At 42.4% G+C, this 44,127-nt stretch carries 37 protein-coding genes and 2 pseudogenes; 10 read left to right on the top strand and 29 right to left on the bottom strand.

What is annotated here, in order from left to right; translation table 11 throughout:
- Positions 1-54 precede the first annotated feature (54 nt).
- Together HWQ36_RS18095 and HWQ36_RS18090 are read right to left on the bottom strand one after the other, a co-directional pair.
- Positions 55-945 (bottom strand): hypothetical protein, encoded by an 891-nt coding sequence (locus tag HWQ36_RS18095; protein ID WP_292705072.1) that lies wholly within the window; start codon positions 943-945, stop codon positions 55-57.
- Positions 946-1,357: 412 nt separating this feature from the next.
- On the bottom strand, positions 1,358-1,588 hold the full coding sequence (locus HWQ36_RS18090) for a hypothetical protein (protein ID WP_292705071.1): 231 nt from the start codon (positions 1,586-1,588) through the stop codon (positions 1,358-1,360).
- 381 nt (positions 1,589-1,969) lie between these two features.
- Here HWQ36_RS18090 and HWQ36_RS18085 point away from each other — a divergent pair, with 381 nt between their 5' ends.
- The 3 genes from HWQ36_RS18085 to HWQ36_RS18075 all read left to right on the top strand — a co-directional run bounded on the left by HWQ36_RS18085 (position 1,970) and on the right by HWQ36_RS18075 (position 6,219).
- Positions 1,970-4,324: a ribonuclease R family protein gene (locus HWQ36_RS18085; RefSeq protein ID WP_292705070.1), complete on the top strand. Its 2,355-nt coding sequence runs from the start codon at positions 1,970-1,972 to the stop codon at positions 4,322-4,324.
- Between the two features lie 185 nt (positions 4,325-4,509).
- On the top strand, positions 4,510-5,130 hold the full coding sequence (locus HWQ36_RS18080) for a flavin prenyltransferase UbiX (RefSeq protein ID WP_292705069.1): 621 nt from the start codon (positions 4,510-4,512) through the stop codon (positions 5,128-5,130).
- A gap of 393 nt (positions 5,131-5,523) precedes the next feature.
- Positions 5,524-6,219: a LapA family protein gene (locus tag HWQ36_RS18075; RefSeq protein WP_292705068.1), complete on the top strand. Its 696-nt coding sequence runs from the start codon at positions 5,524-5,526 to the stop codon at positions 6,217-6,219.
- A 19-nt stretch (positions 6,220-6,238) separates the two neighbouring features.
- Here the strand turns inward: HWQ36_RS18075 and HWQ36_RS18070 are convergent, their stop codons facing one another.
- Positions 6,239-6,436: a hypothetical protein gene (locus HWQ36_RS18070; RefSeq protein ID WP_292705067.1), complete on the bottom strand. Its 198-nt coding sequence runs from the start codon at positions 6,434-6,436 to the stop codon at positions 6,239-6,241.
- Between the two features lie 1,093 nt (positions 6,437-7,529).
- On the opposite strand from HWQ36_RS18070, the gene HWQ36_RS18065 reads away from it, so the two are divergent.
- Positions 7,530-8,144 carry an O-methyltransferase gene (locus HWQ36_RS18065; protein WP_292705066.1) on the top strand — a complete coding sequence of 205 codons (615 nt, stop codon included), beginning with the start codon at positions 7,530-7,532 and terminating at the stop codon, positions 8,142-8,144.
- Positions 8,145-8,442: 298 nt separating this feature from the next.
- Here HWQ36_RS18065 and HWQ36_RS18060 read toward each other — a convergent pair whose 3' ends face one another.
- From HWQ36_RS18060 to HWQ36_RS18035, 6 genes are all read right to left on the bottom strand, one after another.
- A complete protein-coding gene (locus HWQ36_RS18060) occupies positions 8,443-9,531 on the bottom strand; it encodes a HAMP domain-containing sensor histidine kinase (protein ID WP_292705065.1) in 1,089 nt (362 codons plus the stop codon).
- Between the two features lie 5 nt (positions 9,532-9,536).
- Positions 9,537-10,247, bottom strand: coding sequence for a response regulator transcription factor (locus HWQ36_RS18055; protein WP_292705064.1), 711 nt, complete (start codon positions 10,245-10,247; stop codon positions 9,537-9,539).
- 225 nt (positions 10,248-10,472) lie between these two features.
- Complete coding sequence (locus tag HWQ36_RS18050) at positions 10,473-11,168, bottom strand: NYN domain-containing protein (protein ID WP_292705063.1); 696 nt, start codon at positions 11,166-11,168, stop codon at positions 10,473-10,475.
- A 584-nt stretch (positions 11,169-11,752) separates the two neighbouring features.
- Positions 11,753-12,832: a fatty acid desaturase gene (locus tag HWQ36_RS18045; RefSeq protein WP_292705062.1), complete on the bottom strand. Its 1,080-nt coding sequence runs from the start codon at positions 12,830-12,832 to the stop codon at positions 11,753-11,755.
- A 218-nt stretch (positions 12,833-13,050) separates the two neighbouring features.
- Positions 13,051-14,103, bottom strand: a complete 1,053-nt coding sequence (locus HWQ36_RS18040; protein ID WP_292705061.1) for a fatty acid desaturase — start codon at positions 14,101-14,103, stop codon at positions 13,051-13,053.
- Between the two features lie 337 nt (positions 14,104-14,440).
- A complete protein-coding gene (locus HWQ36_RS18035; protein ID WP_292705060.1) occupies positions 14,441-15,262 on the bottom strand; it encodes an acyl-CoA desaturase in 822 nt (273 codons plus the stop codon).
- Positions 15,263-15,352: 90 nt separating this feature from the next.
- Here HWQ36_RS18035 and HWQ36_RS18030 point away from each other — a divergent pair, with 90 nt between their 5' ends.
- Entirely contained in the window at positions 15,353-16,597 is a 1,245-nt protein-coding gene (locus HWQ36_RS18030) for a methionine gamma-lyase family protein (RefSeq protein ID WP_292705059.1), read from the top strand.
- Between the two features lie 208 nt (positions 16,598-16,805).
- On the opposite strand, the gene HWQ36_RS18025 is transcribed toward HWQ36_RS18030, so the two are convergent.
- The 9 genes and pseudogenes from HWQ36_RS18025 to HWQ36_RS17985 form a co-directional block, all read right to left on the bottom strand.
- Entirely contained in the window at positions 16,806-17,282 is a 477-nt protein-coding gene (locus HWQ36_RS18025) for a response regulator (RefSeq protein WP_292705058.1), read from the bottom strand.
- Between the two features lie 427 nt (positions 17,283-17,709).
- Positions 17,710-17,964, bottom strand: a complete 255-nt coding sequence (locus HWQ36_RS18020; protein WP_292705057.1) for a hypothetical protein — start codon at positions 17,962-17,964, stop codon at positions 17,710-17,712.
- A 147-nt stretch (positions 17,965-18,111) separates the two neighbouring features.
- Entirely contained in the window at positions 18,112-20,424 is a 2,313-nt protein-coding gene (locus tag HWQ36_RS18015) for an NACHT domain-containing NTPase (protein WP_292705056.1), read from the bottom strand.
- Between the two features lie 637 nt (positions 20,425-21,061).
- Positions 21,062-21,441: pseudogene (locus HWQ36_RS18010) on the bottom strand (fasciclin domain-containing protein).
- Positions 21,442-21,809: 368 nt separating this feature from the next.
- Positions 21,810-22,412 (bottom strand): hypothetical protein, encoded by a 603-nt coding sequence (locus HWQ36_RS18005; RefSeq protein WP_292705055.1) that lies wholly within the window; start codon positions 22,410-22,412, stop codon positions 21,810-21,812.
- 45 nt (positions 22,413-22,457) lie between these two features.
- Positions 22,458-23,483, bottom strand: a complete 1,026-nt coding sequence (locus HWQ36_RS18000; protein WP_292705054.1) for a glucokinase — start codon at positions 23,481-23,483, stop codon at positions 22,458-22,460.
- Between the two features lie 84 nt (positions 23,484-23,567).
- A complete protein-coding gene (locus HWQ36_RS17995) occupies positions 23,568-24,215 on the bottom strand; it encodes a histidine phosphatase family protein (RefSeq protein WP_292705053.1) in 648 nt (215 codons plus the stop codon).
- Between the two features lie 271 nt (positions 24,216-24,486).
- A pseudogene (locus HWQ36_RS17990) lies at positions 24,487-24,694 on the bottom strand (zinc ribbon domain-containing protein); the annotation flags it as partial.
- Between the two features lie 28 nt (positions 24,695-24,722).
- Positions 24,723-25,454: an ABC transporter ATP-binding protein gene (locus tag HWQ36_RS17985; protein WP_292705052.1), complete on the bottom strand. Its 732-nt coding sequence runs from the start codon at positions 25,452-25,454 to the stop codon at positions 24,723-24,725.
- A gap of 177 nt (positions 25,455-25,631) precedes the next feature.
- Here HWQ36_RS17985 and HWQ36_RS17980 point away from each other — a divergent pair, with 177 nt between their 5' ends.
- Positions 25,632-26,492: an Rpn family recombination-promoting nuclease/putative transposase gene (locus HWQ36_RS17980; protein WP_292705051.1), complete on the top strand. Its 861-nt coding sequence runs from the start codon at positions 25,632-25,634 to the stop codon at positions 26,490-26,492.
- A 71-nt stretch (positions 26,493-26,563) separates the two neighbouring features.
- Positions 26,564-27,421 carry an Rpn family recombination-promoting nuclease/putative transposase gene (locus HWQ36_RS17975; RefSeq protein ID WP_292705050.1) on the top strand — a complete coding sequence of 286 codons (858 nt, stop codon included), beginning with the start codon at positions 26,564-26,566 and terminating at the stop codon, positions 27,419-27,421.
- A 3-nt stretch (positions 27,422-27,424) separates the two neighbouring features.
- On the opposite strand, the gene HWQ36_RS17970 is transcribed toward HWQ36_RS17975, so the two are convergent.
- The 7 genes from HWQ36_RS17970 to HWQ36_RS17940 form a co-directional block, all read right to left on the bottom strand.
- Positions 27,425-28,204 (bottom strand): ABC transporter ATP-binding protein, encoded by a 780-nt coding sequence (locus HWQ36_RS17970; RefSeq protein WP_292705049.1) that lies wholly within the window; start codon positions 28,202-28,204, stop codon positions 27,425-27,427.
- Positions 28,201-29,163, bottom strand: coding sequence for a branched-chain amino acid ABC transporter permease (locus HWQ36_RS17965; RefSeq protein WP_292705048.1), 963 nt, complete (start codon positions 29,161-29,163; stop codon positions 28,201-28,203). Before HWQ36_RS17965 ends, HWQ36_RS17970 begins: the two co-directional genes overlap by 4 nt.
- A gap of 75 nt (positions 29,164-29,238) precedes the next feature.
- On the bottom strand, positions 29,239-30,189 hold the full coding sequence (locus HWQ36_RS17960) for a branched-chain amino acid ABC transporter permease (RefSeq protein ID WP_292705047.1): 951 nt from the start codon (positions 30,187-30,189) through the stop codon (positions 29,239-29,241).
- Positions 30,190-30,196: 7 nt separating this feature from the next.
- Positions 30,197-31,438, bottom strand: a complete 1,242-nt coding sequence (locus HWQ36_RS17955; protein ID WP_292705046.1) for an ABC transporter substrate-binding protein — start codon at positions 31,436-31,438, stop codon at positions 30,197-30,199.
- A gap of 226 nt (positions 31,439-31,664) precedes the next feature.
- On the bottom strand, positions 31,665-31,991 hold the full coding sequence (locus tag HWQ36_RS17950) for a DUF6464 family protein (RefSeq protein WP_292705045.1): 327 nt from the start codon (positions 31,989-31,991) through the stop codon (positions 31,665-31,667).
- Positions 31,992-32,217: 226 nt separating this feature from the next.
- The gene (locus tag HWQ36_RS17945; RefSeq protein ID WP_292705044.1) at positions 32,218-32,724 is read right to left on the bottom strand and encodes a hypothetical protein; all 507 of its coding nucleotides are present in this window, start codon (positions 32,722-32,724) and stop codon (positions 32,218-32,220) included.
- Between the two features lie 763 nt (positions 32,725-33,487).
- Positions 33,488-34,507, bottom strand: coding sequence for a 1-acyl-sn-glycerol-3-phosphate acyltransferase (locus tag HWQ36_RS17940; protein WP_292705043.1), 1,020 nt, complete (start codon positions 34,505-34,507; stop codon positions 33,488-33,490).
- Between the two features lie 381 nt (positions 34,508-34,888).
- Between HWQ36_RS17940 and HWQ36_RS17935 the strand changes: the two genes are divergently transcribed.
- From HWQ36_RS17935 to HWQ36_RS17925, 3 genes are all read left to right on the top strand, one after another.
- Positions 34,889-35,143, top strand: coding sequence for a helix-turn-helix domain-containing protein (locus tag HWQ36_RS17935; RefSeq protein ID WP_292705042.1), 255 nt, complete (start codon positions 34,889-34,891; stop codon positions 35,141-35,143).
- 35 nt (positions 35,144-35,178) lie between these two features.
- Positions 35,179-38,901 carry a PAS domain S-box protein gene (locus tag HWQ36_RS17930; RefSeq protein WP_292705041.1) on the top strand — a complete coding sequence of 1,241 codons (3,723 nt, stop codon included), beginning with the start codon at positions 35,179-35,181 and terminating at the stop codon, positions 38,899-38,901.
- Positions 38,902-39,119: 218 nt separating this feature from the next.
- Positions 39,120-39,281 (top strand): hypothetical protein, encoded by a 162-nt coding sequence (locus HWQ36_RS17925; RefSeq protein WP_292698506.1) that lies wholly within the window; start codon positions 39,120-39,122, stop codon positions 39,279-39,281.
- A 17-nt stretch (positions 39,282-39,298) separates the two neighbouring features.
- Here the strand turns inward: HWQ36_RS17925 and HWQ36_RS17920 are convergent, their stop codons facing one another.
- The 4 genes from HWQ36_RS17920 to HWQ36_RS17905 form a co-directional block, all read right to left on the bottom strand.
- Positions 39,299-39,850: a hypothetical protein gene (locus HWQ36_RS17920; protein WP_292705040.1), complete on the bottom strand. Its 552-nt coding sequence runs from the start codon at positions 39,848-39,850 to the stop codon at positions 39,299-39,301.
- Positions 39,851-40,220: 370 nt separating this feature from the next.
- Positions 40,221-41,432: an aspartate aminotransferase gene (locus HWQ36_RS17915; protein ID WP_292705039.1), complete on the bottom strand. Its 1,212-nt coding sequence runs from the start codon at positions 41,430-41,432 to the stop codon at positions 40,221-40,223.
- Positions 41,429-42,619 (bottom strand): iron-containing alcohol dehydrogenase family protein, encoded by a 1,191-nt coding sequence (locus HWQ36_RS17910; RefSeq protein WP_292705038.1) that lies wholly within the window; start codon positions 42,617-42,619, stop codon positions 41,429-41,431. Before HWQ36_RS17910 ends, HWQ36_RS17915 begins: the two co-directional genes overlap by 4 nt.
- 853 nt (positions 42,620-43,472) lie before the next feature.
- Positions 43,473-43,994: a Ycf51 family protein gene (locus HWQ36_RS17905; RefSeq protein ID WP_292705037.1), complete on the bottom strand. Its 522-nt coding sequence runs from the start codon at positions 43,992-43,994 to the stop codon at positions 43,473-43,475.
- Positions 43,995-44,127 lie beyond the last annotated feature (133 nt).

The following is a 44,127-nucleotide window of genomic DNA, read 5'->3' as shown; positions in this document are numbered from 1 at the left end:
ACAAATGACAAATGACAAATGACAAATGACAAATGACAAATGACAAATGACAAATTAAAATCCCGCTATTGGGTCTGGCTGCGATTGAAGGTATTGGAGGAATCCGTGTAATTCTTCTTCAGTTAGCAAAGTCCGCCCCCGTTTACCGTAGGTTTTAATCAGATGCTCCCGTCCCTGTTCTGGTGTCCAGTTTAAACGCTGAAGTTCGACATCTGTTTTAGCAATTACATCCGATAAATCCACGGGTTCAGCTTTCTTCTTTCTCTTTCCTGTCACAGTCGGGGTGGCGACATCCTCTTGAGGGCTGTAACTCCGAGGTGTAAATGGTGTGACATTATTAGCAGAAATTGCTGGAAAGGTTTGATTTTCTGGCTCATTACTAAACGTTATTTCCAAGTTTTCCACTGGAGGATCAAATTCTAGCTCCCGGTTGGCAGTCACAGAAAAGTTTTGACCTAAATCTTGGTTATAGGTATCGCTTGGTAAGGGCGCAGCACTACTGTATTCATACTGTTCGTTACTGGTTGTTAATACTTCTGGTTTGATGTTGCGGACTTTGGAAGGCGGTATAGATATTTCTTTGTCGTTAACTGCTGGCCATTGACTACCAACAAAATCCCCATCTTTGGCAGAGGAATAAGTAGATTCACTCAATCCACCTTTGGTATCCAAGGAGGGATTTAGCTGCGCTGGAGAAATTGAATTTGAGCTAAATGCCACTGATTCTGGTGGCGCATTTGCATTTGTAATACCCAAAACTATCAACGCCCTAGTTCTGGCCTGGTCTTCTGCTGCTTCTACTGTTTCTGCTGCTGCCATACCCGTCGCACGGGTTACGCCTTCAATTTGCACGCTTGCCCGGACAATATATTTTCCTTGAAAAATTTGCACTAATTCAGAAATCAGACTGCCCTTGGGATACAAGCTCTGGAATTGAGCCAACATAATACTACTACCAATCTAAATCTTTTGGGGACTTGGGATTGGAGACTGGGACAGGGGAAAGAATTATTTTAATCCTCATCCCTAATGCCCAATCCCCAGTTCCTTTTAATGCTTTATCTAGTGTCCCAATTGTAGCAGTAGCTGTTTTTTGACGAAATTTTTTGCTAGTGCTAACTTATCTGGGTAGTCTTGCATGCAATGCTATACTGATTACCCAACCAGATATCTAGAACTATTTTCTGGAAGTGCGCTCTAAATCTACAATAATGGAGATAAGGTTCGCCTTCACTGCTTATTAAGCTGCTCACCTAATTGTTACCGATTCTACATGTGGGAAAATTGGGTTCACCGGCAGTTCCTCCTAGTTAAAAATCAGATTCTAATGGCATAAAATTACCTTCACTCTAGACAATCAAACACCTGTAGTTTCCACGCCACTTGCTCCACTTGGTGAGGTAGCCCGGTCTTGTTGTCCCAACAAAGAGGGACTACCGAACCCAGAGGGGGAAACCCCATCGTTTTTAGCGTCTCCCCTTGGGAGAAGACCCAACGGGAAAGGCAGTCCCTCAAGTTCCCTCCGGGATACGCGAACGACGGGAACCGCCAAGACGGGGGCTGCCTCACCGCAGTGGCTCCTCTGCATGGCGCTTTTGGGCAGTATGGATTCTCTAAACCCAACTTCTCAAAAACCCGTCGCGTAATTCACTAGCGGGGCTAAATTTGAAAATCAGGCGTGCAATCTTAAGTTTGGTTAGGTGAAGGGACTTGAACGCAGGCGAATTCTGAGAGCATCGTGCAGTGAGAAGTTCGTAGATGCCCAGAGTTGTCCGTGGGTAGGCTTCCTTTGCTCGAAACTGCCGGAGTAGTTCCCGCTCTTGATGGGTTGGGTTTCCTTTCCTTGGAACTTAGGAAGCCTTGCCTCTGGGCAATTCGTTTCCAGCTTGTTTCTGTAAGCCGTGAGGGTATACGGGAATGAACCAGATTAAACAACAAATGATGTTTTGACCAAAGGTCGGTTCACTGCATGGAATTTTCAATCGCTACACTCCTTGCCAATTTCACTGATGATAAATTGGTAGCTCGGAAGGTTTTAGAAAAGAAACTTGGTTGTGAAGATGAAAAAAGTTTACAAAAACTTCACATCGCCTTAGATGTTCTTGAAAAAATCGGTATTTTAGTCAAAGAACGGGGCAAATACCGTCGTGTTTCAGAAGAGGGAATAATTGAGGCAAAACTGCGTTGTTCTAGTAAAGGCTTTTGCTTTGCTATTCAAGATGTAGAAGGCGCTGAGGATATTTACATCCGCGAAAGTCATTTGAGTAATGCTTGGAATGGCGATCGCGTTTTGGTAAGAGTTCTTAAGGAAGGCAGCCGCCGTCGCTCTCCTGAAGGAGAGGTGAAGCTGATTCTAGAACGTTCCAACCACACGTTATTGGCACGAATTAAGCAGGTGGAAACTGGTTTCCGGGCTGTGCCTTTAGACGATCGATTGCTGTTTGAACTCAAGATCCAACCTAACGAGGTAAAGTTGGAAGAAGCGATCGATCACCTTGTTCATGTGGAAGTTTTGCGTTACCCGTTGGCACAATATCCTCCCCTTGGTCGAGTAGTGCAAATCCTTGGTAGCGATGCTGAAGCTGCTGCTGATATAGATTTAGTTACGTGCAAACACGACCTTTCCCGGACTTTTCCCGATCACGTCCTAGATGCAGCCGCCAAGTTGCCCAAAAAGCTACTCAAAGCAGACCTAAAAAATCGGTTGGATTTGCGTAATTTGTTTACTCTCACCATTGAAGGGGTAAATGGTGACACCAAAGTTATAGAAAACGCTTTTAGTTTAGAAAAAAACTTAGCCGGAAATTGGCTTTTGGGCGTTCATATCACTGATGTTTCTCACTATGTCCAACCTGACGAAGCCCTAGATAGAGAAGCCCTCAAACGGGGTAAATCAGTGTATCTGGGAGAATTAGTACTGCCAATTTTGCCCCCAACTGTGGCAGAACGCTGTTCTTTAGTACCTGGGAGCGATCGCTTAACGATCTCTTTTTTAATTACCATTGATCCCCAATCTGGTGAAGTGTTGGAGTGGGAAATTCAACCCAGTGTAATTAACGTAGAAACTGCACTGAGTACGGAACTTGCCCAAGCAATTCTCACAGGTGGAGCTCACAATCAATCTCCACAGGTCGTCCAAATACTGCAAGACCTCCAAGCCTTGCAAACAGGCGTAAAACAAGTGCGGTTGACTCGTGGTAGCCTCCAGCTGAATCTGCCGCCCAGCCAAAACGCCTATTATGATGAGGGGATTCTCGGCACTGTGGTGGTGAATGATTTACCAGTGCGATCGCTACTCACGGAGTTGGTACTGTTAGTTAATCAACTGATCGCAACTCACTTAAATGCTCTTGGTGTTCCCGCCATCTGGCGAGTCCAAGGCACACCCGATGTCGAAGATGTTCAGGAAATGCTGAAATTGGCAGTCAATTTAGGCGTTGACCTCACACTAGATCCAGAAGTCGATATCCAACCCTTAGATTATCAACATTTGACCACAGCTTTTGCGGAATCTCCCTCTGAGCAAGTTCTTACTTATTTATTGCAAGATACCCTCAAGCCGTCGGCATACAGCACCACCAAAGGATCTCACTTTGGTCTGGCATTACCGCAATATGTTCACTTTAGCGCTCCCTTGCGGCGTTACCCAGATTTGCTGATGCAAAGAGTGTATTACACGCTACTCGAAAACGGACGCGATCGCCGCAATACCCGTGTGAGAGAGCGCGTTAACCTGCGCCACTCCTCCAGCCACGAGGAAATTAACTGGAACGTTTTACCCCCAGAATTGCAACAAGAACTTCAAAGCGATTTAACTAGGGTAATTGTCCAAATCAACGACCGAGAAAAAGAAGTCCAAGAAGCTGAAGCTGATTTAGCCGGACTGCAAAAAGCCCAACTGATGAAGCAACGCATCGGTCAGGTATTTCAAGGTGTGATTACCGGCGTTCAATCCTACGGTTTCTTTGTGGAAATTGAAGTCCCAGCAGCCGAGGTAGAATCCAGCAGTAATCCTGGTGTGCCTTTGAGGGTAGAGGGATTAGTACACGTCAGTTCTCTCAAAGATGATTGGTATGAATATCGCGCCAGACAACAGGCACTGTTTGGTCGTAAAAATCGCGCTTCTTATAGACTAGGCGATCGCGTCGCCGTCCAAGTTAAGAGTGTCGATTACTACCGTCAACAAATTGATTTGGTAACTGTTGGCAGCGATGGTCTAGTTAAAGGGTTAACTGGTAATGGTTCCAACGAGGAGCTTTCAGACCTATATTTACCAAATGACATGGAGCCTGATGACCTAGATCCTTACTCTGAGGATGAGTAAAGTAGAAAAAGCAGGGGGGAGGGGGCAAGGGGGCAGGGAGCAGGGGGAAGAGGCAAGGAAGAGGGGGGAGACAAGGGAGAGACTTGTTCAATAATTCCCCCTTGTCCTGCTGCTCCCCCTGCTTCCCCTGCTTCCCCTGCTCCCCCTGCTCCTTTGCCCCCTGCCTCTTATAAACTAAACCTTACGTGTCAAATAACACTAAACCTCTAATTTTAGGCGTATCGGGCGCATCTGGTCTGATTTACGCTGTTCGCGCGATCAAATTTTTGCTAGAAGCGGATTATAGTATTGAATTGGTTGCCTCTAAATCTACTTACATGGTTTGGCAGTCAGAACAGGAAATTCGGATGCCACCAGAACCAATTCAACAAGAACAATTTTGGCGAGAGCAAGCTGGAGTTGCCCTTTCGGGTAAACTCCGCTGCCATCCTTGGGGTGACGTTGGAGCCGGGATTGCCAGTGGTTCCTTTGCCACTCTGGGGATGATAATTATTCCATGCAGCATGAGTACAGTAGCAAAGCTAGCGGTTGGTTTGAGTTCCGATTTACTAGAACGGGCAGCAGATGTCCAACTCAAAGAAGGGCGAAAGCTGGTCATTGTCCCTCGTGAAACGCCTTTTAGCCTCATCCACCTGCGTAACTTAACCTCTTTAGCTGAAGTTGGAGTGAGAATTGTCCCCGCTATTCCCGCCTGGTACCATCATCCCCAAACCATCGAGGATTTAGTTGATTTTGTAGTTGCCCGTGCTTTAGATCAACTAGATATTGACTGCATCCCAATTCAAAGGTGGGAAGGTCGTCGCTAATGCCCTCAGTGGACTCATCGGAAATTTCACAATAGTCCTAAAAGGGTAATGATAGAAATGGCTGATGGTGTCAGTAGTCAGTGAACAGTAATTGGAGGCAGGAGGCAGGAGGCAGGAGGCAGGAGGCAGGAGGCAGGAGGCAGGAGGCAGGAGGTAGAAGTAAACCACGTTTAAAAATATGGGATTGAAGCAGTATCTTCTTTTTAAACTGGATAATAACCCAGAACTATGGTTCCTGAGCTTGTCGTTAGCGCAGCCTCTGGTAGATAAGGAAAATAATCAATCATAATTCTTTCCTCCAGCAAAACTGCCCTCTGCTTTCTGCCTTATCTCATGACTAACCACTCACCACTGACAACTAACCACTGACAATTGACAATTGACAAAATTGCTATGGCTGTAATTCGCTTAATTCTATTGGTGGCGGTACTGGGAGGACTAACGCTGTTGTTAGTTCAAAATTGGTCGCCTGTCCTATCGCTAGTATTTTTGGGCGTGGGAACTAAACCATTACCACTAGCGATATGGATTTTGTTCAGTACTACCGCAGGTGCTTTCACATCTATATTGATTGCTACCTTGTTTAACTTATCCAATTATTTTGTGGCAGGACAACGCCAAACTCCTGACCGCCGAAGTAAAACTTCGCCTCGTGCAAAGGCAACTCAAAGAGAAGAATCTACATCTCGCTCTACCACTCCTCCACCAGCTAGTAAAAAAGAAGATACTAGTGATGAATTTGATGATTGGGAGACAAATGGCAGTAAAGATGATGATTGGAACTTTGATGAAAAGTCCGAGGAAGCGCCTACCCCTAATCCTCAAGCTCAACCTGCTAAAGACTCTAAAACTTACGAACGTCAATCAGAAGCTAAAAGCAGTTCTCAGTCTGGTTCAGTTTACTCCTACAGCTACCGTGAGCCAAAAAATACGGCTGTGGGAAAAACTGAATCCGTTTACGATGCCGATTACCGAGTAATCATCCCCCCTTATCAGCCGCCGACTACTAATCAAGCGGATGACGATGATTGGGAATTTTTTGATGATGATGAGGATTTTGAGGATGATGATAAACGCTCCCGTCGGTGAGACGTAGCAGGCTAAGTCTCTACTTTTTGATGCCACACCGCTCTCTAGACTCCTGCTTGACCTTACCAGTCATCGCAGCTTCTTGCAAAGCCATGAAAGCATTTAAATCTTCCAAGTCATACGGGGTAGTCAACAATTGTCGTAGTTGATTTTCAGCTTCTACTGTCAAATAGCCAGTTGCTAAAGCTTTTTGTACAACGTCACGAATTCGATTCATAGTTGACGCCTCATTCATCCTATATTTATTCATTCAGGCTTATTGGGGTGAAATATGCAGTAGTTTTTGTGTCGAAACTTCTTTCTTTTCTAAGCTTTTTTGTGCGATCGCAGGATGCAAGTCATTATTTACACCTTTGTTGGAAACATTTAATTGCTTGGGGCTTGTTATAACTAGATTTTTAGACTAAACATACAGTGCTATTAGAAACACGGTATTTTGTATACTTAAAATTATGCACCAGAGTGAAAATTCGGATTATTTAAATAGACAGATATTGTTTGGATAAAGTTTCAAACAAGCTATATTAATTTTTTCATTAAGCAAAGCGATCTATATACGGCAATTACCAGGTTACATCAGGAAAATTACTACATCTTTTAGAAATTTATCGGTGATTATTGATGGTAATTTCACTGAAGAATGGTTATTTTATTGCTAAGTTACTTTCAATACATTAGTAAATAGACTTAGAGTAAAGAGAAGCGGTTAGAAAATAAAATTTAAAGAATTAAGGATAAAAAACGAACATAGTAGAATCCCTAAAGGGATTAAAACGGGCTTTTAAATCATTAAAGTTAAAGTAAGAAGTGTTACTAATTGCAATTCATCAAAATCCCTATTAGGGATTGAAACTAAACCCTCTGCTTTCAGGAAACGGTAGGAAAAAGATTGCAATTGATCAAAAAAAATCCTTATTAGGGACTTCCAAATAAAAAAATACTCAACTACTTCTTGTGGGGTGGACATCTTGTCCGCCCTTGTCTATAGGCGGACAAGATGTCCGCCCCACAAGATTGGATAATTTATTTCTTGGAAGTCCCTTAGGGATTCTCTGCTTTCTATGCTCTGCTAATGAATGGCTGATTAGGGGCTGCTACAGTCAGATATTGATACTATTTCTTTGTGAGGCTGCGCCAAATTTTCTTTCTTTTTGTCTTTTGGCAGTTGCTCATGGGGAAGACGCTCCGCGTTAGCAAAGCCTCTCTCCTTTGGAGAAGACCGCGTAGGATTTTATAGATGGGGTAAAAAGTGAGAATCTATGACTCAAAAGCAATGGACTGCGGTTGATAGTTACTTCACCGATCTGTTTGTGCGGCCCGACCCCGCGCTGGATGCGGCTCTCCAGACTAGCACTGCGGCCGGACTGCCACCACATAACGTTTCGCCCAACCAAGGCAAGCTGCTGCTACTGTTAGCACAAATTCAAGGGGCGCGAACCATCCTGGAGATTGGTACGCTGGGTGGCTACAGTACTATCTGGCTGGCGCGGGCACTACCCAGTGATGGCCGTCTGATTACGCTGGAGGCTAACCCAAAGCACGCCGAAGTCGCTCGCGCCAACATCGCCCATGCTGGTCTGTCCGATATCGTTGACCTACGTCTTGGACAAGCACTCTCTACCCTACCCCAGATTGCCGCCGAGGGTAACAGTCCATTTGACCTGATCTTCATTGATGCTGACAAGCCAAACAATCCCGATTACTTCAAATGGGCGCTCAAGCTTTCCCGTCCCGGCAGCCTGATTGTTGCCGATAATGTCGTGCGTAATGGAGCGGTAATTGATGCCACCAGCAGCGATCCTAGCGTTCAAGGGGTGCGTCGCTTCAACGAATTGCTTGCCTCTGAGCCACGCATCAGCGCTACGGCAATCCAGACCGTGGGCAGCAAAGGATATGATGGCTTTGCGATCGCAATAGTAAACTGAAAATAGCAAGATATTGTGATTTGGTCAGTCTTGGGAACGATTTTGAGGGAACAGGTAGGCGATCGCAGCGTAACCCGAAATACTTAGTAAACTAACCAAAAAAGCAGCCAAAACAAAAGTAGACATATAAAATTCTACCCAAATGCCAAATTAACGTTATATTCCACACAATTCCAAAATCTCGACACCCATCAAAAAAACAAGATTTTGGTTAGATACTTTCAAATTAGCAATTGGGTATGACACAGCCGTGACTACCTTGTGTCAATGCCTTGTATCTCAAGGGTTTTGACTCAACTTAAGCCAAAGGCAGAAAAAACCGAAATGTACTGCCAACTCCCAACTCGCTTTCTACCTGAATCTGACCGCCTTGTAGTTCAATTAAACGACGGGAAATAGTTAAACCAATACCAGTACCTCCCGAATGGCGATCGCGCGATTGGTCGGCTCGCCAGAAACGCTCAAACACATGAGGCAAATTTTCTGGAGCGATACCAATACCTGTATCTATAACCGCAATTCCAAGTTGAGATGCTTCAGTCCCAACACGAATGGTAATTGAACCTTCGTTAGTGTAACGCACCGCATTACCAAGTAAATTAACCAACACCTGTTCTGTGCGGTCAATATCTGCCAATACAAGAGGTAGCACAGATGGACATTGTAAGAGCAAAACTGGCCCATCTTCCAACAGTTGATCGGTAAATTTCTCCACTAATGACTCTAACAACGGACGCAGATTTACCCGTTGGATATTAATTGGCAAATAACCAGCTTCTGCCTTAGATAATTCCTGTAAATCGTTCACCAGCCGCTCCAAGCGCCTAGTTTCTTTAGCTAAACGCCGATAAATTTCAGGAGACGCTTCAATTTCCCCATCAGCCAGTTCTTCCAAGTAACCACGCACAACTGTTAACGGCGTCCGTAGTTCATGGGTCATGTCTCCAATTACCTCTCGCCGCCGCGCTTCCACCCCCTCTAAACTGGCTGCCATCCGGTTGAAACTCGCACCCAGTCCATTCAGTTCTGGAATATCAGACATAGGTAGTCGTGCATCCATCTGACCAGCAGCAAATTTTTGGGTGATTTGTTCCATCTCCGTCAAGCGCTGCATAATTCGTCTGGACACCCAATAACTCAATCCTCCGGCTGCGGTGGTGCCGACTAAAACTGACCAAATAGTGCTTCGCTGCCAAGCAAGTTCAAATCCTGTAACCAATTCAGTCCGAACATCAATTAAGTCGAACCCCTGATTTTCTAATCGTTCCAAATGCAATACAAATAAGCGGGGAGAAGAGATTTTGCTAATGCTCACCAGACTAGCTACCCCCACAATCATCACTACTAAGTGGGAGAAAAATAGGCGCGTTCTCAGCCCCATTTTCATAATATTTACGTTACCGGAGGATCTTCAAATTTATAGCCCACACCAACAACAGTTTTAATAAAAGTGGGACTTGCCGAATCAGGCTCAATCTTTTTTCGCAACCGAGCTACATGAGTATCAACCACTCGTTCATCGCCGAAAAAGTTATCTCCCCAAAGTTTATCAATTAGTTGAGTCCGATTCCAAACTCGACCAGGATTGCTAACAAAAGTGGTTAGTAAGTTAAATTCCAGGGTAGTTAAGTCCAAAATTTCCGGTTGCTCAAAATTCATCTGACGACTGGCAGTGCGCTGGTCTACATCGACGATAAAGTGTTGGGTACGATTGACTTGATTTTGTCCCCCTTGGCGGAGGCTACGCCGCAATAATGCCCGCACCCTAGCTACCAACTCTCTAGGGCTAAAGGGTTTTACCATGTAATCATCAGCACCAGTAGACAGACCAATCACGCGATCGATTTCTTCACCCTTAGCTGTAAGCATTAAAATGTAAGGATCTTTTGCACCTGGTTTCTGGCGAATTCTGGCGCAAACTTCCAACCCATCCAAACCAGGAATCATTAAATCTAGAATGATTAAATCAGGTGGTTGCTCCTGAAACATTCGTAAAGCATTTATCCCATCGCGGCTAATACGACAAAAAAATCCTTCTTTTTCTAAAGATAATTGGATTAAATGAGCAATTTCTACTTCATCTTCAACTATTAAAATATCCATTTCAATTAATCACAAGCCTTGGAGCAGACAAGGGGAAAAATCCCCTTGTTACAAAATAGATAAACTTCAATACGGTTCGGTTAACGTTCTAATATGTCTCAAGATCCCCCCAACCCCCCTTTTTAAGGGGGGCTTTTAACCTCTTTTACCCCTTTTTTTAGGAGGTCGCCGCAGGCGGAGGGATCTTAACCGAACCGTATTCAGAGAAACTTTTGCCAGAGTGGATTAAAGGTTTGAATTTGACGGGGTGCGATAACTATAGCCAAGATTAGAATCTTTTTGAATGTGTGCTTTAATACTATCGAGGTCAATGAAGCAGTCAGCAACATCAATCAAGCTTTCACTAGTAGTAGTTTGTAGACTCACCACTTCCACCCGAACCCCCATTCTGCTGACAGCGTTCACCGCATAAGCTAAATCTCCATCCCCACTGACTAAGACCGCAGTATCATAATAAGGAGCTAAAGTTATCATATCTACAGCAATTTCTACGTTCAGATTTGATTTTTTGAAATTCTCTGTTGGTTGCATGATATCTTTAGCTACCACACGATAGCCATTACGACGCATCCACAATAGAAAACCCTGTTGCTTTTCATTGCTCATATCAACCCCAGTATAGAAGAAAGCCCGCAACAGTCTTGAACCATTAGTTAAATGACAAAGCAATTTAACATAGTCAATTTCTATACCGAGTTGTAAAGCTGTATGAAATAGGTTTAAGCCATCAATAAAAATAGCAACTCGACCACGATTTAAGCTATTGACAATCGAACTATCAAGTGTATTATCTTGTACTTTGGTCTCTTTACTTTTGACCGTAGTATCGCTCAAATTTTGCCCTTGCCAATGTGGTTTAGTTTTGAGTACTTTAGGTTCCTTAAATTCATTTCTTTGTTTGCTAAAATTAGTTATAATCATTGATACCTCTGATTTTAAAGATGGGAAAAGTTTTGTGTAAATTGTCTTTAGTATAGTCTGTGCTAATTTATAACCCTAGCAGGTAATGGTTTTAAATCACTACATGCAGATAAAGTTAAATGGTGCTAAACCGGATTCAAAGTAGACAGCCAAAGGATTTTTCACTGTTTGTTAGGGTTGGTTTGATGATATATTGCTTCTGTCCACAGATATGTTAATCTTTACCCACCAAGACAGCAAGAGTTTGGGTAAAATAAATCTTACTGCCAAGTCAGGGGCAAGAATCCGCAAACATCATCTATCTATTTTTATTTTACCTCTGGGTTTTAAAACCTTACAGCCAGAAAGTTGAGAGTTATCGCAGTCTTAGGACGCTCAAATACTGGCAGACTAATAATGTAATATGCGATGCCTGCGGCGGGCTACGCCAACGCACCTCAAAAGGTAGGTTTTTTAAGGTATTTGGATAATCTTTAAAAGGCAGTTTTTATCTAAATCAGGGGATGCTCAACCTTAAATAGTCAGAAAAGGCTGATGGAAATACAACATTCCCGACTTTTTTAAAGAAGTCGGGAATTTTAGTGTTAGTTTTTAGCTAACTTTTTATGGGATGTGTAGTAAACCTTACTACCAGTATCAGGTACAAAATGACAGCTGATACATGAATTCCATAATGACTTCCAAATTGGTTCTTCCGATTTGTGGAAATACTCACCCATCACTGGTTTGATTGCCTCAGTTGCCTTCAACAAATTGTAGTGAGGGATGTTAAGGAATATATGGTGAGCAACATGAGTACCGATATCGTGATGGATATGATTAACCAAACCATAATCACGGTCAATACTAGAAATTGCACCTTTGAGGAAAGTCCAATCTTCTCCACGATACCAAGGTATATCTGGCTCAGTGTGGTGCAAGAATGTCACCAAATCTAGCCAAACTATGAATACAAGGTAAGGGACAGCGTAATATTTCAGCAACCACATCCAACCCCATTGGTAGGTGAGGAAACCCAGCAAACCTACCATCCCAATCAAAAGGACAGTGCTAGTAATAATATCCCATTTTTCCGATGGTTTGAAAAGCGAACTACCGGGCAAAAAGTGGGAGCCTTCTTTATTAGGTGAACGCTTAAACAGATACACAGGATAGGCCAATAGAAAAACATAATATCTGCCTATCTTTTGTGCTAAAGGCATCTCCTTATACTGTGATTCGCTTACTGGATACCAGCTTTCATCGTTATCGATATTGCCAGTATTTTTGTGATGGGTTCTGTGGCTAATTCGCCAACCATGATAAGGAACAAGTATTGGTGTGTGAGAAAGATGTCCAATCAAATCATTGAGCCATTTATGCTTAGAAAAAGATTGGTGTCCGCAGTCATGGCCGACTACAAACAAAGCCCAAAACATCGTTCCTTGCATTAGCCAGAAAATCGGAAAGAAAAGCCAAGAATCCAGGTAAGAAGCAACTGCATAAAGCAGACCGATAATCAGGATGTCACGAAAGAAGTAAAAAAGTGATTTTGTCACATTGGGCTGAAAGCATTCAGCAGGAATTGCAACTTTTAAATCCCCAAGTGTGAAAGGTAATTTAGTTGTATCCTCAGACTTTTCAGAGCCAAGAGGATTGTTGAACGTAATGATGTTTGATGGCACTGGATTCTTTTGATTGGATATAAATCAGAACTTTAATTGAGACAAGATAATCTCATTTTTAGGATGCCCATGATACTAGCGATCGCTAACACACAAGAGGATAATTTCTGGCAATTTATCTAAAACTTTATTCAGTAAACAATTGCCAGATTTTATGAAAACACAGGATGATAAGCGCTCTCGTTGGTTGAAGAGCGTGAGTGTAATCACAAGGCTATTTATTGCCCTGTATAATGTTCGTTGAAAGTCTTATAACCAACGTCAGTTGTATACAGTTGACACTCGTCTGTAATCTGCTTCATTAAAGGCCAAGAAAACTGACACTCATCATGCAAATAAGGCTCCCAATTTTCTTTGATGCTGCTGTAAGCTAGCCGCAAATTATAAGAAGGAATAGCAGTAGAAATATGATGAGGGACATGAACATTGATATCGTGGCATAGGATTTCTACCCAACGCGGATAATCGCAATGGATAGTGCCAGATAACTGTGCTATAGCTTCGTTCCACTTGTTCGCTGTCGCAAAAGGAACATCTGCGGCAGTATGGTGGACAATAGTAAAAGTACTCATCCAAAAATGGTAAATCATCCAGGGTACTAGCCAAAACTTGACAAATCCCCAGATACCAGTTGTGGCGATGAGAATCGGGAAAGCGATCGCAGCAAACACAACTACTACAGCCACAGAAAGCTTGATGCTGGATTGGTCTTTAGTTTTGAAGTTCCGCCAATCAAAATGCACCACAGCCCAATGTCCAATGGAACCTACCCACCAGAAGCGTTTACGCATAAACAGTTCAAAAGCAGACTGCCGGGTTTTATCCCAATTTTCAAACACTTCTGGTCTGATTGGATGCCAGGCGTTGTCTTCATCCAGCTTGTTGGTATGGGCATGGTGATAATTATGCTTAATGCGCCAACTGTGAAAGGGGTAAATTAACGGCATCATGAAGAAATGCCCGACCAAATCATTTACCCAACGACGTTTAGCAAAAGACCTGTGACCGCAATCATGGCCAATTACAAAAAAACCTGTTAAAGCAGTGCCCGTAAAAATCCAAGCTAGGGGCAAAAGAAACCAAGGAGTGATCATCAGGCTGTAATAACCCAAGGCAACTGCCAAGACACTGAGTATTACTTGTGTCCAAGCTTTGCGACGGTTCTGCTGAAAACATTCCCGTGGCAGGCTTTTGATAATATCTTTGAGCCGGAAGTCGGAATTACTAGGCTCGTCACTTAATTTTTGGCTGTTAATTATTGATGTAGTCATGAACACCTGAAAAACAACAAACTCCTCCACCCAAGTCACTAAAAAGCAACTTGCCGCAAAACTTCTTAACATTAGCGCTTCGGATTATAGCAACCTAACAGACACAAGCGCACCCGTAAATAGACTTTTGAAAAGTTAGGAGTTAGGAGTGATGAGTTAGGAGTTTAGATTCTCAACTCACGCCGGCTGTGAATTAGAAATGCTTCAAGTGCCATAAGGATTTCTGTGTCTACCCAAAATCAGGGTTTGAGAAAAATCGACGGCAAAATAAAAATTCCACAGCTTGATTCACATTGAACGTAATTCCTAACAGACGTGATTAATCGCGTCTGTACTCCTAACTACTTTTTGCTGGGGCCAACTTTACATTAGTAGCCAGACCAACCGCTTGTAGCAATTGAACAGTCATCCAAGTTAAATCGATTTCCCACCATTCCAGCCCATGACGAGCCGAGTATTGAAAGGCATGATGGTTATTGTGCCAGCCTTCACCGAAAACTAGTACGGCTACCCACCAGCAATTAGTCGATCGATCGCCAGAATCATAGCTCTGATAGCCAAACTTATGAGTAGCGCTGTTTACCAACCAAGTGCAGTGGTAAACCCAGACAATACGAACAAAAATTCCCCAAATCACAAAGGGCCAGCCACCGAGAAGCAAAAGCAATACACCCAGAGCAACCTGGATCAAAATGAAATATTTTTCTAAAAACTGATAAACTGGGTCTTCGGCAATATCTTTGGTGAAACGAGGAACATCAGCGTGAGCGGGACAATAATGAGTCAGCCAACCCATGTGGCTCCACCAGAAGCCTTTATTAGAATCATGGGGATCGGTGGCGGTATCAGAATTTAAATGATGAATGCGATGTGTCCCGATCCACTCAATTGGGCCTCCTTGACAGGAGAGTGTCCCGAAGAAAACCAGGAGATACTCTAGCCACTTGGGAGTTTGAAAACTGCGATGGGTGACAAGGCGGTGAAATCCTAGAGTAACGCCTAAACCGCCAGTCACCCAGTACAGCAAGAAACCTACACCAACTGCTGTCCAGCTAAAGTTACCAGGAACAAAAGCAAATAAAGCGCCGATGTGCAGTCCAATGAAAAACAGGGTATTAACCCAGTTAATTTTAGGTTCGGTTGAGGTAGCAATTGTCATGCGATAACCTGAATTTGAATTTTCCTGCCTAGTATGTGCGATTTTGAAATCCGCATATCTATAATTTAATTTTTTTTGAACGAGGAACTGATGAACAGCTTAGAACAGCTGCGGCAAGCAGAACAGGCACTATTAGAAATTTTTTCTGGAATTGACACTCAGGTCAAGCATAATCTAAAACGAGTGCTGGATGCTTTTCGTAATCACCGTGTGGGCGCACACCACTTTGCTGGTGTAAGTGGTTATGGTCACGATGATTTAGGACGAGAAACTTTAGATAAAGTTTTTGCCGAAGTTATGGGTGCTGAAGCTGCGGCTGTGCGGGTGCAGTTCGTTTCGGGAACTCATGCGATCGCCTGTGCTTTGTTTGGTGTTCTCCGTCCCGGAGATGAAATGTTAGCCGTGGTTGGTTCTCCCTACGATACGCTTGAAGAAGTCATTGGTTTACGGGGTCAAGGTCAAGGCTCTCTGATCGAGTTTGGCATAAATTACCGCCAATTGGAGCTAACCTCCGAAGGAACTATAGATTGGCAAGCTTTAAGTACTAATGTGACTGAAAACACTCGTTTAGTGTTAATTCAGCGTTCTTGTGGCTATTCTTGGCGACCTAGTTTATCAATTGCCGATATTGAAAAAATCGTCCACTTAGTCAAACAGCAGAATCCGAACACTGTTTGCTTTGTGGATAACTGCTACGGCGAATTTATTGATACAAAGGAACCTACAGCCGTAGGTGCTGATTTAATGGCGGGGTCACTGATTAAAAATCCTGGTGGCACCATTGTCAGCGCTGGCGGTTATGTTGCCGGTCGCGCCGACTTAGTGGAGGCATCGGCCTGTCGGCTCACTGCTCCCGGTATCGGTAGTTATGGCGGCGCTACTTTTGACCAAAATCGCCTGCTATTCCAAGGCTTATTTCTAGCGCCGCAAATGGTCGGAGAGGCGATGAAAGGGACGTATTTAACTGGTTATGTATTTGACAAACTCGGTTATCCAGTGAATCCTGCTCCCTTTGCTCCCCGTGGTGATGTAATTCAGGCAATTAAACTTGGTTCTGCCGAAAAGCTAATTGCTTTCTGTAAAGCTATACAACAGCATTCTCCCATCGGTTCTTACTTAGATCCTATTCCAGATGAAATGCCGGGGTATGAGAGCAAAGTAGTGATGGCTGGGGGGACATTTATTGAGGGGAGTACTTTGGAATTATCGGCTGATGGGCCTTTGCGTGAACCTTATGTAGTTTATTGCCAGGGTGGGACTCATTGGACTCATGTAGCGATCGCATTAGAAGCTGCGATCGATGCAGTAGGAAGTGCTGACGAAGCCCCTTTTTAAGGGGAGCCACTGCGGGAACAGGGGTCTCCCCAAGTGGCGTGGATTTAGGGGGATCTTCAACGATTTTGGTTTTCTAGAAAGATGTGTGTACACCGTAGCTCCAAGAGCGGGGAGGGGTTCTTGTACCTTACTCAAGCGAGAACCGCTATAAGGGTTTTAAGCCTATTTACGTTGCTTGACATAATTTTGTTTATTCTCGCCGACTTACTTAGTAATGACTGGAGGTAGGCAAACTTCCGGCAACTAAATCTGGGCAAGAATTTTCCACCATAACTTTCTCTACTTGATTCCTAATCATAGAAACAAATTTGTCAAGGTCGAATGGTTTAAGTAAATATTCTTCAAACTCTACATTTGGAATTAGATCGTGAGTACCTGTGGTAGATGTTGAAGTTACGATGATTGGGATATGATTTCCATTGTCTGCTTCCATCGCAGTCAATGTATTGAGTAATGTATAAATACTTTCACCCAAGAACCTAATTTCACAGATTAGGATATTTGGTCTGAACCAACTCAGGATTTCTAAAGCTTCTTTTACCGAACCAGCAGTAATTACATTTGCGCTCTGGCCTTTGAGTAAAAATGCATACAAATCTCTACTATCGCGATCGTTGTCTACAACGAGTACTTTTACACCCTTGAGTATCCCAGCTGCCAAGCAAAAGCCATTGATTAAATTCATAACAAGACCTGCGATTAGGCATTTAAGTGCAAAGCGATTGGAAAAATCCCTACTCTTAAAGAGACGAGACAACTTGATATGTCAAATAAAAAGTAGCAGACAACCACTTAATGGTTAAGATTACTAGATTCTGTTTTTGTACTATGAGCAGGTGTTGTTTGATTTCCTAAATGAGTTGATTAACTACGACACAAAACGTGGTAAAACTTTTCAAAGCTAAAATGTTGCAAAAAAATTGTAGGTTGGGGAGCCACTGCGTTGCGCGGGTTTCCCGCGTTGTAGCAAGTGGCGTTGGAGACTTTACCAAAGCCAACATTCTGATATATGTTGGGTTACGCTCCGCTTCACCCAACCTACGTCTAATGTACTATTTTAGCCTTGCCGCGCCAATACTTACTAACGATACACAACTGTTCTCAACAGCAAATCATTCAATTGCATTTTTCTCAATTTCTAGTGCCTTATAGCTCTGTGTTAACTGCTGCCAGAGCAACTCAATCTCCTCGTAGCACTCCCGTGAAGAAAGTTTTTCTCTACTCAGTAGATCGAAGATGTAACAAACGCTTTGAGAAAATTCCTGAAGATTAGCATTGAATACAAGGTTCTGGGGTGTGAATTCACCCAAATATTGATGGCGGTGATAGAGCAAATTGTTTTTGTCTACCTGATTGTAGTCATCCATATGAAAATCCTGATAGCGAAAATCCAGATTTTTGACATATAAACTTGGTATTGTTTGATTTTGTGAATGAGTTGATTAACTACGATATAAAATGTCATCAAAATCATTTTTGCAATACAAATATCTTTGAGGAATTAACCAAAATAATTATTGCCATTCCCTGTCCTCAAGTTCCTTTTGAGGTAACAATAAGGTGGCTTCAATTTCTTGCCTGATAGCAGCCGTCACTTTACAATTGCTATGCAGACAATCGAGTAGTAACTGATTGGCATCGTAATATCGTTGCAAAACTTGCTGTTGTTCAGCGCTAAACTGCCACTGGTGGCTAATATTGCGATAATTAACGATTGTCATCTTTAACTGTTCAGCCCAGGCTGAATAGTTCGTCTGCCCCCATAGCCCAAACCGTTCTTGACTTTGGCGAGAATTTGGCAATTGGTCAGAGAGTTGTTGCAGAGATTTATGGAGTCCAACATCTAAAACTATGCCCAAAATGTTTGAGAGAGCATCACCACAGGCGTGGATGTGGGCAAAGTCCTGGTTCCCATCAATTGCACATTCGAGCAGCAGGTCATCTAAAGCCGCATCCAGAAACATTCCCTGGTCGAGGCTACTGGCTAGGGCAAAGTGAGAAGCTATGTTAGGAGTCCGACTCAAGGCAAGGTAAAATGCTCGAATTGTCGCCTCTTTTGGTTGGGTGGGAATAGTGCGAGATTTTTGGCTGGCCCACGTCAAAAACTCTTGTAAATAAGAGTCTTCGGCAACGAGTGCATCAATCTGTTGCTTCATCAACTGTACCAGAGAGTCTGCACTTCGGAGCATGGTAGCTGTTAACAAGAAAATTTCGTGCCAGTGGGGGTCTGTAATGTGACTAACTAATCCTTCTAAAGCTTGCCCAAATGCCTCTAGATTATGGCTGGCAACGATTTTTCTGGCTGTGAAGTATTCTTGAAAGGCCAGATAGGAGAAGGAAAAAACTCCCCGCGCCCGTTCTGCCAGTAGCCCATGTTGAGCCTCGATCGCTTTCAGCGCTGCTTCACTTTCTATTTGCAGTTCTTCGGCATCCATTTGCACCTTGGTCAGATTCTGAATATAGTCACCAATGTATTGCTCAACGATGCGTTGCTCAAAAAAGTACTGACCTTGCTCAAATGTCGCTGCTGCAATCTGACTCAATAACTTGAGCTTTTGTGGTAATAAAAACCCTCGGTAAACTTCATCCCGTTCAATGCCTCTGGCTTCATCCCATTTGCCCAATAGAAGGTCTAAACCTTGCTTATAAAAGTCAGTCCGCTTAGTCGGAAATTTTTCTTGACCGTGAAACACCCAGCAAGCAAGATGCAGAAATAGGGGTGTAACTACGAGTTGGCGAAATTGCCAGTTTTCATCTAAGTCCAACTTCTCAAGAAACTGAACAGACAGCGCTTGACCGTCTTGAATGTTAGTTTTGGTAAATGTCACAAACCATTTTTGAGCAAAGGCGATGATTTGTTCTGAGGTAAATGGGGCAATCTCAACATCGGTAAAGCCTCGGAGCCTGAGTTTTTGAGATGCTGTTCGACAGGCTGCCACAAACTGATTTTTGTGATACTTTTCTGAAAACCTGCGAATTTCGCTTAAGACAGCATTGCTTTGTTGGTTAAGAATTTCATCCATGCCGTCAAGCAAAATTAAGACTCTGCCTGCACTAAGTAACGTTTCAATGACTGACGGATCTGAAATTCCCGATGTGAGGAACTCCTGGCGGATGTATTTTAATAGGCTGAACTCGTTGGTAACTTTAGATTCTTCAGCAAAATTTCTCAGTGTGATGAAGATCGGAACTAAGTTCTCTGCAAATGCGCTTTGGTTACATTGAATGGCGAGATGTTGCAAAAAAGTAGTTTTACCTACTCCTGGTTTGCCTAGTACCCTGAGCTTGGAGTATGTTTCAACTGCCTGTGTACCAGGTATCTGGTTTTGATTGGCCTCACCTAAGCCAAAACGGTCAAATTGTTTGGGATCTAGGTTTTGCAGTTCAGTGATTTCTAACCACTGTTGGCTGGCAATTTCCTCCAAAATATTCACATCTATATATATGTCATCGATCGCAACGGGACGACTAATATCCAATAACTGCAAAATACCACACTGGTCTTGAATTTTGTCGAAGCGTTGCGATCGCACTTTTTCCACCAAGTCATCAATATCCAGCACAGGGAATTGGCTGTATTCTTCTAGTTCCATGAATTCTGCCGGCGGATTGCTAGCAATTTCCCGCCAATTCAGTTCTAATACAGAACAAATTTCAATAAAAGTATGACGCTCAACTGGACGACCACTGAAAAACCGCCAAATCGGTTGTCTAGTCTTGAGGTTAACTTCGGCTGCCAAATTGTCTTGAGTCCATCCCTTGAGAGCAAATGCTCTTTTAGCCTCTTGAATACCAGTGAGTGATGCTTGGAGCGATCGCTTGACCATAGGACAAAAACCCTGCTCCTCAAATCATGAACTTTAACTTTTATTAATATCTGCAATCTTATAGCTTTTGCTGTGATACTAGCATTTTACTGCTTTAAAGTTATACAAAATCCCAGAGTATGCTCTCAAATTTATAAATTTTTATGTCAAATTCAATCGTTATACATTTATCTTATATATTTCAATCTTTTGACAATACCTAAATTCAAACACTGGTTACATGCTAATTATTTACTTAATTTAAAATCATAGTTGCATTACATAGATATCATCCCAATATATATTTTGTAATTAGAAAGTGGCGTTGCTGAATTCAGTTGTGAAAATGATTTTGCGTGATTTCAAAATCTGTGAATAATTGACGAGTAAATTCTCTGTAGAGACGGCGATTTATCGCGTCTCTCTAACGTGCCAGTCTTTCAGAAGCGATAGGTCGCCTCTCTATATGGGGGCTTTCTGGATTATCCCAAGCGTATTGCCGTAAAACTGGATCTGACTTGTGTGTACACACAAGCTTCATTAGGAGAGAGGTCTAATATTTAATAAAATTTTAGCTACTTAAAATATATCTAGACAGTAATGAGGTAGTGGCTATAAATAGTGTCTACCTCACAGATGTTATTCGCTATCGATATATCTATATATTTACCGAGGAATCAATAATGATGTGGATGACACTGTTATCATCAGCAGCATCGGATTTTGAGACTGTGAATTATAATCTGCACTGACATTATTGAAAGGGTCAATTTTAAAACTTGAACTTTCAATTGGCTTTATCGGCATCACCTTGCCAGAAACCACGTGATACGTTAGGAGTTCCTGGAGCTTATTAATATTGTTAAGCAATGTCTCTACAGTATCTGGTGGAAGCTTTGCAAAAGCCCGATCTGTGGATGCAGAGGCGATAAACGAGTCAACACCTTTGAGAGTATCTATCAGATTGGCAGCCTTGATTGCATCAACTAGGGTACTAAAAGAACCAGAGGTAACGGCAGGATCAATAATATCAGCCATTTATTTCACTCGGTTGTGTGTAATTTTGCTAATTATTTATAGCATGACATCCTAGTGTTATAAATCATGTTTGAGCAAGCGGTTGAGTAGCGTATAAATTGTATAATATGAGCTTAAAAAATTAAAATAGAGCAGAATTTAGGAGTCAATGGAAAAATCTTGTTAGCGACAATTTAAGATTTTTGATCGGGTTTGCGGTGCATTACGAATCTGTTACAGACTATACACTATTTTTAATTATTTGCGTCTACCTACTTATATCGAGTCTGCTCAATTACCCAGAGGAATCACGCTACATTAACATTAGAGCATCATATTATTAGCCCTATAATTGATTACAAGGCTAATATGTATAAGTTTGAGTTATTTCACTTTTTCAAAACCAGATGGAAGGAATTTAAATACCCAGTAATAGTTTTAGCTAATGTCTTCTGCTGTTTTTTTGTAGTTATTGCCATTACTTGATATAATCTTCCTTCGGCAACATACATTCTACTTTTAGTGATTTTTCCTCCAGAATTGATGTATTCAATTTCTTTGCCGGGATGATTATTAGAACTACGAATGTTTCGTTGACTAATTAAATTACTTTTCGTAGTCTTTAAAGCCATATCCCGTGCATTATTAAGTACAGCTTGGGGGTCAGTTATTTGACCATAACTATAAGGAAAATCATTGTAAGCAACTATGTATGCTACTTGCTGTTTTGGTGGTTGAGCGACAAATATTTCTAAAGTAATTTCCCCCATATAAGTTTTTTGATATTCTGTATTTCTGTTGGGGCTTCCCGGCATCAAAATAGTAAAGCGTCCATCGGGAGCGGTGTATAACTTCCACTGTGGCTGCACGGGTTTAGAGACGGTTGGTTTGACGACAGCTATCGGTGGTTTAGGTTGACGGGCTTCCACGAGAATAGAACCACCACAGATAAAGGTGGCGGCGATTAATGGCAACAGACTTTTAATTGTCATAAATTTTGCCTTTTGAGATGCTGATCTCACTGATGATGCTAGCTGTTATAACCTAGCAGCGCATAAAGCAGCACCTATTAGCCCCACTTGCGGGTTGAGGATAATATACACGGGGATCTCTTCGAGGAGGGAGCGCATCCTGCCTTTTTGGGTGAAGTTTAATAAGAAACCGCTATTTTGGATTAAGGGGAGAATTTTGGGCGCAATCCCACCAGCAATGTATAAGCCACCATAAGGTAGGAGTTTCAGGGCGAGATTGCCGGCTTCTGCACCATAAGCGTCTATAAATAATTGCAAGGTTTGTTGGCAAAGGCGATCGCTACCTTGCGATGCAGCTATCCCAATGGCAGCACCGGCATCAACACTTTTCTCTTGTTGACCGGCTTCTTGTTCCCAAGTTCTGACGATTTGGGCGATGTGTGGTGATTCGGGGGCAACTTTGCGATCGCGCAAAAATTGATAAATTGCCACAATTCCCATTCCAGAAACCACCCGTTCCACAGAAATGCGTTGGATATCATGTTTACCCAGCAGGTATTTCAACAGTTGAAACTCGATTTCGTTTCGAGGGGCAAAGTCAGCGTGTCCACCTTCTGAGGGAAACACTTGATAATCGTTTCCCTGTTTAATTAAAAATCCTTGTCCTAAGCCAGTCCCAGCACCAATAATCCCAATCGGGGCTTCGGGTTTAGATTGACCAACCTGCAACGTTAGCAAGTCTTGTTTTTGTAAACCTAAAATTCCATAGCCAACGGCAGTGAAGTCGTTAATCAAAGAAATATGCGGGATACCCAACTCTTCTTGTAGACGTTCGGTATCCAGGAACCAGACTAAATTGGTTAGTTTGGCAGTATTGTTGACAATGGGCCCGGCGATCGCAAAACAAGCTTTTTCTGGTATTGGTGTATTAGCTTTGACCAAAAACTGCTGCACTATGGGTACTAAATCGGGAAAATCAGCGCTGTGGTAACTTTCCTGATAAATAGTATGTAAACCTGGTGAATCTGATGTTTCAACCAATTGCAAAATAGTTTTCGTACCGCCGATGTCTCCTGCTAGTAATAAAGTCATAGAACTTATTCGCGGATTAATTACTTTATTTGTAGGATATACCCAACGTAGCAGAAGCCATGAACACAAATCCTGATTAGAGATTTAAGCAAATCGAATAACTTCTTCTATGTGGGTTAAATGGGAAGTATCTCCCGTTAGTTCTAATAACCATTCTGGATCTTCGCGTACCACTTTTACCAATGAACATAAAGAAGCTTTAACTTCTGTTTTGGCAATTTCCCCCACTAGCCCCATTGCCCCGCCCAATACAGATGCCCCATGTGCTACTAGCAGCATATCCTCTGGGAAGAACTCAGTAGCTAAACATCTAGCAGTTTGCCCAGAACGTTCTCGCACTTTTTCGTGAGTTTCAGGATATTTGGCAGCGATGCGCGAAGTATAGCTAGTGTCAATTCTGGGGAATAATTTTGCTAATGCTGGAGTTGAGAGTCTTTCGGGTTCTTCTGTCATCCAAGCTGGATTTAGCCATTCACTCAAACCTGCTTCCAATTTAATTGGCAGGTTGAGCAATTCTGCAACTGCGTTTGCCGTTTGTACGGTTCGCAGGAAAGGGGAAGCGAAAATATGACCAATATTTTCTTTTTTCAATCGTCTAGCTAACTGTTGTGCCTGCACCATACCATCATCAGACAAAGGTGGATCGTAGCGTCGTTCGGCGGTGAGAAACCAATCGGGGTTTACGAAATCGAGGCGGTTAGCGTGTCTTGCGATCCAGACTATTTGACTCATGGGTTTAATTATTCCGGTGAATAGAATTCGCCGCTAAACAAATATAGATATCTGCAAGGAGGGCTGCAAATATTAATATAGGACATTATTTGTAATAATTTGTAATAATATAAATTATTTGGAAAACTTATCAGTAGCGTCTGGGTAAGTAGGCATGAATAATTAAAGGTTTGTAGTAAGGGCTGAAGCCCTTAAAAAGGAAATCTTTAAATGTTGAACCCTTAAATAATTTGACATCCTCCCCGCCGTAAACGGTCGGGGATTCCAAGAATCACTCCTTGGGTTTCCTCTTTCCACGACCCGACTTACTTGGAGGAGTTTCCCCACCCACGCAATGCGTCGATGTCTCCAGAGGCGTTAGTTCCGACGTGACCCGCCGTACTCAATCCATGAGCTAATATGTTCCGCGCCGCGTTCCAATCCCTATCTTGAGTGTGCCCACAATGAGGACAAACATGAGTTCTGGTACTAAGAGTCTCAATTTTTCGGTAAACATCAATATAGTATTTACCCTAAATAAGCCTTTTTAACTCGTTCATCACTAATTAATTCTGATGCTGCGCCTGTTACAGTAATAGAACCAGCTTCTAAAACATAACCGCGATCGGCAATTTGTAGCGCCAAATTTGCGTTCTGTTCAACTAACAGAATAGTCACGCCTGTAGCACGAAGATTTTCAATAATTGAGAAGATTTCCCGGACGATCGCAGGTGCTAAACCTAAGCTAGGCTCGTCTAAAAGCAACAATTGTGGTTTACTCATGACAGCCCGTGCGATCGCTAACATTTGTTGTTCACCACCACTGAGGGTTCCTGCTAGTTGATTGCGTCTTTGTGACAACCGGGGAAATAGCTCAAACTGGCGCTGAATATCTGCTTTGATCTCAGCTTGATTGGAGCGAATATAAGCACCCAAAAGTAAATTATCAAATACTGTTTGCCGCGCTAATACTCTGCGTCCTTCAGGACAATGGGCGACACCAAGTTGTACAACCTCGTGAGTTTGGCGGCGGGTAATATTATGTCCATTATAGATAATTACGCCACTCTTAGGATTAACTACTTTAGAGATGGCGCGGAGTGTAGTAGTTTTACCAGCACCATTAGCACCAATTAGAGTAACTACCTCGCCTTTTTGAATAATCAAATTAATTTTTTTTAGAGCTTGGATGCCGCCATAATTTACATCAAGTTCTTGAACTTCTAAAATTGTATAATCTGGTCTACTATCGGCTTTCATCGGCGGTTTATATCCAGAAATGTTGATTCAAAACCTAACATACATCAATCATACATTTCTTAAAACAGTGCGTAGGTGTACCCCATCGTAGACATTGCTTGACCTTGAAAACCAACGCCAGAATACTGCAATCTTTATGATGTACCATTAATTACTGATAAATATATCAAGCGTCCTGTGGTAAAAGTAGCAGATATTGGTAGCAAACGACTAATTAATTTAGCTCCCGATGCATGGGTACAGTGGGTGACACAGCGTCCTGAAGTCGTGGCGAAAGAAATTCTCGGTTCCGAGTTTCAGTGGATTAGCCGTGAAACAGATGTGTTGGTGAAGGCATACAGTGCCACTCACGGAGATTTTCTAGTATTAAATCAACTACAACTACGTTACACAACACAGCTGCCTCTACGGATGAGAGCATACACAGCCTTGGCACAAGAACGCTACCAACTGCCAACTTACCCAGTACTGATCAATATTTTACCGCCCCCATCCACCTTAACTATTGTCAGTAGTTACGAACAGGAATTTTTGGGATTACGTGCCATCCAAGATTATCGCGTGATTAATTTGTGGGAAATCGATGCGGAAATAGTGTTTCAGCAACCACTCCCATCGTTGCTACCCTTTGTGCCAATCCTGCGAGGAGGGGGAGAGGTATCAGTTGTGCAACGCGCATTGCAGGCGCTACGAGCAGATGCACAGTTGAACCAATTAGAATCATTGCTGGCATTTTTTGCTAGCTTTGTTTTAGACACGCCTTTAGTGCAACAAATGATGAGGTGGGATATGGCAGTATTGCGAGAATCGCCTTGGTATCAGGAAATTGAGCAAAGAGGTATTCAAGAGGGTGCGCGACGGCAGTTAATCCGAGTATTGGAACAACGCTTTGGCGAAATTCCCCATGAGGTAGAAGTCAGGCTTGAGGGCAAGAATGTGGAACAATTAGAAATTTTAATGGATAGCGCGTTAGCGGAGCTTACCGGAGGTATCGCAGTGAGTTCTTTAGAAGAATTCGTGCAAATTTTGTTTACATGAGTTGCACCAACCGACTTAAAAGCAATTTCAAATTAATATAAATCTCACTTACTGAGTGCATCTATACCTTAATGACGAAGCCTGCTGATGTCAGTACCAAAAAATTAATCAGCCTCGCACCCAATAACTGGGTAAGATGGGTAACGCAGATTCCTGATGTTGTTGCTGGGGAAATTCTAAATAGTGAATTTCAGTGGATTAGCCGGGAAAGTGATGTTTTAATCCGTGTCAGTAGTCCGCAACATGGAGAATTTTTGCTTCTCAACGAATTGCAATTACGCTATCAATCCAACATGCCACGTCGGATGCGTGCTTATGCTGCACTTGCGGAAGAAAAATATAACTTACCAACATACCCCGTTCTCATCAATATTCTGAAAACTGGTAACAACGAAATACCCACAAACTTTACATCAAATATTGCAGGATTACGGGCAATACAAGATTATCGGGTAATTAACCTGTGGGAAATTGATGTCAATATTGCTTTTCAACAACCCTTACCATCCTTACTGCCATTTGTACCCATTCTCAAAGGTGGTGAAAATGAATCTATTATTAGAGAAGCATTGCAAATCCTCCGTGCTGATGAACAACTCAACCAACTAGAAACAGTTCTAGCTTTTTTTGCTACGTTTGTTTTAGAGAATACGCTCATTCAAGAAATCATGAGGTGGGATATGTCTGTATTACGTGAGTCACCTTGGTATCAAGAAATTTTACGCGAAGGGGAAGCACGCGGGAAAGCAAGCGGGGAACTACAAGGAATACTTTCTGCGATTGAAATTAATTTAGAGTTGAAATTTAGCGATCGCGGTTTACAATTGATGGCACAAATTAACCAGATTCAGGATTTAGAGCGTTTAAAGACAATTTTACGAAATATTGTCACTGCAAATACTATTGAAGAATTGCAACAGATTTTGTAATTCTCAAGTTAGTTGTTCATTACCCAAATAAGCTTCAATTACAGCCGGATCGTTTCTAACTACAGATGGTTCACCCAAAGCAATCAACTGTCCAAAATCTAACACGGCAATGCGATCGCACAAACCCATAACCAAGGGTACATGGTGTTCAATCAGCACAATTGTTAAATTAAACTGTTCTCGCAGACTACGGATAAATTCACTCAGTTGCTGCTTTTCGTTGGGGTTCATCCCCGCAGCAGGTTCGTCGAGGAGTAAGATTTGCGGTTCTAAGGCTAAAGCGCGGGCAATTTCCAGCCGACGCTGATCTCCGTATGCGAAGTTTTTGGCTTTTTCGTCAGCGCGATCGCTCAATCCCACCATCTCTAATAATTGTAAAGCTTTTCGCCTGCTTTTTTTCTCTTCCCGACGCGCTGGTGGTAATCCCAAAACTCCTGTTAATAGATTACTTTTATTCAGCAAATGTCGGGCAATTATGACATTTTCTAGCGCTGACAATTCACCAAATAAGCGAATATTTTGAAAAGTCCGAGCAATACCTAAACCTGCAATTTGATGGGGGCGTAGTTGGGAAATATTAGCACCTTGATAGCATAACTCTCCACTAGAAAGGGGAATAAAAGCTGTAATCAAATTAAACAGTGTTGTTTTCCCAGCACCGTTAGGGCCAATTAATCCAAAAATCTCATGTTGATTGACTGTAAAAGATACATTATTTACCGCCACTAAACCCCCAAAGCGGCGAGTCAGTGATTTTGCTTCTAAAACAATGTGATTTATCATTGCGCTGCGTCTTTAATCAGATCGGCCGCTTTTATCAATTGCTTTTTACACTTTTTCAAAATATCTGGAGTTACAAATCCTTGGGGAAAAAATATAGTTCCTAAGACTATTAATATACCATAAATAATTAATCTGCCATCTCGTAAAAATTGGGCTAACCAATTTGGTAATCCTGCTATATCGGCGATTCTTCGCAAAACAATTTCTAATAAAACTTTCAATACAATTGCACCTACCACCGAACCTAAAAAAGTTCTAGAACCACCAATTAATACAATCGTCAAATAGGTAATGCTAGCATCAAAAGTACCTTGTCGAGCATTCCAGGTATTGAGAAAATGAGCGCTGATTACACCTACAATTCCAGCAAGAATTGCTCCGAGAGTAAAGGCTAAAACTTTGTAGTATGTGGGGTTTATTCCCATTGCACTGGCAGCTAATTCATCTTCACGGATGGCAATGAATGCCCTACCTGTGCGAATACGTTCTAAACGGTAAAATAATACCATACTAATTAATAGTAATGGTACAGCAATCCACAAATATTCGATTTGGCTTTGGAAGGGTTGAGGAATACCAAAAATTCCTACAGCACCGCCTGTAATATCTAAATTTAAGGATACAACTCGCAATACTTCTACAAAAGCAATAGTTGCGATCGCTAAATAAATTCCCCGCAACCTTAATGCCGGAATTCCCACTATTACAGCTAATATACCGGAGATTAAACCAGCAATCAACATCTCTAATAAAAGTAACGGAATGGGAAATAAATTATTACTAGATGGGAAAACTTTTGTAGATAAAATCGCTGCAATATATCCACCTAAAGCATAAAATCCAGGACTAGCCAAAGACAATTGTCCAGCCATCAGTGGTAAATAAAGCGATAATCCTAATAAAGCCTCCAATACCATGTAGACTAGTGGTGATTCATAAGTAGAGAAAAATTCAGCCATTGTAAAATATTTTAATTAAGCTGTTAATAAAAGTTAATTTTTATTTGGTGTATGTTTTCATCGCGCTACGTCTCTTTAAACTTTTTGAATAAACCGACGACCTAGCAAACCTTGGGGTCTAACTAACAACATGATAAATAATATTCCGTAGGCTACAGCTTCTTTGTAACCGGAATATTCCGCCGGCACAAAAGCTTCAACTAATCCAATGAGTAATCCTCCTAAAACTGCGCCGGGAATACTACCTAAACCACCTAAGACAATTACCGCTAAACCCCGCAATCCAAAAGCAATGCCGAAATATGGCCCAGCAATACTAACACTAGAAGCGACTAAGGTTCCTGCTAATCCTGCTAAGAAACTGCTGATGAAGAATGTTAGGATAATAAAACGATCGCTATTAATGCCTAACAAACTAGCTGTAGTCGGATCTTCTGCGATCGCTTGCATTGCTTTACCATACTTAGTCCGGTTGATAAAGTAGGTAATAATTGCCACAATCGCAACTGATACAGCAAAAATTATTATCTGAACGGTGCGAATCGGAATTTCCTTTTCTGGAGTCCCAAAATTAATCGAAGGTGGTAAATTCCCATAAGTATCTGCGGGGTATGTGTAACTTTCTGCGCCTACCAAATACTGGATTAAGTTCACAATTACCACTGCTACCCCCAAGCTGGAAACAACAGTTAGTAAGGGATCAGATCCTTGACGGCGTAAAGGTTGAAAAGCAACCCGTTCCATCACTACCCCAATAAATCCCGCCAAGGTACTTCCTAAAATTAAGGCTATAGCAAATGGTAATTTTATCGGCAAGACTGCATTAGCTAACAAGCCATTAAATCCAAAGTTACCACCCATGAGGGCATAAGTGAAATATGCACCCAAGGTAAAAATCGCGCCATGAGCTAAATTAATGATGCCCAAAATTGAATACACTAAGGTATATCCCAATGCAAAAATTGCATAGATACTACCAATAGATAATCCGTTCAAAAATTGTTGCAGAAATAGAGTGATATCCATGTTGCAACTATTTTATAAATACAAATTTTCCAGTATTTCCGTCTTTATCCATCTTAATTTGGGCGACATAAAATTCTTTTTGAATCACATCCCCTACTGGTGTAAAAGCAATCTCACCTAAGGGTGTATCATATTTTCCAGCTAGTATTTGCTTGTTCAATTCTGTTCGCAGTTTATCAAGAGGTAATGTGCTGATTTTAGATTTTTTATCCAACTCTTTAAGAGCTTCAACATACACCTGCACCGCAGTAAAAGATTGACCGGTAAATTGGGCTGGTTCTTTTTTGTATTGCTCAATATAGGCTTGGCGAAATATCTTATTAATCTCACCAGGATATTCAGGACTGTAAGCTTGAGCAATCAGCACACCATCGCAAAGGGCTTTACACACTGATAAAACATTGGGTGTATTCAGACCATTACCACCAATAATTATGCCTTTATAACCTAACTCTCGCAGTTGTCGCACTAAGTTACCACCATCAGCAGCTAGCCCCGAAATAATTACTAAATCTGGTTTTAAGTTAATTGCATTAGTAGCTTGGGCTTGAAAGTCGGTATCAGTAGTTTGGAACTTTTGAACTGTTACTAATTCTAGCCCTTGTTCTTTAACTGCTTGTTGAAAAATCTCTGTTTCTGATTTATTAAATGCGTCATTTTGGGCGTAAAAAACTGCCACTTTTTTAATTTGAGGATTCTGCTTGAGTGCAGCTTTCACCGAATTAGGGGCAACTATAGAGACAGGGGCAGATACACGAGCTACATAATCACCAATTTCTGGAATTCCTTTGGCGGTATTTGATGCTCCAATAACTGGAACTTTTGCACGTTCGGCAACGGGATCGGCACTAAAAGCTTGCTGTGATAAAGTAGGGCCAACAATACCCACAACTTTATCTTTATTAATTAAAGTTTGAAAAGCGTTAATTGCTCCAGCTTCATCACCGCTCGTATCTTGGGGTACTAATTTAATCGGAGTGCCATTAATACCACCTTTGCTATTGAAATACTTCTCAGCAATTCTGGCTCCCACAAATCCCTCTTGACCTAGTAATGCTACGTTGCTGGTTTGTGCTAAGGCAATACCGATGGGAATAGCGCCCGATGTCGTCGTTGTCTGGGCAGTGTTAGTTGTAGTGTTATTTGGAGTCCTATTTGGAGTAGTTGTCACAGAGCCACCGCCACAGCCTGTTAGTAGCAAAGCGCAAGTTGATAATAATGCTGTTGTCTGAGCGATCGCGTTGTTCATCGTTAAATAATCATGTAGTTATTAGATATTCGGCAAAAGTTCATAGTAATTTTCATAATCTGCAAACCAAATGACGCAGATTTATACTTTTGCACGAATTCTATTAAATCATTCTTATTTCACCATGCAAAGACAAATATTCAAAGTGCTTCTAAATACAAATTATTATAATTAGTAATGATTTTATCATTCCCCATCAGTTTAGTTGAATCCTAAGTAAGTACTTTTAAACCCCTTTTTCGCTACCAGGTAATCCTTTCGGTTCGTAGTGACGGCAACCGTTACATGGGCCGTCGGGATTGACAGCACAACGCATATAGCCGGATCGGGCATTAAATTTGCAGCTGATATCGCCGATTAAATAACCTACCCCTTCTAAATAATAGCGATCGCTTTCAATCGGTCTAAGGTTTTGCCGTCCCTCTACTACTGAAAAATTCATGGCTGCTTGCCTCATCCGTAAACGCGATCGCGCATGGGTTTTGCGGATCGCCCACAGAGAAATCAGGGACGGTAAAAAACCAACGGCAATTACTAAAAGTGTCTTTAACACCTTCTTTTTACCTCTTCTGTGCGCTGATTGATTGTCCCTGATGTTGCACTCTGGTTTACGGAAGTGCAAATATTAGGGCAGTTTTACCTAATTGCAACCATAGTTGGTAGCGATTAGCAATGGCAGTGTAGTATCTAGCAATTTTAACGAAGAAGTTTCTTCTGCCACTTCAATCAGCATAACTGTTACAATTCCAGGCGTGAACTGCCGTTGAATGTTGATAATTTTAAGATTTGTTGACTAATGCCGAATGGCACAAGTGTCTTGTGTCAGTCTTTGCCCCACTCTTGTTTTTTCTGTGTCGCTGCGATGCTAATCTTTTTTTGGTTTGCTGACGAAGTTGCTGTGCTAGCAGTGCAGCTTCCCTTTCGGCTCGGAATAAATCAACTTTTCGCGTTGTCAAAATAAATGATTCGTCAGGTTTTCGTTTCACCCAAGGGACGCTAACTGCGAAATACTGACAAATCTGTTTACCTAGCTCCTTCTTCAAGAGTGGGTAACGTTTTTGACTATTCAGTGTGTTAGCGATCGCTTTCAACTCTAATATCGCTGCTTCCAACTCTGCCGCCATCTGGTTGATGCGCTCGACTTGTGTTATCAAACGCTCCCGTTCACTGATGATTTTTTCCTGTTGGGGTTGCAGTGGCACTATTGCAGTAGTTACAGGTGTAGGCTGCAACAGCGAGACTTTCAGCAAAATGGGCTTTTTGTCCGTGTCTGAGATTTTTTTCATACTACCTCAAGTAAAGCTAGCTGACTTTTAAGGCATTTTAGCAGCAAATTAGTATATTTGTACTATATATTTTATCCGAGATTTAATCTGAGAAATTTTTACTATTTTTGTGGGAAGGGCAACATGAGCGTATTTCCGGGCGCTCATGTTGCCATTGGTGTCAACTTAACGTGAAACCCAAGACCTACTCAATTACTAATTAAGTCGTCGGAACCCCACCCCGCTTTTGTCTAGCGACAAAATCTCCCCTCCCCGTTCACCTACCGTGTATACACAAGTCAGCAGACCTCTCCCCAAACCCCTCTCCGACGCGGAGAGGGGCTTTGAATCTTACTCCCCTTCCCTCGCAGGGAAGGGGCTGGGGGTTAGGTCTGGGAGCGCTTTGAGCAAAATAAGTCACTTGTGTGTACACGGTAGCCCCGTTCACGGGGAGGGGTAAAATGACTGTGGAATAAGCGTTTGCTCTTAAGTTGACACCAATGGCTTTTCGGCCCACCCCACAAGAATCATCCCTTAATTCAATAGGTTTTATCGAACAGAATTCATTCTGTTAGCGATAGCGGGGCGTTTAGCCCATTCTGACTCCTGAATTCTATTTCGATAAAGTTTTTGTAGTGGCGCGGCAAGGCTAAAAAAAAAAAAAAAATTGTAGGTTGGGGAGCCACTGCGTTGCGCGGGTTTCCCGCGTTGTAGCAAGTGGCGTTGGAGGCTTTGCGTAACCCAACCTACGTCTAATTAAAATCACACCCTACTTAAGATTTACTTACTTTATCAATAGTCTCTGATTAATTTTTAATTGCAGTTTTTCTCGTAATTTTTGTGCTTGCTGATAAGCTACTGTCCTGTTTGAATTGTGTAATTCTGCTGATTCTAAAGGCTGAATATAGTAATGCAAGCGAGTTCTCATTGCCCAAATTCCCATTGAAGGAAACAGAATTAAGACAAACATGAAAGGCGATAAAGGCAAGAATGGTAATTTGAATAGTCGTTGCAATTTCTGGAAATTAATAGCCCAAGGATGTAAAAATTCACTCCCGATGCAAACTACTGGGAGAATGGGAATATGATAGCGATCGCTCAACTTAACAAAACTCACATCAAACTTTTCTAGTTGATAGCGTCTTTTCCAACCTTTCAGAGGGCCGCGGATACCTTCGGGTGCATATAAGATGATTTTATCTTGGGCCATAGCTGCCTTAAAATCATCTGATTCGGCTCGCACACCACCCAAAACCTGCGACCATTTGGGTGGTAGCCACCAAATAACCCAAGGATGATCAAATAATGCTGGATTTGCTACAGGTTGTACCACCCATCCTCTAGATTCACTTAATAAATAGCCCAAACTCAAAAAATCCCAAGGGAAACACATCCCTGCGTGATTCATTGTTACAATCAAGGGCCCTGTTTGCGGCAAGTTTTCGACTTGTTGTAATTCTCCCCGAAAATAGTATTTGACGATGGGGCCGAGAACTTCTTGGCGAAAAGCTTGTTGATATTTGGGATCAAATTCACCAAGTTCTGTTCGGGGTGAACGAAAACCAAGACGCAACCAGCGAATCAGCATCGCTAGATAAAATCCGCCAGGAATTAAAAATAATCCATATTCTAGCCAATTCCAACCGTCTGTATCGGTATGATAGTGCTGCCAATGGCGGTTGAATAAAATTAGCCAGCCTGGAGGATACCAAAGACAAAACCAATCAAACCAGCTAAATATATATTCACCTGGTTCATTTCCCAGTTGAGGATCGAGGAGGTTTTGGGAGTGTTGATTAATCAAAACGGTTAAAGTTCAGGCAAACATTTGATTAGAAGTGCATTATAGCTTTATAGTTTTGCCATTGGTATCTGACTCAGGGTAAGCGCATCTCAAACATTACTGACAAGAAGGTTTAGAGAGATCATCCTGTTGGAATAAGTAAGCAGTGATAATAATTTAATATTTATTTAATAGTTAGCTTATTTGGTCGCACTGCTTTACAACAGTGAACATTCATCAGAACTATGGCAGAGGAGTTAAATCATTGAACAGCAAGCAATGAAGACTAATAAATGATAGTGGGATTTCGCCAAAAGATAAAATTGACAACAACTAATGATTATTTAAATTCTTCCTCAAGTTGGAGCCAAATGGCGAGACACCTGTCCTAATCTTCCTATTATGGAACTAAAAAAGCCACTAAAAATTTCAGATTTAATCCGTGAACTCCGGCAGCAACTGGATCTTTCTCAGGAAAAATTTGCAGCCAAGCTGGGAGTTTCTCTACGAACAGTCAATCGTTGGGAGAACGGATCTACAGTGCCTTCACAGATGGCACTAAAGCTAATTGAAGAAATGTTACAGAAGATAGGCGAACCAGGTAAAAGGCTACTGAACGAGTATCTCCTAAAAGTGGAGCAACGGGAGGACTCTTAAAGATGATAGTGAAAGTACCCGAAAAGATTTTGATCATGTCTTGGTTACTAACTTATGGTGTGATGATTCTGGCAGTCATAGCGGCGCTGCTGCTGACGGGACTGTTGCTGCCAGTCTTCGATCCGAGCGTATTTACATTATTTTATGCTGCTGTGGCAGTCAGCGCCTGGTATGGCGGCATGGGACCTGGAGTATTAGCGATCGCTTTTTCTGTTACAACTGCGCTCTATTTTTTAATCGAGCCAGTCTATTCGTTCGATTTTCTCAGCCTGAACGTCTTAGTACAATTAACCACATTCTCACTAGTATCCTTCTTAATTACCGCCCTCTCTTCAGAGTTGCGAACTGCTAGACGCAAGGCAGAGACAAGCCTGAAGTTGTTGCAAAATAGCGAAATGCGGTTTAGTCGCCTGGCAGAATCCAACATCATTGGAGTTATTGTTACCCATCTGAAGAACGGCTCCATCATCGAAGCCAATGATGCTTTTCTAAAAATAGTCGGCTATACGCGAGAAGATTTGTCTGCTAACCAAATAAAGTGGCGTGAGATTACCCCACCGGAGCATCTTCTATTGAGTGAGTGTTCAGTGGAAGAACTGAGAACGACCGGAGTATGTAAACCCTTTGAGAAGGAGTATATCTGCAAAGATGGCACAAGAGTCCCCGTTTTGCTCGGTTCTGTCCTCGTGGAAGACAGCGAAGAAACTGTGATTGGCTTTGTTGTTGATTTGAGCGAACGCAAACAAGCCGAACAAATCTTGCGGGAGAAGGAAGAACGTCTGAGGTTAGCTAACGAGCGTTTTCAGTTAGCAGCATCGGCGGTCAACTGTCTCATTTATGACTGGAATCTAGAACAGGATACCGTTGAAAGAACCGATGGGTTAACCCGGATTTTGGGCTATTCCCTCGATATTGCTGAACCAACAGGTAATTGGTGGCGTGGACTTGTCCATCCAGAGGATTTGCAGCGTATACAAGAGGAAGCGGTAGTTGCTTTGGCAAATAGCGATCGCTATACTGCTGAGTATCGCATTCGCAACCAAGATAACCAGTACGTCTATATATTGGATCAGGGTATAGTGGTGCAACGGGATGCTGATGGAAAACCAGTCCGCGTAGTTGGCAGCACTACAGATATCAGCGAACGCAAGCAAGCAGAGAAAGCAGTCCAAGAAAGTGAAGAACGACTCAGGAGTTTTGTTAAAGCGAATATAGTTGGCATTATCTTTGGTGATGTGAATGGTAGTATTACTGAAGCCAACGACGAGTTCTTGCGAATTGTGGGCTATACCCAAGCAGATATCCAGGTAGGCAGACTACGCTGGAGTGATATTACGCCTCCTGAGTATCAATATTTAGATGAATTGGCTATTACTGAAGCAACAGTAAAGGGAACCTGTACACCTTATGAAAAGGAATGTATTCGCAAAGATGGTTCTATTGTTCCAGTTGTAGTTGGCTACTCCCTTTTAGGAGAATCTGGGCAGAAATCAGTTGCATTTATTCTTGATATTAGTGACCTCAAGCAAGCTAAAAAAGCGCTGAATCAGAGTCAAGAGCAATTTCAAGCTTTTATGGACAATATTCCCGCCGCAGCATGGATTACGAATGCAGACGGGCGTGTACTTTACCTCAGTCCAACTTATCTGAGCATATTCGATGTAGCAACAAAAAAAGCGATTAATAAAAACATTTTTGACCTATATCCAGCCCAAATCGCTCAACCCTTCCTTGATAACATTAGAATGGTTGCCCAGATGAATCAGGTTGTTGAAACCATCGAGTCTGCCCCACGCACAGATGGCACTCTAGGGGAATTTTTGGTATATCAATTTCCCATTGCCAGTGCGTCTGGGCAACGCCTAGTAGGAGGGGTTGCAGTTGACATCACCGAACGCGAACGCATCCTTCGTGAACGCCAGCTTGCAGAACTTGCTTTGCAAAAGCGTAGTGAAAGACTCAAACTGCTCTCTGAAACCACCAGTGATTTGCTCTCAACAGAGCGTCCCTTGGATTTAATGAACAGTTTGTTTAGCAAACTCTCGGCGCAGATGGATTTGCATTTTTACTTCCACTATCTAATTGAGACGCACGAAAATCAGCAGAAATTTCGGTTAGTAGCTTGGAACGGCATTAATGATGAAGTATTTCAAGCAATTGAATACCTGGAATTTAATCAAGGAATGTGCGGACTAATAGCACAAGAACGCCGTCAAATTGTCGTCAATGATGTACTAAACTCTACTCATCCAAATGCCCACATCCTCCAGGCTTTGAAGATCACAGCTTATGCAGGTCAACCCTTAATTGCTCAGGGAAAACTGCTTGGTGTCCTCTCCTTTGCCAGTCGCACCCGTACCCACTTTACCTCTGGGGATATTGCCCTACTGCAAGCAACCTCCGATCAGATAGCGGTTGCTCTAGAACGCGCCGAGTTAATGACTTCGTTACAGCGACGCAAAGAAGAATTGATCCAAGCTAATCGGATTAAAGATGAATTTTTGGCGGTTCTTTCCCACGAACTTCGCACGCCGCTAAACCCGATTTTGGGATGGTCAAAGTTACTGCAAACGAAAAAGTATGATGAAGCAACCACCACTCGCGCTCTCGAAACCATTGAGCGCAATGCCAAGCTTCAAACGCAATTAATTGAAGATTTACTGGATGTCTCTCGCATTTTGCAAGGTAAACTGAGTCTGAATATTGCTCCTGTAAATCTAGAAACTGCGATCGCATCTGCAATAGAAACTGTACATCTCGCCGCCCAAGCAAAATCTATCAATTTGCGATTTACGATTTTAGACTTTCCTGCGGAACGCTACGCGAACGGCTACGCTCAGTCGAACGATTTTGGATTAGAAAATTCTTATGAAAATTTAGAATCTATCGATTTTAACAACCAATCTGACGATCTCAAATCCCAAATCCAAGTTACGCTTCCAGCACCCCAAAGGTGCGATTCCAAATTCCTAGTAACCGGTGATTCCGGTCGCTTGCAGCAAGTTATCTGGAATTTACTTTCCAATGCGATTAAGTTTACGCCCCAAGGTGGAGAGGTAGAAATTAGTTTACAATCTGTTGGTTCTCAGGTTCAACTTCGAGTCAGTGATACAGGTCAGGGAATTAGCCCAGATTTTTTACCTTATGTATTTGACTACTTCCGACAAGCTGATGGTGCAACTACCAGAAAATTCGGCGGATTGGGATTAGGATTAGCTATTGTTCGTCACATCGTCGAGCTACATGGAGGCACTGTTAAGGCAGAAAGTTTAGGCGAAGAACAGGGAGCAATTTTTACAGTCATGCTACCGATAATCAAGATTCATCCAAATAGCCACCAGGTGCGTAGACAACCTGATGATTTACCCAATCTAAATGGGGTGAAAGTTCTGCTTGTGGATGATGAGCGTGATACCAGAGAGTTAATTGCTTTCATTTTGGAGCAATCTGGCGCGATAGTAACTCAGACAGCATCGGCTGTGGAAGCATTACAAACTATGCCTCAGTTCCAGCCAAATCTGCTGTTAAGCGACATTGGGATGCCGGAAATAGACGGCTATATGCTGATGCGTCAAATCAGAGCGATGTCACCAGAACAAGGAGGGACAATTCCAGCGATCGCTCTTACCGCTTATGCTGGTGAGGCTGATTACCAACAGGCAATCGCTGCCGGATTTGGGCAGCATATCACCAAACCTGTGGAGCCAGCTAAATTAGTTCGCGCGATCGCAAACCTGATTTCTGAATTTATGTTGTAGCGATCTGAAAACTAACTTACAACCCTTAGAAGCTCCAAAAAGACATAATTAACTCAGAGACGAATGGCACCTTTGAAAAATAAGTACTCGTGCTTCACTTCTAGTAAAGCGATCGGGAACTGACTTATGAGGGGTAGAGAGGGGTAAGGTTTTTGACTAACGCTCTTTTATGACTCTCGTGGGATAAAAATCATCCACCCTTATTTTTAAGGACTTTGATGAACTTAGGCGTAGGTTGGGTTGAGGAACGAAACCCAACACCAACAATCTCTGATTTTGTTGGGGTTTCACTAAAGTTCAAACGCCACTTGCTTCAAGCCGGGAAACCCGGACAACGCAGTGGCTCCCCAACCTACGAATATTTTATTTTTTCGGAGTAATAAAAGAGCGCTAATGACTAATTTTGAGCATTTACTTCAGTTTTGCTTAACCAAATCACTAGGTCATCTGCATGAATTTCTATCTCACTTCCTAAAGTTTTGACATACAAAAGTCCCTTACTAATAGTTAAATCTATGATTGGATACCATGAATCTCTTGTCTGGATTAAAAGATCCGATGGAATTCCTAGTTGTAAAGTATTCTTGCGATATTTCCACCAAGCTCGCCATAAAAGGACAGATTTAGTACATTGCAACCTATAGTCTTTAGGGATTTGGCAGTATTGATAGTGATAGAAACCACGACTATCCATGTTTCCTTTAAGGAGATAATTGCATTCTGGTAAAGCCTGATTCAATAATTCCCAATGGGATGAGTTAGACAAAATCAAAAATTCAGTTGGGGTAGTATTTAGTTGAGCAATGGCAATTACGCCTTCAGCCTTTGTTGATAGATGGTTAGTGTTATAAACTGTTTGTGCTGTTAAAGAACGATTTGCCAATAAAATATCTTTTTTCTGGATAGAGTTGTCTACAAACTCTCGAACTAAATCTAAATTAGATAACATAAAATTATTTATACTAAATCAACTAGTGTTGTAATTTCTCTTACACTCTGTATTTAGTAATTACACTAGTCTCGTCCGTCAACCCGGATAATTCTCAACTTGATTTATACTGACTTCGTTGTTGGATCAAAGCTTTGTCAGCGCAGCAAATATACCTCAATATCGTTCAGTTAAGTCCGAAGTCCTCTGTAGATACACGTTAGCGTCTCGTAGAGAAGCTCAATACGGTTTGGATAAGCAGGGGAAGCAGGGGAGGAAGAATCTAACGAGCATCTTCGCTCCCAAAATTGAATAATTTAATTTCTGGAAGTCCCTAATGTCGTGTCTCTACGTGCCGAAATCAATACCAAAAATTCTTAACTGAACATTTTCATTGTGAAGCAGATATTACAGCTTCAGGTTGATAGCGGATACCAGCTTGCTTAAAGCGGTGTAAAGCTTCACCCAAGCGATCGCAATCTGCAATCAAACTTATCCGTACATACCCTTCACCTGCAACCCCAAAGGCATTACCTGGGGTAAGAACAACACCAGTTTGCTGCAACACGTTCAAGGCAAAATCAGTAGAACCCATACCAACGGGACACTTCACCCAAAGATACATTGTCGCCTTAGTTTTGGGGATATCCCAACCCAACTCTCCTAACCCGTCAATGAGGAAATCGCGGCGGGTACGGTAGCGTTGTTGTACCTCGTGCAAATACACATCTGGCAATTGCAAGGCGGTTTCGGCTGCTTTTTGCAAGGCGGAAAAAATACCGTAATCCAAGTTAGTTTTCAGTGTCCGCAAACCTTGAATTACATGGCGATTCCCCACCACAAACCCAACACGCCAACCAGCCATATTGTAGGTTTTAGATAAGGTGTGAAATTCTACACCAATATCTTTCGCGCCGGGAATTTCTAGCAAGCTAGTGGGTTGATAACCATCAAAAGCTAACTCGGCATAACATAAATCATGCACCAGCAGAATTTCATATTTGCGGGCGAAGGCGACGATTTCTTCAAAAAATTCGCGGGGTGCGGTGGCAGCAGTGGGATTGCTGGGATAGTTGAAATAGAGAATCTTAGCTTGTCTTGCAACCTCGTCAGGAATGGCAGCTAAATCGATTAACCAGTCATTCTCTGGTTTAAGAATCAAACTGTGGATTTTGCCGCCTGCGATCGCGGGGCCGCGAAAATGGGCAGGATAAGCTGGGGAAGGAACCAGAACTAAATCACCAGGGTTAACGTAGGCGATCGCAAGATGGGTTAATCCTTCTTTAGAACCCAGCAATGGCAGAGCTTCGCTATCGGGATCGAGAACCACACCATAACGGCGATGATACCAATTAGTAATCGCCCGACGAAAACTAGCAGTCCCTTCAAAGGGCGGATAACCGTGATTGGCGGGATCTTTCAAGGCTGCGATCGCTGCTTCTACAACTGGTGCTGGTGTCGCGCCGTCGGGGTTTCCCATACCCAAATCAATTAAATCTAACCCTTGTTCCCGTGCTTTCGCTTTTAGTTCATCTAAACGGGCAAATACATAAGGTGGCAGTTTTTGTATGCGTTCTGCTGGGACAATCCAATTTAAACTCATTTTTCAACCTCGTCACTAATTCCCTTGGGCGAAACTCGATTCATGTCTTTGCTATCTATAGGTGCAGTGGTGGAAACCATTGCTGCCATCAACTGTTCTGGCGCGACTTTAAATGGTAGTCGATGGATGTCAGAATTAGGAATTAGAGCAACTTCGGCGGCTGTTTGTAACTCGCCTAATGTAATATTGCCCAATCCCAAATCACTTAATTTTTGGGGTAGTCCAATTTCTGTGTAGAACTTTAACAACTGTTGTCGTGCTGATGCTGCTAGTTGATTGCCTTGTAGCATTTCTTCTAAACGCAGTTGTACCAAAATCCCAAAAGCAACTTTTTCGCCATGAATACTGCCATGTCCTGAAATATGAGTTAAACCATTATGCACGGCATGGGCAGCAACTGTGCGACACTGCGCCCCTCCAAGTCCTCCAACTACCCCAGCGAGTAAAACACTTGCGTCTACGACTTCTCGCCAAACTTCACCACCTGGTTCCTTCAAGGCGGCGGCTGACTTTTGTAAGAGGATATCTCGCAAAACTCGTGCTTGTTGCACCGCCGCAATAATTAAAGTGTCTTGCAAATGCCCACTGCTAACAGAGGCTTCATACCATTTAGCGATCGCATCACCAATTCCAGCTACTAACGTCCGTTGTGGAGCAGTTTTAATCAAGTCATAATCGAGTATCAGTAAATCGGGACAACGAGACAATCCCACATCGTAGAGAAACGCCCCATCTTCCGAATAAACATTCGACAAGGCACTCCAAGCGGCACACGTAGCCCCTGATGTCGGAATTGTCACCACTGGTAACTTTAACTGCTGCGCGAGTAATTTCGCTGTATCCAAGGCTTTGCCGCCACCAACACCGATAATTACATCAGCTTTATGTTCTTTTGCCTTCTTCTGTAAAGATTTCAGGCTAGCTTCGCAGCAATCTGGACTGTATGAAGCTTGAACAGGATGTAACTGTTGCGTTTCTAGAACTGGTTGCAAATTCTTTCGGCTGATGGTGAGAGTAGATTCACCTGCCACAATTAAGGGACGACTTCCCAAACAGGCAATCTCTGCTGCGGCTGCGTGCAACACCCCAGAACCACGGATGACTTTTGCCGGGGCAACTGTGAGCGTAAATAATGAACTAGAAGTTTGAGTAGACAAAGAAGGTTGAGTAGAAATTTGATTAGACATATAATCTAGTTTGCCAAAACCTTGATATTTCTTAATCTAATAGACTTGCAACCAAAGATACTTGTTGCCAGATGGCTACAAACTTGCATCTGACTCAACTAGGTTTTAACCGATTTAATTGCCAACTGGTTAAGCAATTTAGCGACGTTGCTTGAATCTGTGATGTCCATTAGCCTGAAATCCCGAACTATCAAAGTTTTGAATAACCATATAATTAATTAACATTACCACTCTCAGATTCTCAAGAAAAGTGATTGAGAACTGAATCGTCTGTCGCAAAAGAGGCAAGGGGGCAGGGAGCAAGGGGGATAGAAAAGAATTAGGATTCAAGCCCACCTGCGCGAAAACCACTCAGCTTTTATTGGGGGATTCAACGAAGAGTCAGAGGGACGACAGGGGGCAGAGGAAAAAGTTTTCCCCAGTATTTCTCCCCTGCTCCCTGCTCCCTGCCTCTTCGTCGATGGTCATTTCAGCTATAGATAGGTGCGTAAGGGTGTACAGATAGATGTCCACTCCCACGCCGTTCCCTTTAACTGCAAAAAATTGTAAAAATGTCAATAGTGGCAATTAGAATAACAACTGACAGTATTCATTACCGACACGCTGATTGATCTTTTTCCACAGTAGAATTACGAAAGTGTGAATATATTAATCTAATAATAACTATTAATGTATCGGTAAATACAAAATAAATTATGTCATTCTGATAAAAAGCATGGGGCATTGGGAATTGGGAATTGGGCATTGGGCATGAAGAAGAGACAAGGAAGAGTGAGGAGACAAGGGAGAGACTTATTCAATAATTCCCCCCCAGCTCCCTGCTCCCTGCCCCCTGCCCCCTGCCCCCTACTTCTTAAGCGTTAGGTTTTGGCAATTGGGCGAATTTGTCTGTGTAAATTTCCACTGTGACTGGGGAATTTTGATGAGAAACGAGCGATCGCTTGGCCTCACCCAAGTAAACTGGTACAGAAACCCCTGTTTGCGGGTGGATAATGATGCGGGCGCGAACTGTCAACTTGTCGTCTTCCCGTGTACCGGAACGACCATAAGAAAATAGATTACTAGCAGCTTGACGTAAAGTTGCTTCTAATTGTGTGGGTGTAATTTTGGGTGATGTAGTAATAACCGCTTGGGTTGAGCCATTGTCATAAACTAGAGTATACTTGGCTGCTCCTGGAATCACAGCCCGACTCAAGGGGACTATGGACAGTGCAAATAAACCACCTGTCAGCACCAGCATAAAGCCAGTCGTACCCACCAGCCGAAAGCGGATGCCCCATTTGAGAATAAAAGCCAAAACTGCTAAGGCAGCGAATGCCAAAGTAGCTATACCTGACCATTGGGTGTACTGAAGAAAGTTAGCTGTTGTGAGCATAAGGTTGGTTATGGATGCGTCTTTTTTTCGTTACCGACACACCCATTTTACCGAGAGCTTAGGGACTTCCAAGAAATAAATTATTCCATCTTGTGGGGTGGGCATCCTGCCCGCCCTGAATATGGGACGGGTG

Origin of the sequence: Nostoc sp. NMS2 (assembly GCF_017115105.1) — a bacterium.
Taxonomy (GTDB): Bacteria; Cyanobacteriota; Cyanobacteriia; order Cyanobacteriales; family Nostocaceae; genus Nostoc.
This window is presented reverse-complemented; position numbering and strand designations above follow the sequence as displayed.

Bases quoted from the DNA above. Each gene is read 5' to 3' on its own strand.
- HWQ36_RS18095 (WP_292705072.1), bottom strand. From the start codon at position 945: ATGTTGGCTCAATTCCAGAGCTTGTATCCCAAGGGCAGTCTGATTTCT.
- HWQ36_RS18090 (WP_292705071.1), bottom strand. From the start codon at position 1,588: ATGCAGAGGAGCCACTGCGGTGAGGCAGCCCCCGTCTTGGCGGTTCCC.
- HWQ36_RS18085 (WP_292705070.1), top strand. From the start codon at position 1,970: ATGGAATTTTCAATCGCTACACTCCTTGCCAATTTCACTGATGATAAA.
- HWQ36_RS18075 (WP_292705068.1), top strand. From the start codon at position 5,524: ATGGCTGTAATTCGCTTAATTCTATTGGTGGCGGTACTGGGAGGACTA.
- HWQ36_RS18070 (WP_292705067.1), bottom strand. From the start codon at position 6,436: ATGAATCGAATTCGTGACGTTGTACAAAAAGCTTTAGCAACTGGCTAT.
- HWQ36_RS18060 (WP_292705065.1), bottom strand. From the start codon at position 9,531: ATGAAAATGGGGCTGAGAACGCGCCTATTTTTCTCCCACTTAGTAGTG.
- HWQ36_RS18055 (WP_292705064.1), bottom strand. From the start codon at position 10,247: ATGGATATTTTAATAGTTGAAGATGAAGTAGAAATTGCTCATTTAATC.
- HWQ36_RS18050 (WP_292705063.1), bottom strand. From the start codon at position 11,168: ATGATTATAACTAATTTTAGCAAACAAAGAAATGAATTTAAGGAACCT.
- HWQ36_RS18040 (WP_292705061.1), bottom strand. From the start codon at position 14,103: ATGACTACATCAATAATTAACAGCCAAAAATTAAGTGACGAGCCTAGT.
- HWQ36_RS18035 (WP_292705060.1), bottom strand. From the start codon at position 15,262: ATGACAATTGCTACCTCAACCGAACCTAAAATTAACTGGGTTAATACC.
- HWQ36_RS18030 (WP_292705059.1), top strand. From the start codon at position 15,353: ATGAACAGCTTAGAACAGCTGCGGCAAGCAGAACAGGCACTATTAGAA.
- HWQ36_RS18025 (WP_292705058.1), bottom strand. From the start codon at position 17,282: ATGAATTTAATCAATGGCTTTTGCTTGGCAGCTGGGATACTCAAGGGT.
- HWQ36_RS18020 (WP_292705057.1), bottom strand. From the start codon at position 17,964: ATGGATGACTACAATCAGGTAGACAAAAACAATTTGCTCTATCACCGC.
- HWQ36_RS18015 (WP_292705056.1), bottom strand. From the start codon at position 20,424: ATGGTCAAGCGATCGCTCCAAGCATCACTCACTGGTATTCAAGAGGCT.
- HWQ36_RS18005 (WP_292705055.1), bottom strand. From the start codon at position 22,412: ATGACAATTAAAAGTCTGTTGCCATTAATCGCCGCCACCTTTATCTGT.
- HWQ36_RS18000 (WP_292705054.1), bottom strand. From the start codon at position 23,483: ATGACTTTATTACTAGCAGGAGACATCGGCGGTACGAAAACTATTTTG.
- HWQ36_RS17995 (WP_292705053.1), bottom strand. From the start codon at position 24,215: ATGAGTCAAATAGTCTGGATCGCAAGACACGCTAACCGCCTCGATTTC.
- HWQ36_RS17985 (WP_292705052.1), bottom strand. From the start codon at position 25,454: ATGAAAGCCGATAGTAGACCAGATTATACAATTTTAGAAGTTCAAGAA.
- HWQ36_RS17975 (WP_292705050.1), top strand. From the start codon at position 26,564: ATGACGAAGCCTGCTGATGTCAGTACCAAAAAATTAATCAGCCTCGCA.
- HWQ36_RS17970 (WP_292705049.1), bottom strand. From the start codon at position 28,204: ATGATAAATCACATTGTTTTAGAAGCAAAATCACTGACTCGCCGCTTT.
- HWQ36_RS17965 (WP_292705048.1), bottom strand. From the start codon at position 29,163: ATGGCTGAATTTTTCTCTACTTATGAATCACCACTAGTCTACATGGTA.
- HWQ36_RS17960 (WP_292705047.1), bottom strand. From the start codon at position 30,189: ATGGATATCACTCTATTTCTGCAACAATTTTTGAACGGATTATCTATT.
- HWQ36_RS17955 (WP_292705046.1), bottom strand. From the start codon at position 31,438: ATGAACAACGCGATCGCTCAGACAACAGCATTATTATCAACTTGCGCT.
- HWQ36_RS17945 (WP_292705044.1), bottom strand. From the start codon at position 32,724: ATGAAAAAAATCTCAGACACGGACAAAAAGCCCATTTTGCTGAAAGTC.
- HWQ36_RS17935 (WP_292705042.1), top strand. From the start codon at position 34,889: ATGGAACTAAAAAAGCCACTAAAAATTTCAGATTTAATCCGTGAACTC.
- HWQ36_RS17930 (WP_292705041.1), top strand. From the start codon at position 35,179: ATGTCTTGGTTACTAACTTATGGTGTGATGATTCTGGCAGTCATAGCG.
- HWQ36_RS17925 (WP_292698506.1), top strand. From the start codon at position 39,120: ATGAACTTAGGCGTAGGTTGGGTTGAGGAACGAAACCCAACACCAACA.
- HWQ36_RS17920 (WP_292705040.1), bottom strand. From the start codon at position 39,850: ATGTTATCTAATTTAGATTTAGTTCGAGAGTTTGTAGACAACTCTATC.
- HWQ36_RS17915 (WP_292705039.1), bottom strand. From the start codon at position 41,432: ATGAGTTTAAATTGGATTGTCCCAGCAGAACGCATACAAAAACTGCCA.
- HWQ36_RS17910 (WP_292705038.1), bottom strand. From the start codon at position 42,619: ATGTCTAATCAAATTTCTACTCAACCTTCTTTGTCTACTCAAACTTCT.
- HWQ36_RS17905 (WP_292705037.1), bottom strand. From the start codon at position 43,994: ATGCTCACAACAGCTAACTTTCTTCAGTACACCCAATGGTCAGGTATA.